The sequence below is a fragment of the Flagellimonas algicida genome, assembly GCF_049629585.1.
Taxonomy (GTDB): Bacteria; Bacteroidota; Bacteroidia; order Flavobacteriales; family Flavobacteriaceae; genus Flagellimonas.
The window spans coordinates 922,746-980,416 of sequence record NZ_JBMYIX010000001.1 but is presented as its reverse complement, the minus strand read 5'-3'; the positions used below and the strand labels follow the sequence as shown (position 1 = coordinate 980,416).

Annotated in this window: 51 protein-coding genes (1 of these 51 only partly in view); 13 read left to right on the top strand and 38 right to left on the bottom strand. The window is 43.8% G+C overall.

Features of this window, described 5'->3' with window-relative positions:
- The 4 genes in view from ACPD8L_RS04365 to ACPD8L_RS04350 are tightly spaced (at most 41 nt apart) and all read right to left on the bottom strand, a layout consistent with a single transcriptional unit that may run on beyond the window.
- Positions 1-252, bottom strand: partial view of a hypothetical protein gene (locus tag ACPD8L_RS04365; protein ID WP_423942181.1) — the 5' end (the start) only. The gene continues 522 nt to the left of window position 1, outside the view; only the first 252 of its 774 coding nucleotides appear in the window; the start codon lies at positions 250-252; the stop codon falls past the left edge of the window.
- Positions 253-293: 41 nt separating this feature from the next.
- Positions 294-1,868: an FMN-binding glutamate synthase family protein gene (locus ACPD8L_RS04360; protein ID WP_423942178.1), complete on the bottom strand. Its 1,575-nt coding sequence runs from the start codon at positions 1,866-1,868 to the stop codon at positions 294-296.
- A 3-nt stretch (positions 1,869-1,871) separates the two neighbouring features.
- Positions 1,872-3,146, bottom strand: coding sequence for an amidohydrolase (locus tag ACPD8L_RS04355; RefSeq protein WP_423942176.1), 1,275 nt, complete (start codon positions 3,144-3,146; stop codon positions 1,872-1,874).
- A gap of 11 nt (positions 3,147-3,157) precedes the next feature.
- Positions 3,158-3,697 (bottom strand): DsrE family protein, encoded by a 540-nt coding sequence (locus ACPD8L_RS04350; RefSeq protein ID WP_423942173.1) that lies wholly within the window; start codon positions 3,695-3,697, stop codon positions 3,158-3,160.
- A 132-nt stretch (positions 3,698-3,829) separates the two neighbouring features.
- Here ACPD8L_RS04350 and ACPD8L_RS04345 point away from each other — a divergent pair, with 132 nt between their 5' ends.
- Both ACPD8L_RS04345 and ACPD8L_RS04340 read left to right on the top strand, forming a co-directional pair.
- Positions 3,830-6,160 carry an ATP-dependent helicase gene (locus ACPD8L_RS04345; protein ID WP_423942170.1) on the top strand — a complete coding sequence of 777 codons (2,331 nt, stop codon included), beginning with the start codon at positions 3,830-3,832 and terminating at the stop codon, positions 6,158-6,160.
- Positions 6,161-6,258: 98 nt separating this feature from the next.
- The gene (locus ACPD8L_RS04340) at positions 6,259-6,879 is read left to right on the top strand and encodes an L-threonylcarbamoyladenylate synthase (protein ID WP_423942167.1); all 621 of its coding nucleotides are present in this window, start codon (positions 6,259-6,261) and stop codon (positions 6,877-6,879) included.
- Positions 6,880-6,935: 56 nt separating this feature from the next.
- Here the strand turns inward: ACPD8L_RS04340 and ACPD8L_RS04335 are convergent, their stop codons facing one another.
- The 3 genes from ACPD8L_RS04335 to ACPD8L_RS04325 form a co-directional block, all read right to left on the bottom strand.
- Positions 6,936-7,808 carry an OmpA/MotB family protein gene (locus ACPD8L_RS04335; protein ID WP_116217782.1) on the bottom strand — a complete coding sequence of 291 codons (873 nt, stop codon included), beginning with the start codon at positions 7,806-7,808 and terminating at the stop codon, positions 6,936-6,938.
- A gap of 98 nt (positions 7,809-7,906) precedes the next feature.
- Positions 7,907-8,908, bottom strand: a complete 1,002-nt coding sequence (locus tag ACPD8L_RS04330; protein WP_423942164.1) for a glycosyltransferase family 2 protein — start codon at positions 8,906-8,908, stop codon at positions 7,907-7,909.
- Between the two features lie 12 nt (positions 8,909-8,920).
- Positions 8,921-9,367 carry a type I restriction enzyme HsdR N-terminal domain-containing protein gene (locus ACPD8L_RS04325; RefSeq protein ID WP_129652502.1) on the bottom strand — a complete coding sequence of 149 codons (447 nt, stop codon included), beginning with the start codon at positions 9,365-9,367 and terminating at the stop codon, positions 8,921-8,923.
- 27 nt (positions 9,368-9,394) lie between these two features.
- Here ACPD8L_RS04325 and holA point away from each other — a divergent pair, with 27 nt between their 5' ends.
- Complete coding sequence (gene holA, locus ACPD8L_RS04320; RefSeq protein ID WP_421809502.1) at positions 9,395-10,396, top strand: DNA polymerase III subunit delta; 1,002 nt, start codon at positions 9,395-9,397, stop codon at positions 10,394-10,396.
- 2 nt (positions 10,397-10,398) lie between these two features.
- Here holA and ACPD8L_RS04315 read toward each other — a convergent pair whose 3' ends face one another.
- The 5 genes from ACPD8L_RS04315 to uvrA all read right to left on the bottom strand — a co-directional run bounded on the left by ACPD8L_RS04315 (position 10,399) and on the right by uvrA (position 19,857).
- Positions 10,399-10,776, bottom strand: a complete 378-nt coding sequence (locus tag ACPD8L_RS04315) for a DoxX family protein (protein ID WP_116217778.1) — start codon at positions 10,774-10,776, stop codon at positions 10,399-10,401.
- Between the two features lie 103 nt (positions 10,777-10,879).
- Positions 10,880-13,291, bottom strand: coding sequence for an alpha-ketoacid dehydrogenase subunit alpha/beta (locus ACPD8L_RS04310; RefSeq protein ID WP_423942160.1), 2,412 nt, complete (start codon positions 13,289-13,291; stop codon positions 10,880-10,882).
- 159 nt (positions 13,292-13,450) lie between these two features.
- Positions 13,451-16,282: a gluzincin family metallopeptidase gene (locus tag ACPD8L_RS04305; protein WP_423942158.1), complete on the bottom strand. Its 2,832-nt coding sequence runs from the start codon at positions 16,280-16,282 to the stop codon at positions 13,451-13,453.
- Positions 16,283-16,293: 11 nt separating this feature from the next.
- The gene (locus tag ACPD8L_RS04300; RefSeq protein ID WP_116218677.1) at positions 16,294-16,980 is read right to left on the bottom strand and encodes an LOG family protein; all 687 of its coding nucleotides are present in this window, start codon (positions 16,978-16,980) and stop codon (positions 16,294-16,296) included.
- Positions 16,981-16,995: 15 nt separating this feature from the next.
- Positions 16,996-19,857: an excinuclease ABC subunit UvrA gene (gene uvrA, locus ACPD8L_RS04295; protein WP_423942973.1), complete on the bottom strand. Its 2,862-nt coding sequence runs from the start codon at positions 19,855-19,857 to the stop codon at positions 16,996-16,998.
- Positions 19,858-20,037: 180 nt separating this feature from the next.
- Between uvrA and ACPD8L_RS04290 the strand changes: the two genes are divergently transcribed.
- Positions 20,038-20,562, top strand: a complete 525-nt coding sequence (locus ACPD8L_RS04290; protein WP_116217775.1) for a hypothetical protein — start codon at positions 20,038-20,040, stop codon at positions 20,560-20,562.
- Between the two features lie 2 nt (positions 20,563-20,564).
- Here ACPD8L_RS04290 and ACPD8L_RS04285 read toward each other — a convergent pair whose 3' ends face one another.
- The 3 genes from ACPD8L_RS04285 to ACPD8L_RS04275 form a co-directional block, all read right to left on the bottom strand.
- Positions 20,565-21,341, bottom strand: coding sequence for a DNA alkylation repair protein (locus tag ACPD8L_RS04285; RefSeq protein ID WP_423942155.1), 777 nt, complete (start codon positions 21,339-21,341; stop codon positions 20,565-20,567).
- Positions 21,342-21,388: 47 nt separating this feature from the next.
- Complete coding sequence (locus tag ACPD8L_RS04280) at positions 21,389-22,165, bottom strand: TIGR03915 family putative DNA repair protein (protein ID WP_421809498.1); 777 nt, start codon at positions 22,163-22,165, stop codon at positions 21,389-21,391.
- Between the two features lie 170 nt (positions 22,166-22,335).
- Positions 22,336-23,598 (bottom strand): putative DNA modification/repair radical SAM protein, encoded by a 1,263-nt coding sequence (locus ACPD8L_RS04275; protein WP_421809497.1) that lies wholly within the window; start codon positions 23,596-23,598, stop codon positions 22,336-22,338.
- 193 nt (positions 23,599-23,791) lie between these two features.
- On the opposite strand from ACPD8L_RS04275, the gene ACPD8L_RS04270 reads away from it, so the two are divergent.
- Entirely contained in the window at positions 23,792-24,553 is a 762-nt protein-coding gene (locus ACPD8L_RS04270) for an XRE family transcriptional regulator (protein ID WP_116217772.1), read from the top strand.
- A 3-nt stretch (positions 24,554-24,556) separates the two neighbouring features.
- On the opposite strand, the gene ACPD8L_RS04265 is transcribed toward ACPD8L_RS04270, so the two are convergent.
- From ACPD8L_RS04265 to ACPD8L_RS04255, 3 genes are read right to left on the bottom strand one after another with little or no spacing between them, the layout of a single operon-like run.
- Entirely contained in the window at positions 24,557-25,474 is a 918-nt protein-coding gene (locus tag ACPD8L_RS04265; RefSeq protein WP_421809496.1) for an ATP-grasp domain-containing protein, read from the bottom strand.
- A 9-nt stretch (positions 25,475-25,483) separates the two neighbouring features.
- Positions 25,484-27,169, bottom strand: a complete 1,686-nt coding sequence (gene ggt, locus ACPD8L_RS04260) for a gamma-glutamyltransferase (protein ID WP_423942150.1) — start codon at positions 27,167-27,169, stop codon at positions 25,484-25,486.
- Entirely contained in the window at positions 27,157-27,750 is a 594-nt protein-coding gene (locus ACPD8L_RS04255; protein ID WP_423942972.1) for an acyl carrier protein phosphodiesterase, read from the bottom strand. The genes ggt and ACPD8L_RS04255 overlap by 13 nt, the downstream gene beginning before the upstream one ends.
- Positions 27,751-27,840: 90 nt before the next feature.
- Between ACPD8L_RS04255 and glmM the strand changes: the two genes are divergently transcribed.
- Positions 27,841-29,232: a phosphoglucosamine mutase gene (gene glmM, locus ACPD8L_RS04250; RefSeq protein WP_423942147.1), complete on the top strand. Its 1,392-nt coding sequence runs from the start codon at positions 27,841-27,843 to the stop codon at positions 29,230-29,232.
- Here the strand turns inward: glmM and ACPD8L_RS04245 are convergent.
- From ACPD8L_RS04245 to ACPD8L_RS04235, 3 genes are all read right to left on the bottom strand, one after another.
- Positions 29,229-29,768: a YybH family protein gene (locus tag ACPD8L_RS04245; protein WP_181898190.1), complete on the bottom strand. Its 540-nt coding sequence runs from the start codon at positions 29,766-29,768 to the stop codon at positions 29,229-29,231. The genes glmM and ACPD8L_RS04245 overlap by 4 nt on opposite strands.
- A gap of 116 nt (positions 29,769-29,884) precedes the next feature.
- A complete protein-coding gene (locus ACPD8L_RS04240; protein ID WP_116217768.1) occupies positions 29,885-30,874 on the bottom strand; it encodes a sterol desaturase family protein in 990 nt (329 codons plus the stop codon).
- 116 nt (positions 30,875-30,990) lie between these two features.
- Positions 30,991-31,887: a lysophospholipid acyltransferase family protein gene (locus ACPD8L_RS04235; RefSeq protein WP_293300794.1), complete on the bottom strand. Its 897-nt coding sequence runs from the start codon at positions 31,885-31,887 to the stop codon at positions 30,991-30,993.
- Between the two features lie 53 nt (positions 31,888-31,940).
- On the opposite strand from ACPD8L_RS04235, the gene ACPD8L_RS04230 reads away from it, so the two are divergent.
- Positions 31,941-32,591, top strand: a complete 651-nt coding sequence (locus ACPD8L_RS04230) for a rhomboid family intramembrane serine protease (protein ID WP_116217766.1) — start codon at positions 31,941-31,943, stop codon at positions 32,589-32,591.
- Between the two features lie 59 nt (positions 32,592-32,650).
- On the opposite strand, the gene ACPD8L_RS04225 is transcribed toward ACPD8L_RS04230, so the two are convergent.
- On the bottom strand, positions 32,651-33,766 hold the full coding sequence (locus ACPD8L_RS04225; protein ID WP_423942143.1) for a redoxin domain-containing protein: 1,116 nt from the start codon (positions 33,764-33,766) through the stop codon (positions 32,651-32,653).
- 100 nt (positions 33,767-33,866) lie between these two features.
- Positions 33,867-34,364, bottom strand: a complete 498-nt coding sequence (locus ACPD8L_RS04220) for a hypothetical protein (RefSeq protein ID WP_116217764.1) — start codon at positions 34,362-34,364, stop codon at positions 33,867-33,869.
- A 90-nt stretch (positions 34,365-34,454) separates the two neighbouring features.
- On the opposite strand from ACPD8L_RS04220, the gene ACPD8L_RS04215 reads away from it, so the two are divergent.
- A complete protein-coding gene (locus ACPD8L_RS04215) occupies positions 34,455-37,370 on the top strand; it encodes an FAD-binding and (Fe-S)-binding domain-containing protein (RefSeq protein WP_423942141.1) in 2,916 nt (971 codons plus the stop codon).
- Here the strand turns inward: ACPD8L_RS04215 and ACPD8L_RS04210 are convergent.
- On the bottom strand, positions 37,341-38,252 hold the full coding sequence (locus tag ACPD8L_RS04210; protein ID WP_116217763.1) for a UDP-2,3-diacylglucosamine diphosphatase: 912 nt from the start codon (positions 38,250-38,252) through the stop codon (positions 37,341-37,343). The two genes, ACPD8L_RS04215 and ACPD8L_RS04210, sit on opposite strands and share 30 nt — an antisense overlap.
- A 192-nt stretch (positions 38,253-38,444) precedes the next feature.
- On the opposite strand from ACPD8L_RS04210, the gene aroC reads away from it, so the two are divergent.
- From aroC to ACPD8L_RS04185, 5 genes are read left to right on the top strand one after another with little or no spacing between them, the layout of a single operon-like run.
- Positions 38,445-39,509, top strand: a complete 1,065-nt coding sequence (gene aroC, locus ACPD8L_RS04205) for a chorismate synthase (RefSeq protein WP_423942138.1) — start codon at positions 38,445-38,447, stop codon at positions 39,507-39,509.
- Positions 39,510-39,565: 56 nt separating this feature from the next.
- Entirely contained in the window at positions 39,566-40,891 is a 1,326-nt protein-coding gene (locus ACPD8L_RS04200; RefSeq protein ID WP_116217761.1) for a dicarboxylate/amino acid:cation symporter, read from the top strand.
- 17 nt (positions 40,892-40,908) lie between these two features.
- Positions 40,909-41,940: a glutathione synthase gene (gene gshB, locus ACPD8L_RS04195; RefSeq protein WP_116217760.1), complete on the top strand. Its 1,032-nt coding sequence runs from the start codon at positions 40,909-40,911 to the stop codon at positions 41,938-41,940.
- Entirely contained in the window at positions 41,933-42,760 is an 828-nt protein-coding gene (locus ACPD8L_RS04190) for an N-formylglutamate amidohydrolase (RefSeq protein ID WP_423942134.1), read from the top strand. The genes gshB and ACPD8L_RS04190 overlap by 8 nt, the downstream gene beginning before the upstream one ends.
- On the top strand, positions 42,757-43,929 hold the full coding sequence (locus ACPD8L_RS04185) for a peptidase MATCAP family protein (protein ID WP_423942132.1): 1,173 nt from the start codon (positions 42,757-42,759) through the stop codon (positions 43,927-43,929). Before ACPD8L_RS04190 ends, ACPD8L_RS04185 begins: the two co-directional genes overlap by 4 nt.
- Before the next feature lie 45 nt (positions 43,930-43,974).
- Here ACPD8L_RS04185 and ACPD8L_RS04180 read toward each other — a convergent pair whose 3' ends face one another.
- The 14 genes from ACPD8L_RS04180 to ACPD8L_RS04115 all read right to left on the bottom strand — a co-directional run bounded on the left by ACPD8L_RS04180 (position 43,975) and on the right by ACPD8L_RS04115 (position 57,375).
- A complete protein-coding gene (locus tag ACPD8L_RS04180; RefSeq protein ID WP_423942129.1) occupies positions 43,975-44,382 on the bottom strand; it encodes a thiol-disulfide oxidoreductase DCC family protein in 408 nt (135 codons plus the stop codon).
- Between the two features lie 32 nt (positions 44,383-44,414).
- A complete protein-coding gene (locus tag ACPD8L_RS04175; RefSeq protein WP_423942126.1) occupies positions 44,415-45,287 on the bottom strand; it encodes a serine hydrolase in 873 nt (290 codons plus the stop codon).
- Between the two features lie 170 nt (positions 45,288-45,457).
- A complete protein-coding gene (locus tag ACPD8L_RS04170; protein ID WP_423942124.1) occupies positions 45,458-47,095 on the bottom strand; it encodes a serine hydrolase in 1,638 nt (545 codons plus the stop codon).
- Positions 47,096-47,230: 135 nt separating this feature from the next.
- Positions 47,231-48,055 carry a sialate O-acetylesterase gene (locus ACPD8L_RS04165; protein ID WP_421809484.1) on the bottom strand — a complete coding sequence of 275 codons (825 nt, stop codon included), beginning with the start codon at positions 48,053-48,055 and terminating at the stop codon, positions 47,231-47,233.
- A gap of 30 nt (positions 48,056-48,085) precedes the next feature.
- The gene (locus ACPD8L_RS04160) at positions 48,086-49,681 is read right to left on the bottom strand and encodes a M28 family metallopeptidase (RefSeq protein ID WP_423942122.1); all 1,596 of its coding nucleotides are present in this window, start codon (positions 49,679-49,681) and stop codon (positions 48,086-48,088) included.
- 73 nt (positions 49,682-49,754) lie between these two features.
- Entirely contained in the window at positions 49,755-50,180 is a 426-nt protein-coding gene (locus ACPD8L_RS04155) for a hypothetical protein (protein ID WP_421809482.1), read from the bottom strand.
- 130 nt (positions 50,181-50,310) lie between these two features.
- Positions 50,311-50,808, bottom strand: coding sequence for a hypothetical protein (locus ACPD8L_RS04150; RefSeq protein ID WP_423942119.1), 498 nt, complete (start codon positions 50,806-50,808; stop codon positions 50,311-50,313).
- The gene (locus tag ACPD8L_RS04145; protein ID WP_423942117.1) at positions 50,805-51,248 is read right to left on the bottom strand and encodes an acetyltransferase; all 444 of its coding nucleotides are present in this window, start codon (positions 51,246-51,248) and stop codon (positions 50,805-50,807) included. The genes ACPD8L_RS04150 and ACPD8L_RS04145 overlap by 4 nt, the downstream gene beginning before the upstream one ends.
- A 186-nt stretch (positions 51,249-51,434) precedes the next feature.
- Complete coding sequence (locus ACPD8L_RS04140; RefSeq protein WP_423942114.1) at positions 51,435-52,535, bottom strand: serine hydrolase domain-containing protein; 1,101 nt, start codon at positions 52,533-52,535, stop codon at positions 51,435-51,437.
- A 70-nt stretch (positions 52,536-52,605) separates the two neighbouring features.
- Positions 52,606-53,742 carry a DUF4369 domain-containing protein gene (locus tag ACPD8L_RS04135; RefSeq protein WP_423942112.1) on the bottom strand — a complete coding sequence of 379 codons (1,137 nt, stop codon included), beginning with the start codon at positions 53,740-53,742 and terminating at the stop codon, positions 52,606-52,608.
- A 169-nt stretch (positions 53,743-53,911) separates the two neighbouring features.
- Positions 53,912-54,556, bottom strand: a complete 645-nt coding sequence (locus ACPD8L_RS04130; RefSeq protein WP_423942109.1) for a CPBP family intramembrane glutamic endopeptidase — start codon at positions 54,554-54,556, stop codon at positions 53,912-53,914.
- A gap of 109 nt (positions 54,557-54,665) precedes the next feature.
- On the bottom strand, positions 54,666-55,289 hold the full coding sequence (locus ACPD8L_RS04125; protein ID WP_293300767.1) for an FISUMP domain-containing protein: 624 nt from the start codon (positions 55,287-55,289) through the stop codon (positions 54,666-54,668).
- A 152-nt stretch (positions 55,290-55,441) separates the two neighbouring features.
- Positions 55,442-56,509, bottom strand: coding sequence for a ribosome small subunit-dependent GTPase A (gene rsgA, locus ACPD8L_RS04120; protein WP_423942105.1), 1,068 nt, complete (start codon positions 56,507-56,509; stop codon positions 55,442-55,444).
- Between the two features lie 371 nt (positions 56,510-56,880).
- On the bottom strand, positions 56,881-57,375 hold the full coding sequence (locus tag ACPD8L_RS04115) for a hypothetical protein (RefSeq protein ID WP_293300765.1): 495 nt from the start codon (positions 57,373-57,375) through the stop codon (positions 56,881-56,883).
- Positions 57,376-57,671: the final 296 nt, after the last annotated feature.

Sequence of the window (57,671 nt, the reverse complement as noted above, 5' to 3'; positions counted from 1 at the left end):
AAGCTCCGAGAAGTTGCTCAAGTTGCCCAAAAGGGTGGCGTTGGCATCCCGTAGCCCGGCATTCTCCACTTCCAAAGTTTCAGCCTTGGCATTGCTGGAGGATATTTCCCGCTTGGCCTTGGCCAAATCTTGCTCAACACTTGAAATCTGCGATTTTAGATTGTCAATTTCAGCCAAAAGATCACTTTTTCTTTGGGAAAACATGGTCGTGGTCAAGGCTAAGAATACAATTAGGGGTAACTTTTTTCTCATGTGTGGTATATATATGGGTCGTTTATTTATAGACTGCTAAATTATGATGTTTTTTTGAGAACTGGCTTTCCTCCCAAATGTACACAATCATATAGGTCTTGCATGGACTCAAAAGGGACGGCTACTTTTTTATAGTGGTAAATGGCTTCAAGGTCACTGCTCAAATAGTCGTCATCCACGTTTAGTTGGATGTCGTTCATGGTAAATTGGCAAGGATGTTCGTAACCGGCCGCATGCGTTATTTCCAAAAACTCTTTTCGGAATGTTTTAAAGTATTGGGCCAATCTATCGGATTTTAAGGGTACGTCAATACCTTTTTGCAGCCATTTGCTTTGGGTGGCCACGCCGGCAGGGCAACGGTTGGTGTGACATACTTGGGCTTGGATACAACCAATGCTCATCATGGCCTCCCGGGCCACATTGATGCAGTCCACGCCCATGGCAAAGGCCATGGCCGCTTTGGCAGGGAAGCCCAATTTTCCACTTCCAATGAACACGATCCGCTCAGTGAGACCGCGATCTTCAAAAACTTTATAGACAGACGAAAATCCATAGGTCCATGGTAGGGAAACATGGTCGGCAAAACTGGGGGGAGCTGCTCCTGTGCCGCCCTCTCCACCGTCTATGGTAATGAAATCCGGACCTTTCCCCGATTTTTTCATTAAGTCGGCCAGCTCTTCCCATTGGTCCAGTTTTCCTATGGCACCCTTGATGCCCACGGGCAATCCGGTTTCCTCCGCGATGGATTCAATAAGTTCCAAAAGCTCGGGAATAGAGCTAAATGCTTTGTGTGTTGAGGGAGAGAGTACATCCTTTCCTACTTCAACACCTCGTATTTCGGCAATTTCATGGGTGATTTTGGCACCGGGCAAAACACCACCCTTTCCAGGTTTGGCTCCTTGCGAAAGTTTAATTTCCACGCCCTTTATGCATGGGTTTTCATCCACCAATATTTTTAGTTTTTCCATGGAAAAGTTACCATCTCTGGACCTTACCCCAAAATAACCGGTCCCGAAATGAAAGATAACATCTCCACCTTGTTTGTGATAGGGGGATAGTCCACCTTCCCCGGTATTGTGGTAGGCATCACATTTTTCCACCCCTTGGTTCATGGCTGTTACCGCAGCAGCGGAAAGGGAGCCAAAACTCATGGCAGAGATATTGATGATGGATGCTGGGCGGAAGGGTTTTCTACGTTTGTTGTGCGCACCAATGACCTTTGCGCAAGGTAAAAAATAGGGGTTTTCAATATTGGGGTGCCCTTGGGGCATTTGATAGGCCATCATGGCGTTCTTCACAAAAATATGTTGGTGGGCATAGATGTCCCTTTCCGTGCCAAAACCCTCATAATTGTTCTCCTTTTTGGCCGATGCATAGATCCAGCCCCGTTCAATCCGGTTGAAGGGAAGCTCTTCGCGGTTGTTGGCCACAAAATATTGACGCATTTCTGGACCGATGCTCTCCAACCAGTATCGTAGATGACCCACTATGGGGAAGTTATGGCTAATGGTATGCGCTCTTTGGAAAAATATATCCCGAAGGGCTACCAGTAATAGAAAAATGAGAACCCATCCCCACCAAGGGATGCTCCCAAGAAAATCCAGTATAGGTTCCATGTTTTATTGGTTCAAATAATCCAAGGTCAATTGGGTCATGGTCTTTACGCCCAAGAGTAGTCCACTGTCATCAATTTTGAAATCGGGGGTATGGTGCGGAAAGGACTCCGTGGTTCCCGGGGTCATCCCTCCCAAAAGGAAAAACATACCGGGCACTTTCTCTTGGAAGTAGCTAAAATCCTCGGCACCCGTGATTGCCTTGTGAATGGTGACATTCTCCTTTCCGGCCACTTTCTCTAGGGTAGGGGACATTTGCGCAGTCAAATCCAAATCATTGAATGTAATGGCCGTGGATGTTGTGATCTCAATGGTCGCTTCAGCACCATAGGCCTTGGCAATGGCAGGAACCATTTCTTCCATGCGCTTATTGATGTGCTTCTGCATATCGTAATCCAAGGTTCTAATGGTACCAATCATTTCGGCACTTTCGGGGATGATGTTGAACCGGACCCCACTGGTGATTTTGCCCACGGAAATGACCGCAGCCTCATTGGTAAGGTTGGTCTCACGGCTGATGATGGTCTGAAGACCGTCAATAATCTTGGCGCTGATCATGATGGGGTCAATCCCTGCCCAAGGTTGCGACCCATGGGTTTGCTTTCCTTTTACATTGATGGTAAAGCGTTGGGCGGATGCCAATGCACCTCCCGGCTTATATTTTATGGTGTTGATTGGTGTTTGGGAGTTGATATGAAGTCCAAAAATGGCATCCACATCCGGATTTTGAAGTACCCCTTCCTTGACCATGAGTTTGGCACCGCCTTCTTCACCTGGAGGCGCTCCTTCCTCAGCAGGTTGGAAGATGAACTTCACTGTACCTTTTATCTTGTCCTTGTTTTTGGACAGCACTTCGGCAACACCCATTAAAATGGCGGTGTGGGTATCGTGCCCGCAAGCATGCATCACTCCGACTTCCGTACCCAAAAACTCGGATTTTACGGTAGATTTAAACGGAAGGTCATTACGTTCGGTCACGGGAAGGGCATCAATATCTGCCCTAAGGGCGACTACCTTGCCTGATTTTTTTCCTTTCAACAGACCCACGACTCCAGTATGGGCCACGCCGGTCTCTACTTCAATCCCCAGCGATTTCAGGTGTTCAGCAATTTTTTCCGCTGTTTTGAACTCCCGGTTGCTGAGCTCTGGATTTTGATGGATATCGCGTCGCCATTCAATGACTTTGCTTTCAATGGCTTGATAGTCTTTTTCCAATTTGGCGTCCTGTGCCCAAAGGGATAGACCGGACACCAAAAACGCGAAGGTGGTCATTTTGTTCATAAGAAATCAGTTTAAAATTTTATTAGTCGATATCCTTGGTTTTGTAATTGAACAAGGGCAGTCATGGCCGAAAGGGCAATCTTACTGCCTGGAATAAGGTCTTCTTTGGGGTAGTTGCGTGATTTTGAGGATTGTCCGCACAAAATAACTTGTACTCCCGCATCCAGCAGCTCTTTGACCAGATCATAATTGGGATTCACCGTTCCAAAACGAGCTTGGTAGGCCTCATTGTGGATTATGTCCTTGGCCGCTGTCCCGTGCAATACCAAGGCCACCTTAAGTTGTGACACTGGCACACCGCTTTGGGCGTGCATGTTCAGGAAACGGGCCGCTGTTTCTATTTTCTTGTTGATTTCGGTATGGGATTCTGGACTGTCCATGATATCAAACACCAGTTTGAACTCGGCGTTTGTATCGGTTTTGAAATCTGGATTCTCCACGGTCCAGACCTCACCGTGATTTTCGAGCACGGGCCCTGCTTTTTTTTCTTGGGAAAATCCTAGGGATACCATGGCCATAAGAGGGATGGTTAGCAAGAGGGAATATTTCATTGGCAAAAGTTGAGTTGCTAAATATATTCAATTCAATTCAAAACTCCTCCGTGTTTATAAATATTGATAGGTTGATTTTAGCATGAGGCCATTATTGGCTAATTTCACGCCTACTTTTAAATTTCTGAGCGTTTGAGTACTTTTTTGGATGAATTGAACGATGCACAACGGGCTCCTGTATTGCACAAGGACGGTCCGTTGATGGTCATTGCCGGTGCTGGTTCTGGAAAGACCCGTGTACTGACCTTCCGTATAGCCCATTTGATGAATCAAGGAGTGGATTCGTTCAATATTCTGGCCTTGACCTTTACCAATAAGGCGGCTCGTGAAATGAAAAAGCGGATTGCGGATATTGTGGGAAGCTCCGAGGCCAAAAACCTTTGGATGGGAACGTTCCACTCGGTTTTTGCCAAGTTGTTGCGGTTTGATGGAGATAAATTGGGGTATCCGAGCAATTTCACTATTTACGATACTCAGGATTCCCAACGTTTGATCGCTTCCATCATCAAGGAGATGGGGTTGGATAAGGACATCTATAAGTACAAGCAAATCCAGAACAGGATATCTTCCTATAAAAACAGTTTGATTACCGTAAAGGCCTACTTTCAGAATCCAGAATTGGTAGAGGCCGATGCCATGGCCAAACGCCCACGATTGGGGGAAATCTATAAGAATTATGTGGACCGTTGTTTTAAGGCCGGGGCCATGGATTTTGATGATCTTTTGCTTCGTACCAATGAGTTGTTGACGCGTTTCCCAGAGGTTCTGATGAAATACCAGGATCGGTTCCGCTACATATTGGTGGATGAGTACCAAGATACCAACCATTCGCAATACCTGATTGTAAAGGCCTTATCGGACCGTTACCAAAATATTTGTGTGGTGGGGGACGATGCCCAGAGTATCTATTCGTTCCGAGGGGCCAACATCAGCAACATCCTGAATTTCCAAAGGGATTATGATGATGTGGCGGTGTATCGGCTGGAGCAAAACTACCGATCTACCAAGAACATTGTCAATGCGGCCAACTCCATCATCGAAAAAAACAAAGATCAGTTGGAAAAGGTGGTGTGGACTTCCAATGATGTAGGGAATAAGATAATAATCCATCGCAGTATCACCGATGCGGAAGAGGGGCGGTATGTGGCAGGTTCCATTTTTGAGAACAAGATGCAGCATCAGATGCAGAATGGGGAATTTGCTGTGCTGTACCGCACCAACTCACAGTCCAGGGCCATAGAGGATGCGCTTCGGAAACGTGATATCCCGTATCGGATTTACGGGGGACTTTCGTTTTATCAGCGCAAGGAAATCAAGGATGTTCTTGCCTATTTGCGGTTGATCATAAACCCCAAGGACGAGGAGGCGCTAAAACGGGTCATCAACTTTCCGGCCAGGGGTATTGGGCAGACCACTATTGATAAACTCATTGTTGCGGCCAATCATTATGGTCGTTCCATCTATGAGGTCATGGAGCATTTGGAGAAGCTCAACTTGAGTATTAATGCAGGTACCAAGCGCAAGCTGCAGGATTTTGTGACCATGATCAAGAGTTTCCAGATCATGAACGAAGGTTCGGATGCGTTTACCTTGGCCGAACATGTGGCCAAGAAGACCGGTTTGCTGTTGGAGTTCAAAAAAGATGGAACCCCAGAGGGAATTGCCCGAATGGAGAACATTGAAGAGCTTTTGAACGGTATAAAGGATTTTGTGGAAGGACAAAAGGAATTGGCGGACGCCACGGGAAGCCTGACCGAGTTTTTGGAAGATGTGGCCCTTGCCACGGATATGGACAAGGATGTGGGGGACGATGATAGGGTGGCCTTGATGACCATCCACTTGGCCAAAGGATTGGAGTTTCCTTATGTGTATGTAGTGGGAATGGAGGAAGATCTTTTTCCGTCGGCCATGAGCATGAACACCCGCAGCGAACTGGAAGAAGAAAGGCGACTGTTCTATGTGGCTTTGACCCGGGCCGAGAAACAAGCTTTTCTCACGTATACCCAAAACAGATACCGATGGGGAAAATTGATAGATGCCGAACCCAGTAGGTTTTTAGAAGAGATAGACGAACAGTATGTGGAAAACCTCACCCCGGTCAACGACGGATATCGGTATAAATCCATGATCAATGCCAATATTTTTGGAGAGGTGGACAAGAGTAAACTGCGGCAGGTGAAACCAAGCAATGGAACACCTCCCAGTACACAACGCCCCAATGAGAATCAATTGCGTAAACTCAGAAAGCTGAAACCTGATTTGGCTTCTCCTTCGTCAAACAATCCGGTAGCGGATTCTGACCTGGCCGAAGGTGCTTTGGTAAACCACACTCGTTTTGGAAGGGGTAAGGTCGTGAAAATTGAAGGCGTGGGGAACGATAAGAAAGCGGAAATCCTTTTTGAGCAGGGCGGAATCAAGAAACTACTGCTCCGTTTTGCAAAGCTGGAGGTGATCAAGGACTAATTTTCATAATCCATTGCCCATTTTTTCAGGCTTATGTTTTCAATGTAAACTTTGTTACCTTGCATTGGGATTGGCATTAATGCCATTTCTAGGGGTATATGGCAGAGTTCATTAAACTTTATGAGGAAAATCCCAACCCAAGACAGGTCGAGAAAATTGGCAATGTACTTAGGAAAGGAGGATTGATCATTTATCCTACGGATACGGTATATGGTCTTGGCTGTGATATTACCAATTCCAAGGCATTGCAACGTATTGCCCGCATCAAGGGTATAAAGTTGGAAAAGGCCAACTGGTCCTTTGTTTGCGCGGATTTGAGCAACTTATCGGATTATGTACGGCAGATAGACTCCGCTACCTTCAAAATATTAAAAAGAGCGCTTCCAGGGCCTTACACGTTTATCTTGCCGGGAAACAACAATCTGCCCAAGGATTTCAAGAAAAAGAAAACCGTGGGGATACGGGTACCCGATAACAATATAGCCCGGGCATTGGTCACGGAATTGGGCAACCCCATTGTGTCCACCTCTATCCGTGATGAGGATGATATCTTGGAATATACCACAGACCCTGAGCTTATTTATGAGAAATGGCAGAATTTGGTGGATGTGGTCATTGATGGCGGCTATGGGGACAATGTGGCCTCCACGGTCATTGATGTCTCAACCGGTATTCCCGAAGTGGTGCGTGAAGGTAAAGGAGAACTTGATATTTTTTAAAATAAAAAAGCGACCCATTTGGGTCGCTTTCTCATTCAGCGTAATACACTGATTTCTTATTTTCCGCTTCCGCCGATGGCAGGATCTTTCATGCCTTCTTCGATCATGCTGTAGAACTGATCGATTTTTGGAAGTACCACGATACGGGTTCTTCTGTTTTTGGCTCTGTTGGCAGAGGTTTCGTTGCTTACCAAAGGAATGTAGTAGCTACGTCCGGCAGCAGTCATCCTAGCTGGGTCAACACCAAAATCGTTTTGTAGGATACGAACCACGGAGGTTGCTCTTTTGGCACTCAAATCCCAGTTATCCAATAGAACACCGCTTCTGTAAGGTACGTTGTCTGTATGGCCTTCTACCATAAATTCGAAGTCAGGCTTGTTGTTTACAACCTTGGCCACTTTGCCCAACACTTCCTTGGCAGCGCTGGTTACGTTGTAGCTACCGCTTCTGAACAATAGTTTGTCAGAAATGGAAACGAATACAACACCTTTTTCAACACTGATCTCAATGTCTTCGTCATCCAAGTTGCCCAACACACCTTTCAAGCTCTGTACCAAAGAAAGATTGACAGAATCCCTTCTTGTAACGGCATCTTGCAATTTTCTGATGGTAAGGTCTTTTTCACGCAAGCTTTCCAAAGATTTTTCAAGGTTCTCGGCACCTTTTGTGGTAAGGGTGGTCAAGTTGCCCATGTTGTTGATGAGCTCTTGGTTATTGGCCTTAAGGAAGGCGTTTTGATCTTCAAGGGTTTGTAGTCTTGAATCTGCCGTTGCCTTTTCTTCCAAGCAGTCGTTCAACTTAACAGTGGCAGAGTTTAATAAATCTTGGGTTTCTTTTTGTTTGGCTTCCAAATCCGCGTACTTCTTTGATGATACACAAGAAGATAGTAGAACAGTCATCGCCAATGTTCCTAGAAAAACTTTTTTCATAATAGTTCAGAGTATAATTTAAGGATTGTTAGATATTTCATAGTAATAGAACTCGACCAAAATTAGATAAAATGCAAATTTTCTACATTCAGGTATAGTTAATCTTTTACTAAAATGTTAAAATTCTTTATTTGATTTACGAAATGCGACCATACAATGGACGTCGTGGTATGATACTTTAATAAAAAATTAGCTTTTTCCCGCTTTTTGTGCATTTTTATAAAGTTACCATAAAAACTGACATGTGCACGCAGAATGGCCCAACAATGATCAAATTTTAATTGAACGATAAAACGCAGGGCCGCAATGCCATCCAAGATCAGGCGCAAGAAGATAATGGGAAACGCTTTTTTCCGGGGAAGGTTCTTGGTGATGGAATACAACGAGTTCCTAAAATTGAGGAAGGTTTTCTTGGGATTCATGTTCTTTAAAGTGGAACCTCCCAAATGGTACACATGGCTGTGCCCCACATAATACACTTTATGGCCAGCGTTTTTGGCGCGCCAACAGAGATCCACTTCTTCTTGATGGGCAAAGTAATCCTCATCAAAGCCGTGGAGTGATTCAAACACATTTCGCCGAATGAACATACAGGCGCCAGTGGCCCAAAAGATTTCCTTGACATCATCATATTGGCCCTCATCCTTTTCCAAGGCTTGAAATATTCTGCCTCGGCAGAATGGATATCCCAACATATCAATATAGCCTCCGGCAGCACCAGCATATTCAAAATGATCTTTTTGGTTCAGATCCAAAATTTTGGGCTGAACAATAGCAATGTCGGAATGGGATTGGAACAAGTCCATAATGGGTTCCAGCCAACCGGGGGTCACTTCCACATCTGAATTTAGCAGGCAAAAAATATCGGCATCCACGGTTTGCAGGCCGTCATTGTACCCTTTGGCAAACCCTCCGTTCTCTTTATTTTGGATGATACGGATGTTGGGGTAGGCATCTTTCAAAAAAGCTACGGAACCGTCCGAGCTGGCATTGTCCACCACATAAATGTCCGCCCCTTGCGAATAGCTTACAACAGAAGGAAGGAACCTTTCCAACAAGGTTTCCCCATTCCAATTGAGTATGACTACGGCGACTTTCAAAACGGCAGCAAATTAACGGCTAAAATCAGGAATTTCCTTTAAAAACCTGTATTTTTCCTCAGTATGGTCCATTTCGCAATAGTAATGTTCCAGTCCGTTGGTCACCATGAGGTAATCGGATTGTAATTGAAGGTTGTATCGGGCTATTTGATCAAAGGTGGACTGGTCGATGGCAACTTCCGGTGCTTTACATTCCACAAGCAGGAATATGGACCCATCTGGATTGAAGACCACCACATCATACCGTTTTTTCAATTGGTTCACGGTCAACTGTTTCTCCACATTGATGAGGCTTTTGGGGTAATTTTTTGTGAAGACCAAAAAATGGAGCACATGTTGGCGCACCCATTCCTCGGGTTGGAGCACCACAAATTTTTTACGGATACCGTCAAAAATGTAGTGTCTATTTTGGCTATTTTTGATTCGGAACGAATACGCTGGAAAGTTCAATGACTGCATTGGACAAATTTGATGATTTTTTTCTGAATGGACGGAATAAAGGAAATTGTAGCTGAGATTGATGCGGGAAACCCCAAGCCCATCTATTTTTTGATGGGGGAGGAGCCCTATTATATCGATAGGATCTCAAAATATATATCGGACAATGTTCTTACCGAGGATGAAAAGGGTTTTAACCAGATGGTTCTGTATGGAAAGGACACCAGTGTTGACGAGGTGGTCGCCAATGCCAAACGTTTTCCCATGATGGCCGAATACCAAGTAGTGATCGTAAAGGAGGCCCAGCATCTTTCCCGTACCATAGAGAATCTGGTTTCCTATGCCGAAAACCCACAACCCACAACCATATTGGTGCTTTGCTACAAGTACAAGAAGCTGGACAAGCGAAAAAAACTTTACAAGGCCATTCAAAAGAAAGGTGAGCTTTTCGAGAGTAAAAAGCTTTATGAAAACCAAGTGTCGGAATGGATACGCAGGACCTTGGCTAGTAAAAAATACAGGATTTCACCCAAGGCCTGTATCTTGTTGGTGGAGTTTTTGGGAACCGATTTGGGAAAAATCAATAACGAATTGGACAAATTGACCTTGGTGGTGCCGCCTACCATGGAGATTACCCCAGAGGTCATCGAGGAGCATATTGGTATCAGTAAGGATTTCAACAACTTTGAGCTAAAGAAGGCCATTGGGGAAAGGGATGTGGCCAAAGCTTCCCGAATCGTTGATTATTTTGCCCAGAACCCCAAGGACAACCCTTTTGTGGTTACCGTGACCCTTTTGAACACCTTTTTTACCCAATTGTTGCAGTATCATGGGTTGAGTGACCATTCCCCCGGGAATGTGGCCAAGGTATTGGGTGTGAACCCTTACTTTGTAAAGGAATATACGGTTGCCGCAAAAAACTATCCCATGAAGCGGGTAAGTGGTATCGTGTCCAGTCTCCGCGAATTGGATTTAAAGGGAAAAGGGGTCGGGGCCAATAATATGGATCAGGCCGATCTATTGAAAGAGCTCCTTTCGGAAATCATCTAGGGTTATTTCTTATCTACACTATACTTGCCGGGCCCCAAAAGAAAAATGACCAAAAAGACCACAAAATAGAGTAGGGCTTTTTCCTTGGTTCCGAAAGGGTCGGCACCATGGATCATAAAAGCAGCGACAGCCATGGTGATTGCCGTTGGAATGGCGGCCCACCTGGTTTTAAAGCCAATGATCATTAAAAGCGGACAAATAAATTCACCGATGACCGCCAAAAATAGGGAAGGGGCTTCACCAATACCAAAGGGGTTGGCAAATTCTGTATTCCCGTTGATGAGTTTTAAAAGTTTTGGATATCCATGGGTGATCATAAACACTGAAGGTACTATTCGGAGCAGTGCCAATCCCAAGTGGACTAAGGTGTTGTTTTTCATTTGGGGGATTTTAAAGACGTGAAAATATTAATTATGTTTTTAATCGGTGCAACAATGATGCATAAATATACGTCCTTAACCGATATTTTCGACAAAAACCGATTTACCTAAGACTTGGAAAGGAGGCGGGGTCTGCTTCATTCATGATCTGGTAGACCTTTTCAAAGATGTCTTCAGCATTGGGCTTGGAGAAATAATCCCCGTCCGAAGCATAGGCTGGTCTATGCGCTTTTGAAGTCAAGGTTTGAGGAGCGCTGTCCAAATGGCGATATCCCCCCTGTTTCTCCAAAATCTCCTGCAATAAATAGGCAGAACATCCTCCTGGCACATCTTCATCAACAATCAACAGGCGATTGGTTTTCTGGAGACTTTTCACAACATCATGGTTCAAGTCAAACGGGAGTAGGGATTGGGCATCGATTACTTCGGCATCTATACCCACTTCCAGCAGTTCCTTTGCTACTTTTTCAACAATTCGTAACGTGGAGCCATAAGACAACAGCGTGATGTCCGTTCCCTCTTTTAGGGTTTCCACTTGTCCAATGGGTGTGCAAAACTCTCCCAGGTTGGAGGGTTTTTTTTCTTTGAGACGATATCCATTGAGGCTCTCTATGATCAAGGCGGGTTCGTCACTTTTGAGTAAGGTGTTGTAGAATCCTGCCGCTTGGGTCATGTTTCGTGGTGTTAAAATGTACATACCTCGAAGCAGGTGGATCAAACCTCCCATTGGGGACCCAGAGTGCCAGATACCTTCCAATCGATGCCCTCTGGTGCGGACAATCAACGGTGCTTTCTGTTTTCCAACGGTTCTGTACATCAAAGATGCCAAATCATCGCTCAACGTCTGGATTCCGTAAAGGATATAGTCTAAATATTGAATTTCAGCTATAGGTCTTAATCCTCTCAAAGCCAGTCCAATACCTTGTCCTATAATGGAGGTTTCCCGAATACCCGTATCGGCCACGCGAAGTTCTCCGAACTTTTTTTGCAGACCTTCCAATCCCTGGTTCACATCGCCAATGTTTCCGGTGTCTTCCCCAAAGACCATGGTTTTGGGGTATCTGGTAAACAAAGCATCAAAATTGTCCCGTAAAATGATACGACCATCAACTTCTTCCACTTGTTCAGGGTAGGTGGGGGCCACGGATTCAATTTGGGTGGCATTATTGGCGAGTTCACTATGTAGATGCGAGCTGTACTTGGGTTGGGAATCATCCAAAAAGCTCTGGACCCACTGAAGCAGCTGTTGTCTCTCGGGGGTATTCTCTCCCAAAAGATAGCGGAGGGCCGTTCTTGACTTGGAGGCCAAATCTTTTTTGAGCGGTTCATCAACGGCAATCAGGTCATTCTTGATTTTGTTGATGAAAACCCGGTTCGGACTCTTCTCTGCAGCATTGGACAGTAATTGTACTAGCTGTTTTTTGGCAATTAAATGCGGTTTTAAAAACTCGGTCCAAGCCTCTTTTTTTGCGGTCCGGACTTTTTGTTTTATTTCCCGTTCCATTTTTTTGAGTGCTTCCTCGGTACTGATCCCATTTTCCAGAATCCACTCCCTGAACCGCTTGTTGCAATCATTTTCGCGTTCCCACTGCAAGCGTTCTGCAGATTTGTATCGTTCATGGGAACCGGAAGTGGAGTGTCCTTGCGGCTGGGTGAGTTCGGTAACGTGGATAAGCACGGGAACATGGTTGTCCCGGGCTATGTCCGAAGCATTTTCAAAAGTATGGGTCAGGGCGGTATAATCCCATCCCTTGACTTTTAATATTTCATATCCTGCGGCATGCTCATCACGCTGCAGACCTTTGAGCATTTCCGAAATATCCCCTTTGGTGGTATGGAATTCAGAGGGTACGGAAATGCCATATTCGTCGTCCCAAATGCAGATGACCATGGGGACCTGCATTACCCCGGCGGCATTTACGGTCTCAAAAAAGTGTCCCTCACTGGTACTTGCATTCCCAATGGTGCCCCAAGCGACCTCATTCCCGTTGTTGGAAAAGTTGGTCTGGTCCATTTCCTTTACATTACGATAGATCTTTGAGGCCTGCGCCAACCCCAAAAGACGGGGCATTTGTCCGGCGGTACAGGAAATGTCGGCACTGCTGTTCTTTTGCTTGGTAAGATCTTTCCATGAGCCGTCCTCGTTAAGGCTGTGGGTCACAAAATGCCCTCCCATTTGCCTTCCGGCACTCATGGGTTCCTTTTCCAGATCGGTAGTGGCATAAAGGCCGTGGAAGAATTCCTTTGGATTGAGGTATCCAAGAGCCATCATAAAAGTTTGGTCCCGGTAATACCCACTTCTAAAATCCCCGTCCTGAAAGGCCCTTGCCATGGCCAGTTGTGGTAACTCTTTACCGTCCCCAAATATGCCAAATTTGGCTTTTCCCGATAAGACTTCCCGTCTTCCGAGCAGGCTACATTCCCTACTGGTGACCGCAACCTCATAATCCTGAAGGATTTGGGATTGAAAATCGTCGAAGGAAATATCGTTGCTTGTGCTTGGGTCAGGTTTCATGGGCAGTCGAAGATTTCTGCGAAAGTACTAAAATACAATCAAAACAGCAATATGAAACCCTGTTAATAAAATGACAATTCAACAATAATATGTTCAAAAAACAAACATATCCTAAAATTAGTTTTTGTTTGAAGGGTCTTTTTTGGGAATATGATAAAATTAAAACCATTTACGGGTAAACAGCCCTATCAGGGTCTTGGGGCTAATGGTGACTATAAAACGAATACGCTCCTCGTAGTTATTTTGGGCAATTTCCCAGCCTCTATTGGAGTAAACGGGAAAATAGAGTTCAAAATAATCGGTGACCAAATTGAGTCGTATCCCGGAGTCGTATACAAAACGGGCGTCTTCTCCTTTGTTTTTAAGATAGCCTATATCGCCATAGGCTTCAATCCACCTCCAAATGTTGGTACTGGCATTGGTGGTCACGATCCAATCATTGGCAAACGGATTATCAAGTTTTGATTTAAACCCTCCTTCAGATATGATAATTTGCTGACTATACAGCCCAGTGCTTTCGGACCGCCCCAAATAACTTAGGTCAAACATGTAATCGGTTGGTCGGTCCAAGGCAAAGCTGAAGAAATTGGATTCAGTCTTGTTCCGCAAAAACTTTCCGGCATATAGCCTTAGGTTCAATTGCCTATTACTCTGGAACAGCTTCCGATACTCCATTTCAAAGGCAAGTTTGGTAAAATCACTGGAGTGTTGGGCATCCAAAAACCAAGAATTATAGTTTAGGATGTTATTGTCCACATCAATAAAGCGGACGTTCATCACACTATAATCCGGGTCGGTGTCAATTTGATCCGCAATATTGTCATCGATGCTCCTAAAGACATTCCGGTATCTAAAAAGCAAGCTTTGTCTACGATTGGAAAGCAGGTCATTGGGTCGCCACCCAAAACTCACCGCTGGGGTAAGGGTGGAGAATCTAGAGTTTACCTGAAAATGGGAAGTGGAACCGGTAATGGAATAATTGGTGACGTACAACCCTGTTTTTTGATGATATTTTCTGTAATGGAAGGTTGCCTTCCCTACCATGGTGCGTTCCAAAAAGGAATAGGTGGGGGAAATATCGTACTGAAAGGGCCGTTCCAAAAAGGTCTTGTTGTAAATACGCATTCCAGGGGTGATGCCATCATAAATATTGAAATTGGCTATGGGCACATAGAACACCTGATTGTAATAAGGGTCTTCGGTATCCTTGAAAAATTGAAATTTCAGCTTTTTATTACTGGAGAAAAAGCCGTTTAGGGTCTTCCAATTGTCCCGTTGGTTGAATTCCGGTATTTTTTGGTCGTAGTTCAGTACCATCCGATCCTCCCCATTTCTCGGGATGGTAACGGTCTTTGTGGAGTCGATGTCCGTGAACCAATACTGCGAAATCACGGAATCCTTTTGCATGCCAAACAATGAAATGGGAACATTGGTACCTCTCTTGTTCTTCAGGACCAAAGAGATGGAATCTTCGGTCTTGTCCACACTCTTGATTTTAAAATCAATCTTTTTATCCGTACCCACATATTCATCAAAAAACCATTGAATGTCCTTATCCGCAAATTGTTCCAAGGTTTTTCTGAAATCCATGGCGTCTACCTTGGGCTCCAGATGATGTTGTTTGTAGAACGCAAGAATACTGCTGTCCACTTTTTTATCTCCCAGATATTCCGAGAGGTAGGACATGCCCAAACCAGCTTTGTACCCGTTTGCGATTTTTTGGTTGAACTTGATCAAGGAATCGTTGCGAACGGTCAATGCCTGATCAATATTTTTGCGGATGGGCAACATACTTAACAAAGCATACTGTTCGTTGAAGTCCATTTGCGCCAAATGAAACCCTCTGATTCCCCACACTTTAGATAGTTTACCGGCCAATTTCTGCTTGGGGTAATGGTCTTCCACGTATTTGATCATGAGGTAATACGCAATGGCATCGTTTACCCAGCGTTCTTTTCTGGGGTCAAGGAACAAGGTTTCCTTTAGATAGCTGTTGATGGCCGTTTTGAGAAACTTCATTTCAAACTGGAAGCGTTCTTCGTATGGCCTAATGAAAGAGGGGAGTTGGTTGATGCCGTACAAGGGTGCCTTGTTGTAATTAAACTCGCTCACCAATAGATTGTCATGGGGGTATTTTCCTAGATTTTCCTCCAGAAATTGAGCCACTCTATTTATGGAAATCCCTTGGGATATTTCATCATACTTGTTGGACTCCAAATCCGAAGTCACTGTGAGGTAGGGTGTGATATGTTTGGTGAATTTTTTATAGGGACTTAAAATGATCTCACAGCTTTTCCGGTTTTGTCCAGAGAGGGTTACGTATTGACCGCCGGGAAACTTGGTTGAGTTTGATTCATCAAAATTGGTGGCCAAAAAAAGCTTCTCCGGATATTTCAGGTTGATTGTGGTATTGGTGACATCCGTATACAGATCATCCAGATTGATATTGTCATACAAGTGCCATTCACCATTTAAAACCGCAGGAGTTAAGTACCAATCCTTAAGGTTGTAGCCCTGACCGGTAAACCCATAGGAAGTGAATTTGGCACTGGGCAGTTGTACGGTATAGGTGAAGAACAGTTGAATGGATTCCCCAGGCTCTATACTATGGACCAATTTAACGGCGATGACATCCCTATTTTTCACACGTTCCCAATCCAGTCCGGAATAGTCATTGCCAACTATGGTTTTTATATGGGTATAGCCTCGTTCCTTGTCCTTGGCCAAATGTAGGCTCCGGTTGAATTCTTCGGCGAAGCGTTTGGCCAATGCAGTGTTTTTATTGGCATAGGCATGGTTCCAATCATTAAAGTAGAGGGTGGAAACCCCATTTTGGGAAGTATTGACGTATGTAAACTCTTGTCGTATTTGTACCTCTTGGGTTTCATCATCCAGAATTACCGTAATGTCATTGGTATGTTGCCCCCGTAAAGAGGAACATACTGAAAAGAACAGCAAAGAAATTTGGACTAAGGAGAAACGCGCCGTCAAGAAGGAATTTTTTAGAAGTTGGGGCTAAGATCATGCCCTTTGTAAAATGCATCGATGATTTCAACGACCTCTTCCTCGGTGTCCACCAGTTGGATGAGATCTAAATCGGTCGGGCTGATGTTGCCCGCTTCCAGCATAGTATTCTTGATCCAATCCAGTAATCCCTTCCAGAATTCCGTGCCTACCAAAATAATGGGGAACTTCTGTATTTTATGCGTTTGGATAAGGGTGATGGCCTCAAAGAGTTCATCCAAGGTGCCAAAGCCCCCGGGCATGACCACAAACCCTTGGGAGTATTTTACGAACATTACCTTTCGTACAAAGAAATAGTCAAAATCCAAGCTCTTGTCTTCGTCTATAAACGGATTGTCGTGTTGCTCAAAGGGTAGGTCAATGTTCAATCCCACGGAAGTTCCACCAGCCATATTGGCGCCTTTGTTTCCTGCCTCCATGATGCCGGGACCACCTCCAGTGATGATCCCGTAGCCGGATTCGGCCACTTTTTGGGAGATTTTGACGGCCAAGTCGTAATAGGGTTGGCCGGGGCGTACCCTTGCAGAGCCGAATATGGACACACAGGGACCAATCTGGCTCATTTTTTCAAATCCATTGACAAACTCGCCCATAATCTTGAATATGGCCCATGAGTCGTTTGTCTTTATCTCGTTCCATCCTTTGGTGTGTTGTTCTTTTCGCATCTGCATAATTATAATTTAAACTGCCCGTGCAATCTTCTGTTTTGTATTTTCCAGTTCTTTCTTTAAAAACTTGGCTGTATAGCTCTTCGTATCCTTGGCCACTTCTTCTGGAGTTCCGGTAGCTACGACCATTCCTCCGCCGCGGCCACCTTCATAGCCAATATCTATGATGTGGTCCATCATTTTGATCACATCCATGTTATGCTCAATGACCAGAATGGTGTTTCCTTTGTCCACCAATTGGTCAAGTACTTCCATGAGCACCCGGATGTCTTCAAAATGTAATCCAGTTGTAGGTTCGTCGAGGATATAAAATGTATTTCCGGTATCGCGCTTGGAAAGCTCTGTGGCCAACTTTACCCGTTGTGCCTCTCCACCGGAAAGGGTGGTGGACTGTTGTCCCAGAGATATATAACCCAATCCCACATCTTTTATTGTCTTTAGTTTGCGATAAATTTTGGGGATGTTTTCAAAGAAATCAACAGCTTCGTTGATGGTCATATCCAAAACGTCGGCAATGGACTTGCCCTTGTACCGAATTTCCAAGGTTTCCCGATTGAAACGCTTCCCGTTACAGGTTTCACATTCCACATAAACATCGGGCAAAAAGTTCATTTCAATCACCTTTAAGCCCCCACCTTGGCAGGTTTCACATCGTCCCCCGGCCACATTAAAACTGAACCGACCGGGTTTGTATCCCCGGATAGTGGCTTCGGTGGTCTTTGCAAAAAGGGCTCTAATCTCGCTAAAAACACCTGTGTAGGTGGCTGGATTGGAGCGTGGTGTGCGTCCAATGGGCGATTGGTTGATGTCAATGACCTTGTCGATATGTTGGAGCCCGGTAATTTTTTTATAGGGCATGGGTTTTTTTACCCCGTTGAAGTAGTGCGCATTCATGATAGGGTAGAGGGTCTCGTTGATCAAGGTGGACTTTCCACTGCCCGATACCCCCGTAACGCCTATCAGTTTTCCCAAAGGGAACTCGACGGTAACATTTTTTAGATTGTTCCCAGTGCACCCGGAAAGCACGATTTTTTTACCAGTTCCTTTCCTCCGTTCGGCAGGAACGGGAATCTCCAGCTCCCCAGTAATGTATTGTGCGGTAAGGGTATGGTGGTTCTTCAGTTCCGCAGGGGTGCCTTCGGAGATGATTTCTCCTCCATGCCGGCCCGCTTTAGGGCCAATATCGATCACATGGTCTGCATGTTCTATCATATCCCGGTCGTGTTCCACTACAATTACGGAGTTTCCAATATCCCGAAGGGATTCCAAGGAATGGATCAATCGTTCGTTGTCCCGTTGATGCAAACCAATACTGGGTTCGTCCAGAATATAGAGGACACCCACCAGTTGAGAGCCAATCTGCGTAGCCAATCGGATGCGCTGTGCCTCACCACCCGAAAGCGATTTGGAACTTCGGTTCAAGGAGAGGTAGTCCAAGCCCACATCCAATAAAAATTGTACCCTGGTCTTGATTTCCTTGATGATTTCCTCGGCGATTATCTTTTGGTTGCCCTCGAGGGAGCTTTCAAGTTTTTCGAAAAAAGTGGCCAGTTCGGCAATATCCATTTGGGCCAGTTGGGCAATATTTTTCTCCCCGATTTTAAAATAAAGCGATTCTTTCCGGAGCCGCGCACCTTCGCAGGAAGGGCATTGGACCTTGTCCATATAGTCTTTGGCCCATCGCTTGATGGACGTTGAATTGGCCTCTTCGAACTGGGTCTTTATAAAGTTGGAAATGCCTTCGTAATCAATTTTGTATTGTCGTTTTACCCCCAAGGTCTTGGAATCCACCTCAAAGCTGTCCTTTCCTCCATTTAAAATGATTTCCATGGCTTCCGCCGGGATTTTTTCAATGGGATCGGTCAGTTCAAAACCATAGCGTTGGGCAATGGTCTCCAATTGTTTGAAGGCCCAAGATTTCTTGTATTCGCCCAGTGGGGCCAGTCCACCTGCCTTGATGGACAGTTTTGGATTGGGGATGATCTTTTGTTCGTTGATCTCATGAACGTGCCCCAAACCGCTGCACTCTGGGCACATGCCCTTTGGGGAATTGAAGGAAAAGGTATTGGGTTCCGGAGTGGGGTAGGAGATGCCCGTGGAGGGACACATAAGGTCCCGACTGAAATAGCGGGGAACGGTTTCCCCTTCTTCCAAGACCATGAGTACATTGTCGCCACTGTACATGGCCGTGTTGATGGTCTCGCCCAAACGTTTATGGAAATCCTCACTTTCCGAAACTTTCAATCGGTCAATGACAATCTCTATATCGTGAGTTTTGTAACGGTCTACCTTCATTCCCTTGGTGATGTCCAACACTTCACCATCTACACGCACTTTTACAAATCCTTGTTTGCCAATCTGCTCGAACAATTCCCTATAATGACCCTTTCTGGATTTGACCACTGGGGCCAATACGTTTATTTTTTTATCGAGATAGGCCTCAATAATCAAATCTTTGATTTGTTCATCGCTATAGCTGACCATCTTTTCACCAGTGTTGAAACTGTAGGCATCACCAGCTCGTGCAAACAACAATCTGAGAAAGTCGTATACCTCGGTAATGGTCCCAACGGTTGATCGGGGCGATTTTGAGGTGGTTTTCTGCTCAATGGCAATCACAGGTGACAGACCATCAATTTTATCCACATCGGGACGTTCCAATCCACCCAAGAACTGCCTGGCATAAGCCGAGAAGGTTTCTATGTAGCGTCGTTGGCCTTCGGCATAAATGGTATCAAAGGCCAAAGAGGATTTTCCACTGCCCGAAAGACCGGTGATCACTACGAGTTTTTCACGGGGAATGGTAACGTCAATATTTTTCAGGTTATGGACTCTGGCGCCTTTAACCTCAATATGTTCTTCGTAGTTAACCATAAAATCATAGCAAAGCTTCAAAAGTAGCGATTTGGGATGTAAAAATGAAGTGGCCCCAAGTTTCGTTTTTGTTAATTGATGATTTATTTTTGAGTTTGAAAAACAGTCATTTCGACCAAATGGGAGAAATCTAGATTTCTCAGATGCAAAGCTTCTACGAAATGACATTAACAATATAAAATGAAATTATTGGGTATTGGTTCCAGAATTGAACATCCAGAGTATGGTAAAGGGGTGGTGACCAACGTGTCATCCAAGCATTACTGGGTCACTTTTTTGGAAAATGGATTGGAAACCATTGATTTGGATTCCGAATTTGAGGTGATTGAAGCTGTAGAGGACGAAGTGGATACAGTCAGTTTTTTTGATGTGGAGCGTTCCTTGGTGAAGATTTTGGAAAAGTGGAGCGATACCCATGAGAAAGTGGCCATAGCTGATAAATGGAAGGGCGGAAAGTTGATTTTGCAACCTGATGATGCCACCCAGAACAAGGAAATGCCTATTGAGACCTTTTTCCATAAGATCGTGATGGTCCGTGACCGCATCCGGGTGATGGAACAAAAAATCAACAGTAGTAAAAATCTGGATGATCAGGAAAAGGTGGACCTACAGCAATACATCACCCGTGTTTATGGTAGCTTGACCAGTTTTAATGTGCTGTTCAAAAATAAGAGCGATCATTTTGTTGGGGAGCGAAGCAAATAAGATTAAAGTTTCTTTAGGACTCCAGAGGCCCAAATATCATTGGATTTTATTAAGTTCCGAAGGGCATGTTTAATGATCCATTTACGCTCTTTGGTGGCTTGGGGCATCCATGATTGAACCATTTTTTTGGCTTTGTTAGGGTTGTCTTTTAGGATGTCGTTGATGGTATTTGCTACCGAGGTTTGGACATATTTACTGGGGTCGTCCTTAAGATTCTCCAGAATTGGAAAGATGGGGGATGGGTCGTGTACAAACATGTTCAGCTTTTTTGCCCATGGCAATCGTGGTCTTACCCCTTCACTGGATAAACGACGTACATGTTTGTTAGGGCTCTTAGACCATTGAATAAGCACTTTTAATGTCTGTTCAGGGTATTTTTCAAGAAAGGGTCTGATGGTATACTCCCCGGTATTGCGTTTGGTGATTTCCCCAATGGCCTCCATGGATTGTTCAAAATGATCAAGGCCATACTTTTCAACATATTTGGCAATCGGCATAATCCAATAAAACTCTTTAAACATGCCTGTCTCTTTTTCATTCTCAGGACCCAAAATGGCTAACAAATAATTTAAATTGGTAAGGTAATCACCATTTAAATGGGAGTGTAAAGTATCGGCTATACACTCAATTCTATCTTTCAGCTCCAGTTTGTCAACTCTTTCCGAAACTGTACTTGTAAACGATTCGTGATTTATGGGAATACCTTCTTCAGATAGCTTATTGGCCAAGAGTTGGGTCAATTCCACATCAAACCAAAGTTTCAATTGTTTGTAAGCCATACGCTTTTCTGTTTTCTTGAAAGATACTTGTTAACCGAGAAAATCAGTTAAACGGCCTGCTTTTTCTCACTCAAATATTTCCAATACCGTTTGGGTACGTGTTGTGTGTGCAATTTTGGGTTGATGCGGGATTTGATACCGGTACTTTTAAAATAATCGTTCCATAGGGTTTGGTAATCGTATTCCTCGCTCAAAAAAGCATCACTTTTATGGATTTTATTGAAATGGATTTCCTTTAGATTGAGGGAAACCATTTCCACATGGTCTAGGTTATAGTAAATGCCATAATTGCGTTTCACATCATAGATCAGCCATTGCTGGTCCGCATAACGGTTACGAAAGTGCTTGGAAATCAATGGCAATACATCAAAATCGGGTTCAATGTTGGCAAAATAGATGTCGTCCTTGGTCAGTTGGAAGCGGACAAAGGCCTCCATACGGTGTTTTTCCCGACCTACTTTTTTGGCAAGCTGGTCAATATGGAGGACAATCCCATCGGAATAATCCATTTGCTTTCCATTATGGGATGCCATCAATTTTTGAATATAGGTATAGAGTGTTAATTCTACCCCTTCGGTTTCACTCAAAAAGGCAAAATACACATTGGCAATGGCATTATGGCTCTTGTTTCTGATTCCGTTCCAGACCCGCTTTGCCTTTTCTACATGGGTAAAGATGGTTTCGGTCTCTGAAAACAGTCCATTCTGACCTTGACCGTTTTTTTGGATATCGGCCACATTGATTTTTTCATCGAAAGCTACAAAGACGGCAGTGAGGAAGCCATTGAAACTACCATCATAAATTAGGGTTTTTGAAGGTTTCATAGTATTCACGTTTAATTCATTTTTGTTTTTTGATTCCAAATTTTAGTTCTCGACTGCGCTCGAACTGACAATTTGTACTTAGTGCGCCATTTCGAAGGAGTTTACGACAGAGAAATCTAGATTTCTTATATGCATTCGAACTGACATACTCCTGTTGTAATTGCACATTGTTAATTGAACAATGACAATTGTGTGCTGTACTGATTCCGAAACTTCCCTGAGGAAGTCTGTAGGATCATACCCTTGATTTTCTCCGCATCCAAATCCCTACGTTCCCAGTGGCGGGAATCACATACCATAAAGTATTGGGCACGGTTGAGGGCCACCCCGATTTTCTTGAGATGGTCCCAGTTCAGTTTTCTAAAACGGCGCGCCTTAAGGATTTTATCCACGGAACGCATCCCAATTCCTGGAATTCGTGCCAATAGAGCCTTGTCCGCGCTGTTCACATCCACAGGGAAATGGTACAGATTCCGCAATGCCCATGAAAGCTTGGGGTCCACATCCATATCCAGATTGGGATAATCCTTGTTCAGGATTTCGTTGATGGCAAAGCCATAAAACCGAAGGAGCCAATCTGTTTGGTATAGTCGGTTCTCCCGTAACATGGGAACTTGGGAGCCTATGGCGGGCAAGCGCATGTCGTCTGCTACAGGGACATACCCTGAATAATAGACCCTGCGCATTTGGTAATTTTTATAGTAATGGACGGCAGAATACATGATATCCTTGTCGGTTTCACCGGAAGCGCCCACAATCATTTGGGTACTCTGGCCGGCAGGAGCATATTTTGGGGTGCTCTTGATGATTTTTCGTTCAGCCTTGTAGCGGACAATCTCATTTTTTACCTTGAGCATGGGTTTGGTGAAATCCTCATGTTTCTTGTCGGGAGCCAATAACTTTAATCCCGAAATGGTAGGCACTTCGATGTTGACTGAAAGTCGGTCCGCATACAGACCCGCTTCGTACATGAGTTCATCACTGGCCCCTGGGATGGATTTTAAATGGATGTATCCGTTGAAATTTTCCTCTTCCCGTAGTTTTTTGGCCACGGCCACCAAACGTTCCATGGTATAATCGGCATTTTTAAAAATACCGGAACTCAAGAACAGCCCCTCGATATAGTTCCTTCGATAAAAATTGATGGTAAGGTCCACCACTTCCTGAATTTTGAAAGCGGCACGTTGCACATCGTTGCTTTTCCGTGTTACGCAATAGGCGCAATCAAAAATGCAGTGGTTGGTCAATAAGATCTTCAATAAGGAAATACATCTGCCGTCTTCCGTATAACTATGGCATATTCCCATTTTGGAGGCATTGCCCAGCCCTTGACTTTTGTTGGTCCGGTCACTACCACTACTGGCGCAGGACACATCATATTTGGCGGCATCAGCCAGAATGTTCAACTTTTCCCGTATCCGTTCAAAATTCATAACTTGGAAATATTCCAACCAAAGATATGGAAATATTCCAATTATTGGATATAATCCATTAAATATTTTGGAAATAATCCAAATTGTGTATATTTGAAATTATAAGGTCACCTCGAGCGCAGTCGAGAAGTCTTTGTTCTTTAGGTTGAATAATGAACAATTAAGGCCTCAATCTCATATAAGTACGGATGACATGGAAAATGAACTAACCTTAAAACGCTTTACCGATATTCGACGCGAATTGGGATTTACCCAAGCGGAGTTTGCCCAATTGTTGGGTGTGAAGAATACCACGGCCGATATTGAACGGGGTAGGACCAAGCTGTCGGGGAAAGTGGTGACAGAGCTGTTGAGGCAGTTCAAGATCAACCCGATGTGGTTGTTCGGAGAGAGTGACCAAAAGCATTTGGATACTTCCAAAACCAGTGTGATACCCAAAGTGGTCACTGTCGATAATTCTGATCAAGACAATATGGTATTGGTGAATGCCCGTGCCGCCGCAGGGTATCCCCAAAATATTGCAGATACCAGTTGGTATCAACAATTGCCAGCGTTTGACCTGCCCATTCCAGAGTTTAGAAATGCCACCTATCGTGGTTTTCAAGTCGAAGGCGACAGTATGTTGCCCAATCTAAAACCCAATGATTGGGTATTGGCCCGAGCTATTGAACATATAGACCATGTGAATCCCAATAAGATGTATGTGGTGGTACTTCAGGATTCCGTGATGGTGAAAAAGATTGAGAAACGCCCGAATTCCAACAACATCACCTTGGTTTCCTTGAACGAAGCATACCCGCCTTACGACATTAAACCCTTCCAAATTCAAGAAATTTGGGAAGTGAGCAGCAAGTTGACCTTTAATGTGGATGCCACAACGGAAACCGGTTTGCTGAAGCAGTTGCAGCAGTCCATGGAAGAGCTGAAACGCCAGATGGGGCAGGTGAACACCTAAAAATTACCCGAAATACCTCTCCTTGATGCTTTTAGCAAGAATGTTGGCCGCTTCAGGATACAATCGAAACCAAAGCTCCGGTTCAAAAATTTCAAGTTCGGCCAAGGCCCATTCCCCATCGTTGTCCTTAAAAATATCCACCCGGGCATATATCGGGAGTTCCAATGCGGCTTGAGCCGCTTTTTCGGCAAAAGCAATCTGTTCTTTGGAGGGAATGTAATCGTGTACGGTTCCACCGAAATCATCCTGTACCCTAAAATCCCCGGGTTTGGCAATTTTGAGCACCGCATGGGTAAACTTTCCGTTAAATACCATCATGGAGATTTCCCCTTCCTTTACAATATTTTCCTGAAATTCTTGGAGCATCATGGCCTCTTCGCCAATCAACTCCTGAAAGATGGCTTCGTGTTTTGGGATGTCCTCTTTCAGGATTTTGTAGGTATGTCTAGCTGCTCCAGAAACACAGGGTTTCAGGATAAAAATATCATCCATGAACCCTTGATTATCGAGTGCATCTTCAATAGTGTCGCGAAGTGTGGTTTGGCCCCCTTTTTCAATAAAAATGGTTTTGGGGATGTTCACCCCAGCATTGGATAAGTCCTTCAGGTAATGTTTGTCAATATTCCAATAAATGAGGGCTTTGGAATTGATGAATTTCGTTTGTTTGGAGGTAGATTCCAACCATTTGGAAAACTCTTGGTATCGGTCAAAATAATCCCAAGTGGTCCGGAACAATGCATATTTGGTGGATGACCAATCAAAATCCGGGTCGTCCCAAGACTTTCGTATGGTATTCAGCCCCAAACGTTGTAGCGCTTCCAAGACCAAACGGTCTTCAAGAAGGACATTTTCTATGTAGGCACTCTCTTTTTTTGGGTTGATATATCTTGGGTCGGTCAGTACAACGACATCAAAACTCATAGGCAAACTTTAAAATCCAACAGCAGTATCGTCCCCTCTTTTATCGGCTCCGCCTTCCAAACGGCCATCAGGAAGCACACGGATAGCGTCTACTTTTCCAATGATGGGGGTTCTTTCTTCATTGATGATGTATCCTTTTGATTTCAGTTCATCGGTAAGGTTTTCGGGAAACCCTTCAGGTTCAAAGATAATCATGTCGGGCAGCCACTGGTGATGGAACCGAGGGGCATTTACGGCCTCTTGCATGCTCAGATTGAACTCATACACGTTGAGAATGGTTTGGGCCACTGCGGTAATAATGGTAGAACCACCTGGCGTACCAACAACCATATAAAGCTTTCCGTTCTTTTCCACAAGGGTAGGGGTCATACTGCTCAACATCCGTTTCTCAGGAGCAATGCTGTTGGCTTCGGCACCAATCAATCCAAACATATTGGGAATTCCAGGTTTGGCGCTGAAATCGTCCATTTCATTGTTCAAAAAGAAACCCAATTCTGCCGCATAGAGTTTGGAGCCATAGCCGCCATTAAGGGTAGTAGTGGCCGAAATGGCATTACCCTCACTGTCCACAATGGAATAGTGGGTGGTTTCTGAGCTTTCAACAATTTCAACCTCCCCATGACTCACTTCCGAAGAAGGGGTAGCTTGGTCAAATGAAAAATTGGCCATACGTTCCTGTAAATAGGCATCACTGAGCAATATTTCCAAGGGAATATCCACAAAATCGGGATCACCCAAGAAATAATTCCGATCGGCATAGGCGCGCCGTGCCGCTTCGGTGAAGAGCTGGATGGTCTTCACGGAATTGTGTCCGAATTTGGAAACGTCATGGGGTTCCATCATCTTAAAGATTTGATTGATGGTCACTCCACCGCTACTGGGCGGACTCATGGAAATAATACGAAGATCCTTGTAGTTAAAGACAATCGGGTCACGCCACTTGGCTTCATATCGGGCCAAATCCTCTTCAGTCATAAATCCTCCCTTTTCCTGTACAAAGGCAGCCAGTTTTTGGGCCACTTCACCTTTGTAGAAGCCATCTTTTCCATTATCTCGAATCTTTTTAAGGGTATTGGCAAGTTCAGGATATTTTATGGTATCCCCTTCCTTGAAATTGGCGGCAAACTTGGTGCTATCCCCATTAACTTCTATAAACCGTTCTTTGTAGCCTTCCAATCTACTAGCTTGCTTTTTGGTGACCACCACACCCTTTTGGGCCAAAGCGATTACAGGTACCATGATTTCGGACAGGGGCAGGGAACCGAATTTTTTATGTACTTCCATGACCCCGGCCACGGTCCCGGGGATACCAACTGCAGTGGCTCCAACGATGCTCATATTCGGAATCACATTCCCAAGGGAATCCAAATACATATCCTTGTGGGCAGCAAGCGGGGCTTTTTCGCGATAGTCGATTCCACCGATATCGCCATTGTTTTTTCGATAGACCATAAAACCACCGCCACCCAAATTTCCCGCAAAGGGATAGGCAACGGCCAAAGCCAACTCTGTGGCCACCATGGCGTCAAAGGCATTCCCGCCTTTTTTCATGATGTCCGTTCCAATCTTTGAGGCTTCTTCACGGGCCGAGACCACCATGGCCTTTTCCGTGATCAGTCCCGTAGGGACCGCAGGTTGCTGCTTACAGTTCAAGAACAGGAAAAGGAGGGGGGCTAGGAGTATTATTCTTCGCATAGGGAAATGAATTTTTGCTTGGAAAAGGTAATCAATTCTTCAAAAAAAGCGGTGAACTCCGCTTCAAAGTCAGTATAATGTTCTTCAAGGTCCAAAATGGCAAAATTCATTTTCGACCGATTTTGCGTCCTTCGGTTCATTCCATTCAGGACCCGCCCAATACCGGCAATGTTGGCATAATTGAGCAGCCAATTGTCCGTGATCATATAGGGCATCATCCGTTTGGTGCCCAAAGGAAGCAGGTCGTAGTTGTCCTCCAATAGGTCATAAAAGTTTTCCACGTAATCTTCAAGGGGAACTTCTGAATAATCGCTCCAGTTTTTGGCCAAAAAGTGGTCGTAAAAAATATCCACAATGACACGGCTATAATGGCTGTAATTCTTGTGCAACCGCTTGCTGCTTTGTTTGGGAATGGGGTGGGAGTCCGTGTAGGTGTCGATTTCCCGGTGCAACAAGATGCCTTTTTGGATTCGCTCCGGGAAGTGTTTGTACTTATTGCCTCGGATATGGTCCGCAAAGAAATTCCCCAAGGTAATTTCCTTGTCATCAAAGGACAGATAGATGTGGGCGAGGAAGTTCATCGAGGCAAATTTCTTTTCCATCGAAATTTACAAATTCCAAACATGGAATACGGACAGGCCCTATATATTTGCAAAAACTTTTTTAACACTATGACACTGATCAAATCAATTTCTGGAATACGAGGAACTATAGGAGGACGAACCAATGAAAACCTGACCCCGGTAGATGCCGTAAAATTTGCGGCGGCCTATGGTACCTGGTTGAAGGCGTATTCCCAAAAAGAGAAATTGACCGTGGTGATTGGTAGGGATGCCCGACTGTCCGGTGAGATGATCCAAAATTTGGTAGTCTCCACTTTGGTGGGATTGGGCATTGATGTGATTGATTTGGGACTTTCCACAACCCCTACGGTGGAAATTGCTGTTCCTATTGAAAAAGCGGATGGGGGTATTATTTTGACCGCCAGTCATAATCCCAAACAGTGGAATGCTCTAAAGTTGTTGAACGAGCGAGGAGAATTTTTGGATGCGGAACAAGGTGCCAAAATATTGACCCTGGCCGACAAAGAGGATTTCAACTTTGTTGAAGTGGATGATTTGGGGACCATAACCAAAAACGATTCCTATATCGACATCCATATTGATGAAGTATTGGAGCTTTCCTTGGTGGATGCCGATGTGATCCGCGAGAAAAAATTTAAGGTAGTGGTCGATGGTGTGAATTCCACAGGAGGTATTGCCATCCCAAAATTGTTGGAAGAACTGGGGGTTGAAGTGGTGAAATTGTATTGTGATCCTACGGGGCATTTCCCACATAATCCAGAGCCTTTAAAGGAACATTTGGGGGACATCTGTAAAAAAGTAGTGGAAGAAAAAGCCGATTTTGGTATTGTGGTGGACCCTGACGTGGACCGTCTGGCGTTTATCAGCAATGATGGGGAAATGTTTGGGGAGGAATATACCTTGGTGGCCTGTGCAGACTATGTTTTGGGAAAGACCAAGGGAAATACAGTGTCCAATCTATCCTCGTCAAGAGCTTTGCGGGATGTTACCGAAAAGCATGGCGGCACCTATGAGGCAGCAGCGGTAGGAGAGGTAAATGTGGTGACCAAAATGAAGGCCAATAACGCCATTATTGGCGGTGAAGGCAATGGTGGAATCATCTATCCTGAAAGTCATTACGGTCGGGATGCCTTGGTGGGCACCGCGCTCTTTTTAATGTTGATGTCCGAAAGAGGAGGCACAGTGGCCGAACTAAGGGCCAGTTACCCTAGCTATTTCATGAGCAAAAAGAAGATAGAACTTACTCACGAGTTGGATGTGGATGCCCTTCTGGATGCCATGCACAACAAGTACAAAGACGAAGAAGTATCCACCATTGATGGGGTAAAGATTGATTTTCCTGAAAATTGGGTGCACTTGCGAAAATCCAATACAGAGCCCATTATCCGAATCTATACGGAGGCCAAATCCCAAGCGGAAGCTGATGGACTTGCCGATAGGATCATTGATGAAATCAAGGAAGTGGCAGGATTGAGCTAGGATTTTTCCAACTCGTACAGAATCTCCTGTGCATTAAAATCCTCTGGCGAAAGCTGGATGCGCTTGTCCGCATCCAGCCATATTTTCCATGTGCCGTTTTCCTTGCGCAATCCCACATTGAATTCGCCGTATCCCCTTACCGCAAGATCTTCATCATCCTCTCTTTTGGAACTGAAACGATAATATCCGGTTTGGTAGGCCATATCGCCGGTGTCGTTGAGGGCCGTGGAGCGGATTGCAAAGGCAATTCTTACTTGGTGACCTCTGGATTTTACGGATTCCACAAAACTCCCAAAGCTTTCCAGATACTTTTCCCCGGTCTCAACTTGGTTGAAATCTTGGGTCACCCTAAAAATATCTTGGGTGTGGATCGACTTTAATTTTTGGGAATCGGATTGGTCATAGGCTTCCATAAAAGGAATCCAGACGTCAGTTTTAATGGTTTCCAAGGTTTCCTGTGGAATGTCTTTGGGAGGTCGTTGTCCATAAGACAGCACAAAAGTGCAGAAGAGCACAATAGCAGTTAACTGTTTCATTTTTTGTTGATTGAATGAGGTTGAATATAAAAAAAGAGAACCAACTTGCGGTTCTCTTTTAAGAAAAGTATAAGATTTTGGATACTCTCCAATAAAGGAGCAGACCTCCAAATGATTTAGCGATGTACCGATTCCAAATAGGCGCCTCGAACCACTTTGGCGGTTTTGTGGTCGCCTGTGTGGCTCCATCCCGGGGGCATAATCAGATATCGAAACTTATTGAGGATGCCCGGAGCATTCCAAACATCCTTGGCCAAGGCCACTATTTCACCAAAATACACATCCAGAAAATTGCCGGAGTCCATTTCACGGGTGATGCCATACTCAATCTGGATATGGTGCTGTTCCTCTTGATAGGTCTTGAACACCTTGTCCCATATATTGAGCAGGTTGCAAAAATTGGTATCCATATAAAGTGGGTTCTTGGCGTGATGTACCCTATGGTGTGAAGGAGTTAGGATGATTTTGTTCAAAAAGCCCAATCGACCATTTTTCAATAGATTCTCTCCAACATGGATGAAAGCGCCATAGGTGCCATCAATGAACATGATCAGGAACAGCAATTCTGGCTGTACGCCCAATAGAATGCAGATGGTGGTCCGGATGGTGTCCGCATACGGGGCCTCCAAGAAAAAATGGGCATGGGTCACGGAGAGGTTCATATCTTCCGGAGCATGGTGCGTGGAGTGCAGACACCAGAACAATCGCACTTTATGGCCCAGATAGTGATAGACAAAATGGCCCAATTCCCAAACGATATACCCATAGATGAACCAGTACCAGGTCATTGTGGTCTGAAATGGTGCGTATTGCTGGAACAAGCCAATGCAAAAGGCAACCATGGCAATGGCAATAAATCGCCCTACAAACCTATTGAAGATGTAAATCAGAAAATTTACCTTGTAGACCTTGGCTTGGGGTTTTTTATAGATCAATCCCAAAATAAGTTCAAGAATAAGCAGAAGCGGGATAATGGGATAGATCAGGGAAACAATACCATCATAGGTCGTGAAGGACGAATAATCGCCTGAACTCAGAATTTCCCAAGCCTGTGAGATGCCCAAAAAGCCTATGATCTCGTTATAAAGTGTTTGCAATAATTCCATGAAGTTTGTTTAGTTGGTTTAGAAAGTAGAAAACTAGGAAAAAAATTCTATAAAATTTCGACCAACAACAAATTGCATCCCACCTACGTCAAGTGGTTCACTATTTTAAACCTTACCTACTGATTCTGAAACTCTAAGGGAACCTTATTTCTGTGTTTCCAGCGTTTATGGGTCCAGAAATAATACTCGGGAGCTTCGCGTATGGATTTTTCAGTCTCTTTCAAAAAAGCATCTGTTATCTTGTAGTTCTCTACTTCAGAAGGGTTTTCGGAAAGTATTTTGAAAGTGCCTTCGTAATATCCTCTTTTCTTCTTTTTAACCTTAAGGTATACTGGAACAATGTCATTGGCTTTGCAGATTTCCTCACCTCCAACATGGGCGGGAACCACAATTCCCATGAAATCCGTCCAATACTTTGCCCTGCTGACCATGGGGGATTGATCACTGATTATACCTACCATCAACAATTCATTGCTCTCTTTGGCGGCTTTTAGGATTTTTCTGGACTCCCTTGTTGATATTAAAGTAGTGTTGAATTTCCCCCTGATCTGACGGATCAGTCTATCAAAATATTTATTCTCTATTTTTTGATAGATGCCATAGCCTTTGGACCGTATTTGAAGGTTTAACGACAAAACCCATTCCCAACTGGCGTAATGGGGAAGCATAAGCATGGTGTTGGTCCCTTTTTCTTCAAGGCTATGAAGCAGTTCAAAATTGGTTACTGTAAACCGCTTTTGGATTTCTTCTTTACTAATGCCCAAGGTCTTTATCATTTCCAAGAACATATCGCACATGTGGCGATAGAATTTTTTTTCTATCCCAAGGCGTTCCTTCTCGGATTTTTCGGGAAATACCAAGGCCAAGTTATTGCGAACCACTTTCTTACGATATCCAATAACATGGTACAGTAGTATGTATACTCCATCTGAAAGCAAGTAAATCAGTTTAAAGGGGAGTCTGGAGACCAACCAGAGCAAGGGATAGGCAAGGATGAATATGGTCAATTGCATAGGCGATTCGTGTGTGCAAATATAGCTATATTTGAACCCAAACCTTAATAACCATGTTCAATTTACATATCGCTACCATTGCCATCATGGCTGCCAACGTGATGGTTTCCCTCAAGGGATTCAACGACACGGGCTTTTTTGACCGATATAAGTTCAATATCAGTGGAATTCGTGCCGGACAGCGCGACAGAATAGTGACCTCTGGCTTTTTACATGTTGACTTTTCCCATTTGTTCTTTAACATGTTCACCCTATACTTTTTTGCCAATGTGGTGATCGGGTGGTTTGGTCCAGGGAAATTCTTGATCATTTATTTTATCAGTTTGATAGCAGGGAGTTTGTTGGCCTTGTTTTTTCATAAGGACGAACCTTATTATAGTGCCGTGGGGGCCAGTGGCGCGGTCACTGGAATCCTGTATTCCGCAATTTTGCTGAACCCGGACATGCAGTTGGGCATTATGTTCATTCCCATTCCACTTCCAGCCTATGTTTTGGGAATCGGGTATCTCTTGTACTCCATATACGGTATGAAAAGTAGATTGGGGAACATAGGGCATACTGCACACTTTGGCGGGGCCATAGGAGGCTATTTGGTCACCTTGCTCTTTATGCCCGAACTTTTTGTGACCGACACCTTTATCGTGGTTTTATTGGCTGTGCCTATCGTGATTCTCTTCATTTTGGAGAAAATGGGAAAAATATGATCCAATAAAAACGGCCTTGTTCAACAAGGCCGTTTTTATATCTGTAAGGGATGTTTTCTTTAGTTGAGCACTTCAGCTACTTTTTGCTCTAGAGCAGGTCCGCGAAGATCCTTGGCTATGATTACCCCGTTTTCATCCAAAAGGAATGCAGCGGGAATGGCATTGATGTTGTACAGTTGTGCTATAGGGTCCTGAAATCGCTTTAGGTTTGAGATGTGGTTCCAGGCCAACCCATCGGACTCAATGGCTTGTTTCCAGTCTTCTGCACGGGTGTCCAAAGAAACCCCGATTACATTAAAACCTTTGTCCTTGTACTTATGGTATACAGAAACAATGTTCGGGTTTTCGGCACGACAGGGTCTGCACCATGCGGCCCAAAAATCAACCAAGGTGAGTTTTCCTTTGGTAGTGATATCACTCAAGGCCAATACATCCCCATCTGGAGTGGGAGCGGAGAAGTTGGGTGCTTTCACGCCAACCTCAGTAGATTTCATTTTGTCCAATTGTTCTTTAATCCGCTTTCCGGGTTCAGAAGCTTTTACTTCTGGGGAAAGTCCTTCGAACATGGCTTTTATTTCTTCTTGGGGCAATGCTTTGCCTGCCATCAGGTTTCCAATGATCAATGCAGATATCAAAGCATCCGGATTGTTTTTTGCAAACTCCACGTTGAAACTTTTGGCCTCTTCTTGGAATTCTATGAACTCTTCACGCAATGCAGTTACCGTTGCCGTATCTCTCTGTTGGGCTGCCATGCGCATATCATTTTGCATGGACATGGCCTTTTCTGACAATACCCTTGATTCTTCCAAGAAATTCATGAAAAGATCGTTTTGGCGCGTACCTTCTAATTTGGCATAGGTCATACTGTCTTTTGGAAACCTGATTTTGATATCCCCGTTCTCTAAAATCAAGGGAACGTTTCCTCTTCCCGATTCCAGAAAAATATAGGATAGTCTAGGTTCGGCTTGTGTTCCTGTAAAGCTGAAAGCCCCATTTTCGATTGTAGTGGTGTCCAAATCAATCAATTGGTTAAGGGAGTCGGTGGTTCTCAGAAAGACGGTGGTGCCATTTTCTGGTTCACCGGTAACGGTAACATTTAGGGTATATCCTTCAGGTTTCGATTGGCACGAGGCCAAAAATAAAACTGCTAGGAAGATTGCTAATGCGTTTCTCATGTTTTGTTGTTTAAGCTGCTAAGGTATTCATTCCTTATGGCATAAAAAAACCCTTGGCACTTGTAAAGCGCCAAGGGTGATACTATGTGGATTTCTCTTTTTAGAATTGGTATCGTATACCTAATGCAATGTCAAAGTCAAAGTTATCACTGAATCCATCATAACCCACTAGGCCCACCTCGGGTCTGAAATCTAGGGAAAGGAGTAGGGGAATGTCAAAATTGTATTCCACCCCAATGTCCCCGGCGGCAAATACAAAGACACCATCGTTGTCGTTGTCAAAGTTGGGTTCTGGGTCAAAGTCCACGCTTCCAAGTCCGCCCCCAACACCATAATACCAGTTAAAGTTGCCGTCCAGCTGGTGTACCCATTGGTATACTCCACTGAGTTTGAACGCGTCAAAATAACGGCTGTCCCTCCAACCTAAGTTGAATTCGGCCCTATTGTACTGGGCTATGGATTTCTGATATGAAATTTCCGCTCCAAAGCCATCGCTGTCCCCTAAACGGAGTCCAAGGGCGTGATTGGCAATGTCTTGCGCACTCACCGCGGTTGCAGCAAATAAAAAAAGCATAGCAAATAATGAGGTAATTTTCATGAGGTTCTCTTTTTAATTAAAATTAAAATAATTTTGCAATGTCTATATGACACGTTTGAAACTCTTTCAGTCACCAAAAATTGTTCCAGATTGGATAAATCTTTGTTAAAATCTCTGTCGGATAAATTGGATGGAGAATTGTTGATGGACGACCTTAGCAGGGCCCTGTATGCCACGGATGCTTCGGTGTACCGAAAATTGCCCACAGCTGTGGCTTACCCAAAAAGTATAGATGATATCAAGGCTTTGATTCATTTTGCCAACACCCATAATGTAGGTTTGATTCCTAGAACTGCAGGGACTTCACTGGCAGGACAATGTGTGGGCGAAGGCATCGTTGTGGATGTGTCACGGAATTTTACACAGATTCTCCATCTGGACAAGGAGAAAAAACAGGTGCGTGTACAACCCGGTGTGGTTCGGGATGAACTCAACCAATTTTTAAAACCATTTGGTTTGTTTTTTGGCCCCAACACGTCCACTTCCAACCGGTGTATGATCGGGGGAATGGTCGGGAACAACTCTTCCGGAACAACTTCCATTCAATATGGGGTGACCCGGGACAAAGTGATTGCCTTGGACTGTATTTTGTCCGATGGTAGTGAAGCTTCCTTTGCTGAAATCTCAAAAGAAACATTTGACAAGAAAAAGCAGGAAGATTCTTTGGAAGGGACCATTTATGCTCATCTGGAGAAGGAGCTTTCCAATGAACAGAACCGGAACAATATTGAGGCGGAATTTCCCAAAGCCAGTATTCACCGTAGAAATACGGGGTATGCGGTGGACGAATTGTTGAAAAACAACCTGTTCGGGGAATTCAAGGAAGACTTTAACTTATGTAAGCTATTATCCGGGAGTGAAGGTACTTTGGCTTTCACCACGGAGATTACTTTGCAAGTGGATGACCTGCCTCCACCAATGTCCGCCATGGTAGCGACGCACTATAGTACTTTGGAAGACTGTTTGAGTGATGTGGCTCCTGTAATGCAGCACAATCTGCACACCTGTGAGATGATGGATAAGGTTATTTTGGATTGCACCAAGAATAACAGGGCGCAGCTGGCCAATCGGTTTTTTGTGGATGGAGACCCTGCGGGTATTCTCATGTTGGAGGTAAGGGCCCATACCGAGGAAGAGCTTCAAAAACAACTGAAGGATTTATTGGCTACCATAGAAAAATCAGGGTTGAGCTATGCCAGTCCGGTTTTAATGGGGGATGACATCAACAAGGCCATTGAGCTCCGCAAAGCGGGTTTGGGGCTTTTAGGGAATATGGTGGGAGACCGTAAAGCGGTGGCATGTATTGAGGATACGGCCGTGGCCTTGGAAGATTTGAAAGATTTCATTGGCGAATTTTCCCAAATCATGAAGGGGTACAACCAAGACGCGGTGTATTATGCCCATGCCGGAGCCGGGGAGCTGCATTTAAGGCCCATTCTCAATCTGAAAAAGTCAGAGGATGTGGTGCTGTTCCGTTCCATCACCACCGATGTGGCCAAACTTACCAAAAAATATAAAGGAAGTTTCAGCGGGGAGCATGGAGATGGTATAGTCCGCGCCGAGTTTATCCCTATGATGATCGGGGAACAGAATTATGAATTGCTCAAACGGGTAAAATCATTGTTCGACCCCAATAGTATTTTCAACCCAGGCAAAATTGTGGACGCCTACCCCATGGATGAATCCTTGCGATATGAAGTGGACCGAAAAGAACCGGAAGTGAATACGTTGATGGACTTTTCGGATAGTGAAGGTATTTTAAAAGCTGCCGAAAAGTGTAATGGAAGTGGGGATTGTCGTAAGAGCCATCATATGTCCGGAGGGATGTGCCCCAGTTTCCACGCTACCAAAAATGAAAAAGATACCACAAGGGGGAGGGCCAATGCGTTGCGTGAGTTTTTGACGAATACGGAGAAAACCAATCGGTTTGATCAAAAAGAGCTCAAAGAAGTTTTTGACCTTTGCTTGAGCTGTAAGGCCTGTGCCAGCGAATGTCCCAGCAATGTGGACGTGGCCACATTAAAGGCTGAATTTTTGTATCAGTATCAAGAAAGCAACGGATATCCCTTGCGTAGCAAGTTGTTTGCCTACAACACCAAACTGAATGCCTTGGGAAGTCAACTTTCTGGACTGACCAATGCTATGTACGATTCCAAGCTTATCGGAGGATTTTTGAAGAAGACTTCCGGAGTGGCCCAAGAACGTAGTCTGCCCAAAGTGTATCGATTCAATTTTGAGAAACACCTGAAGCAATTCAACTTGAAAAACACGGACCTTTCCAAGAAGAAGGTGGTGTTGTATTTGGACGAGTTTACCAAGTATCTGGATGTTGAAGTTGGGAAGGACGCTATAGAATTGTTGTGCAAATTGGGGTATGATGTGGAACTTTTCTACGCGGAAAGCGGTAGAACGTATTTGTCCAAGGGTTTTTTGAAGCAAGCTAAAAAACTGGTAGCAAAAAACATGGAGGAACTAAGGGATATTTTAGACCAGGATACCCCTATTGTGGGGTTGGAGCCTTCGGCGATTCTCTCGTTCCGGGATGAGTACCAAAGACTTCACGAAGATAAACCCCTCTTGGAAAAGTTGGCATCCAAGTCATTTTTGATAGAGGAATTCTTGGCTTCGGAAATTGCTTCGGGGCACATTACCTCGGACAGCTTTACCCAAGAAGAACGAACAGTGAAAATCCACAGTCATTGCCATCAAAAGGCATTGAGTAATCAGAAGGTTACGTTTGATGTGCTTAATCTGCCCAAAAACTACAAGGTTTCCATCATTGCATCAGGGTGTTGTGGAATGGCTGGGTCGTTTGGCTACGAGAAAGAGCATTATGACACCAGTATGAAAGTAGGGAGTTTGAAGTTGTTCCCGGCAGTACGGAAAAGTGATGGAGATACATTGATTTCTGCCAATGGAACCAGTTGCAGGCATCAAATCAAGGACGGAACGGAACGGGATGCTCAGCATCCAGTATCAATCCTGAGAAAGGCGTTGGTCGTTTAAGGATTTTTCGCTTTCCAGTTTTTCACCTTCGTATTCTTCGGAAACGTTTTCAATCTCCACTTCCTTATCGGTTATGGAGGCAATGAGTTCGTTCATGTCCATTTCCTTGAGGTCTTCATCAGCAAAGAAAGGCGATAGTCGGTCATGGTTGTAATGGTAGACCTTCCAGCGTTTAAAGGAATATTCCAAGGCGGTAAGGTTTTCCACCCAATCCCCGGAATTTAGATAGACACAGCTTCCTTTTTTGTTTTCGTAGCGTTCCTTTTTGGGTTGATGGATGTGTCCGCAGATGACATAATCGTAGTCATTTTCAATGGCGAGGTCGGCTGCGGTACGCTCAAAGTCATTGATATACTTTACGGCTTGTTTTACGCTGTTTTTTATCTTTTTGGAAAGGGAATATTTTTCACGGCCCATTCTCACCAAGCCCCAATTGATAAAACTGTTAATGAGAATAAGTAAGTCGTATCCGTATCCGCCTAGCTTGGCCAACCATTTGGCATTTTGTATGGAGACATCAAAAACATCACCATGGAAAATCCAGGCTTTTTTGCCATCCAAGTTCAGTACCAATTTATTGGATATCTTGAAATTCCCCATTGAAGTGTCGCTGAACTTACGGAGCATTTCATCGTGATTTCCAGTGATATAGTAAACTTCAGTACCTTTTGAGGCCATTCCAATTATTTTTCTGAGCACCTTTAGATGGGCAGCTGGGAAATACCGTTTTTTAAACTGCCAGATATCAATGATATCCCCGTTTAAAATGAGTTTTTTGGGCTGTATGCTGTTGAGGTAAGCGATGAGTTCATGGGCATGACAACCATAGGTGCCCAAATGTACATCGGATATGACGGCGAGTTCTATCTTCCTTTTTTTCAATCGTATAGGTTTACTTACAAATTAATGATGTAGGAATAAACTTAAAATCAAATTCAAATCAATATTTCATGAGCATATCGTTAAATAATCATCAATCCCTAAGGCAATATGTTACAATAACATTAAGTGGTCAGGTTGTTTTTGAATATGATTTTTAACATTTACCTTTGGAGTTCTTAAATTTTATACCGGATGGCTGGAAATTCTTTTGGACAACTTTTTAGACTGACCACTTTTGGGGAATCGCATGGTGTTGCCTTGGGCGGGGTCATTGATGGTTGTCCTGCGGGAATTGAATTGGACCTTGAAAAAATCCAGGAAGAATTGGACCGGAGAAAACCAGGACAGTCGGCCATAGTTACCCAACGTAAAGAGTCAGATACCGTTGAGATTTTTTCGGGTGTTTTTGAAGGAAAGACCACGGGAACGCCCATTGGTTTTGCTATTCGGAACACCAATCAAAAATCCAAGGATTATTCCCATATCAAGGATTCATACCGCCCGTCCCATGCCGATTATGTCTACGACCAGAAATACGGCTTTCGCGACTATCGCGGGGGAGGTAGGAGTTCGGCTCGGGAAACAGCAAGCAGGGTAGTGGCGGGGGCCATTGCCAAGCAATTGTTGAAAGACATCAAAATAACGGCTTATGTTTCCCAAGTTGGGGAGCTCAAGTTGGAGAAGAGTTATGATCAGCTCGATTTTTCCGTAATAGAGTCCAATCCTGTCCGTTGCGCGGATATGGAAATGGCCAGCCAGATGGAGGAATACATCAAATCCATTAAAAAAGAAGGCGATACCATAGGCGGAGTGGTTACCTGTGTCATCCAAAATGTACCCATCGGTCTTGGAGAACCTGTTTTTGATAAACTCCATGCCAAATTGGGGGAAGCCATGTTGTCCATCAATGCTGTAAAAGGTTTTGAATATGGTAGTGGTTTCGATGGGGTTGCCATGAAAGGCAGTCAGCACAACGACGCTTATAATACGGACGGCACCACAAAAACCAACCGCAGCGGCGGTATCCAAGGCGGTATCAGCAATGGAATGGACATTTACTTCAATGTGGCTTTTAAACCCGTGGCCACGGTGTTGCAGGCATATGATACCATCAATAAAGAAGGGGAGAAAGTCACTACTCAGGGTAAAGGTAGGCACGACCCCTGTGTGGTGCCTAGGGCTGTTCCCATTGTGGAGGCCATGGCGGCCTTGGTGCTTGCAGACTATACGCTATTGGCGCGTTCCAACAAAATCTGACCTGCTTTAGGTCGTTTCCCATCAAAAATAGTATATTACTTTCCTAAAAAGTAAATATGCGTAAACTTGAACTGCACTGGCAAATCCTGATTGGAATGCTTTTGGGGATATTGTTTGGATTTGGGATGACCCAAGTGGATTGGGGAAAGGATTTTGTATCGGATTGGATCCAACCTTTGGGAACCATTTTTGTAAAGCTCTTGAAGCTGATTGCCATTCCACTCATCATTGCTTCCTTGGTCAAGGGGATTTCAGATCTTAAGGATATTTCCAAGTTCAAGAACATAGGTTTGCGCACTATCGGTATTTATATTGTCACCACTGTGGTCGCTATCACCATTGGGTTGGTATTGGTCAATGTGGTTCGACCTGGAAAAGGAATATCCCAGGAAACCGTTGTAAAACTTACTGAGACCTATGCCAATGACGCCGGGGTTACCTCCAAGTTGGAAGAAGCTTCCCGGCAAAAGGACAGCGGACCGTTGCAATTTTTGGTGGACATGGTTCCGGACAATGCCCTGTCGGCCATGAGTGACAATAGTCTGATGCTGCAGGTTATCTTTTTTACCATTTTCTTGGGGATTTCCATGTTGTTGATTGGCGAGAAAAAGGCAAAACCTCTAAAGGATTTCTTTGATTCGCTCAATGATGTGGTCCTGAAAATGGTGGATTTGATCATGCTTACCGCGCCCTACGCCGTTTTTTCACTTTTGGCTGCGGTAGTGGTCTCTTCAAGCGACCCAGATCTGTTATTGGCCTTGTTGAAATATGCTGGAGTAGTGGTATTGGGTCTGGCACTTATGATTACTTTTTATGCTATCGTGGTTTCGGTCTTTACCAAGAAGAACCCATTTTGGTTCCTGAAGGAAATGAGTCCCGCCCAGTTGTTGGCTTTCTCGACCAGTTCCAGTGCTGCAACGCTGCCGGTGACCATGGAAAGGGTTGAGGAGCATATAGGAGTAGACAAAGAGGTGTCGAGCTTTGTGTTGCCTGTTGGTGCCACCATCAACATGGATGGGACCAGTCTGTATCAAGGGGTGGCCGCAGTCTTTATCTCCCAAGCCCTTGGATTTGACCTCACTTTTGCCGATCAATTGACCATAGTACTTACGGCTTTATTGGCATCCATTGGTTCTGCTGCCGTACCCGGTGCGGGAATGGTAATGTTGGTGATTGTGTTGGAATCCATTGGTTTTCCCGCAGATAAATTGGCTATAGGCCTCGCTTTGATATTCGCTGTGGATAGGCCTTTGGATATGTGTCGTACCGTAGTCAACGTGACTGGGGACGCTACGGTTTCCATGGTGGTGGCCAAATCTGTTGGTAAATTAGGGAAGCCGCATGTAGAAGAGTGGGACGACCATTACGATGAAGTGAAATAACCAAAAAACATACTGTCATGAACATCTGTTTTTTAATGTATCCGTGGGACCAGATTAACCCTGAAACGGACACCAGTCTGGCCTTGATCCATGAATGTGTAAAGCGAAAACATGGTGTAGCCCTGTGCACACCGGCCAATCTAACCATTAGAAACAGCGTTACCAGTGCTTTCTGTACGGTGATCAATAGGCAGGAAAAGATTTCCAGTAGTCAAAAGACTTTTTACAAACAGGCCAGTACCCGGGAAGAAATGCTTCCCTTGGCAGGATTTGATGTGATTTTCATGAGGGCCAACCCGCCCTTGGATCCCTTGATGCTCAATTTTTTGGATTCGGTAAAGGACGATGTGTTCATTGTCAATTCGCTACAAGGACTGCGTGAAGCCAATAATAAATTATACACGGCCGCTTTTGGGGATAGTCATAGCAATATCATTCCGGCGACCCATGTATCCAAAAACAAGCGATACCTGATTCAACAGATCAAAGCCTCGACTGCGGACAAGATGATTTTAAAGCCCTTGAACGGCTATGGAGGTTCTGGGGTAATCCTTATTGAGAAATCGGCCATGTCCAACATTAACTCATTGTTGGATTTTTACGTAACCAACTCGGATGGAAGCTCTAACTATGTCATACTTCAAGAATACATTGAAGGTGCGGACCAGGGGGATATCCGTATTTTATTGCTCAATGGGGAGCCCATTGGGGCCATGCGAAGGATTCCCGGTTCCGATGACCATCGTTCCAATGTATCTGCTGGTGGCTCCGTGGCAAAACATAGCTTGACCAAACAGGAAAAAGCATTGTGCAAACAGATTGGCCCAAAATTGGTGAACGATGGACTCTACTTTGTCGGTATCGATGTCATTGGAGGCAAGTTGGTGGAGGTGAATGTCATGTCTCCAGGGGGTATTACCTATATCAATAAAGCCTATAAAACCAAGGTGCAGACCAAGGTGATAGATTTTATCGAAAGTAAGGTTATGGACAAGCTGACCGCTTTTGACCGCAGGTCTCGATTACGTAACGAAGTGGAAAATGCTTAGGTGCAGCATTGATGATATGATTCTTCGCATCAACAGCGAAGAATGCTTTGAAGCGGTCTCCGATGATTACTCCTTTACCTTAAAGATTGATGACTATGTGCCTTATGTCTGTGGGGCCGTACATGATGGACACCACTTTAGAAAAACACTTTGGGACAATTGTATCCATACCCAATATGAGCGATGGTACGAGGAAGACCCCTGTACCAAACAAATGGTGCAATCCCATCCCATTGTAATATCCGGATGTGATAGCAGGTTCGAGTATGATCTGAACCGCCCGGAAGAAACAGCCATCTATACCGATGCTTGGGGCAAACAATTGTGGAAAACCCCTTTGTCGGAAGTCGAACGGGAGCATAGCCTTCAAAAGCACCGTAATTTCTACAAAGTAGCGAAAGCCTTGATCCATAAACTGGAGTCCAGATTCTCTAAAGTTTTGGTGTTTGATATGCACAGCTATAACTGGAAGCGTTGGGAGCGGGAAGTGCCGGTTTGGAATTTGGGCACTTCCAATATTGATAATGAACGATTTGGAGGATTGGCGGAACGATGGAGGGAACGATTGCAGACCATACAGTTGCCCCATGGGATACCGTCCACTTCAAAAATCAACGATACCTTTCAGGGAAACGGCCATTTTCTAAAATTTATCACTCGCGAATTCGATAATACCTTAGTTTTGGCGACTGAAATCTCGAAGATCTATTGTGATGAGCATACCGGCATTATTTTTCCCGAAGTGGTACATGCCGTGGAGCGGCAATTAAAGATTTTGATTCCGGAGATGGTAACTACTTTTGAAAAAACGGAGGTATGATAGGAGAAAAGGAAACACAGCAATTGGCTAGGGAGTATGGCGACCTGTTTGAGATTGATGCCAATCTGGACCGTTTGGTACGCCGTATAGAGTTGTTGAGTTACATCAACCCCTTGAACATTGAAAAGGAGAAGCATCGCTTCTTCGCATCAAAATATACCATTGATCCTGAGTTTAAGTACCCCAAGCTCAAGTTCGACCCCTATAAATTGCATCGGTTGTTCTTCTCACAACGGTTGGAGCGAATTTCGGATGAAAGAATCCGTAAATTGTACCAAGAGGTCATTTACTACTACTCCAACATGGTGCAGTGTATAGAGACCATTGGAAGGGGCAAGAACTTTTACTACAATTCGCTACGGGTTTACGGGACCCCGACTGAAAAGGATGTACAAAACGCACGTTTCATTCTTCATTTTGGGGATGAACCCATGACTTCGGACATGGAAAAAGTGTTTTCCGCTGAAGAGGCCCGGGCCTATTTTGAAGATTTTGTAAAGCAGTACGATTTTCCCTTGAATATTAAGTTCTCCACCAATATTGCTGCGGAGGCTATGGTGAGCAACAGTTCCCAATCACTTTTAATCAAAAAGAACACCAAGTTCAGTAAGAATCAGCTTTTGACTTTGGCCAACCATGAGATTGGAGTGCATTTGGTCACTACCTACAATGGTTTGCAACAACCTTTAAAAATTTTCTCCAACGGTCTGCCCAAAAATGTGGAGACCCAAGAAGGTTTGGCGGTCTTTAGTGAGTATATGGGCGGGGCGTTGACCTTAAAACGATTAAAAGAACTGGCGTATAGGGTGTTGGCTGCAGACAGTTTGATCAAAGGGTATTCTTTTGCCGACACTTTTGACTTGATTCATGGGCAATACAAGCTCAATCGGGACGATGCCTTTAGCATTACCCTCCGGGCGCATAGGGGAGGAGGCTTTACCAAGGACCGATTATATCTTAGTGGCCTTCGTAAAATTTACAAGCGTTATCAAAAGGAAGAAAGTATGGATGTGTTGCTTACAGGTAAAGTTTCATTGGATTATGAGGAAACCATCCAATACCTGAAGAGCTTGGGACTGTCACAGCCCATTGCGCACAAGAGCTATTCCTATGACCAAAAACTGAATACCAACAAAACTTTGGATTTTATCCTGAATAACCTAAAATGACGGGTTTTTTTGAATGGTTTTCCAAGAAAACCGTATCGAGAAATGTCACCCCAAAAACTTGGCCTTGAGCTCAGGGGTAGGGATCATACAGGATTCTTGTTTTCCGAACCACTTGTAGCGATTGCGGGCCACAAAATCGTAAATGGCATCCCTAATGGATTTGGGAATCCATGTAAATATGGCCAAAAGGGCGTACCCCCCACCAAAGCTTTGGCCAATTTTCAGTGCGGCATCCGATTTGGTATAGTAGGCCACACCGGGTTCAATAAGGAGAATGGAATCCACTTGGGATGTATCAATGCCCCGCTCTTTGATCATTTGTTGACCCACTTCACTTTGCAGCGCCGTATAACGGAACATATCCTTTCTATCCCGTTTGATCACAAACTGGACCGAACTGTTGCATAGATTGCAGACGCCGTCAAAGAGGATTACTTTCTTGCCTTCTTCCATACTGCAAAGATACGATGACTTACTGTCTGGGCCTAATGGGCCATATAGTCATAAAAAGTTTTTGAAATGTCTGCCAATTGTTGGGGGCCTTTGTCCGAATCCTGGATGTTTTTACTGAGCAACACCAACACATAGCTTCGCCCATTGGGTAAATACACAATGCCTGCATCGTGGTGCACCCCGGTAATCCATCCTGTCTTGTGGGCCACTTCAACATCTTTGGGCAAATTATGCGGAATGATGTCGTTGAACCGTTGGTCTTTTAATATGTCGACCATGTTGTCGCAGTCTTCCTTTGTTCCTGCTTTGTTGGTGGCAATCGCTTCCATAATGATCAACAGGTCTTTTGCCGTGGTGGAATTGCTCAATCCCAAATCATAGGCCTTCTGATCTTCCACACCGCGCAGCACCTGAATGTTCTCAGCACCTAGGTCTCTCATGGTAGCGGTTACCTTTTTGGCATCCACCAGCTCTATCAGAACATTGGTGGCAAGATTGCTGCTAACGGTTATCATGCTGTACATTAGATCCTTGAGGGTTACCTGGGTATTGATTTTGTTATATATGACATCGTCACTGTCATCACCAATATCCATACTGTAGGGACTGCCGTCTACAATACTTTTGAACTCATTTATAAGAAGAATGGAATCGTTTAGGTTGATTTTACCCTCTTCTTTTTGTTTGAAAAGCTCGATCATTACGGGAACCTTCATGGTGCTTGCAGCATGGAACTCTTCATCTTTATTGATGTATAGGGTATCGCTGGGGTCTGAAAGGTTTAGGAACGCCACTGCCACGTTCCCATCAATGAAATCAATTTGTGAACGGACCCTATCTTCCAAGATTTCTTTTTTGGTGGGTTTAGGCTGACAAGCGGTAAAGAAATAAAACAGTGGAACCATCAACATTAATCTTCTAAGAGGTATCATTTTGGGAATCAATGGCATTCTGGTTTTTGTTTGAAACGGTTCAAGTTTGATGTCCGGTTTTGACATTGGATACGGTTGGTTTTTATGTATAGCAGTTGGCCTGTAAGATACACTTTTGCAATAGTGATATATCTGTATTTTGGTCATTCTATTTTTTTGGCTTCGTGGTTGCCTCCTTGGTGGAGGGTCAAACTGTTCACCTCCCCATTTTCATCTTTGTTGAACGTTAGCTTGATGTCCGCATTCACCAAACTGAACTTGTTCTCTTCAAATGGAATGATTTCATTTTTTCCCTGTCCAGTGGCTTGGGCAAATATCTTATCCTCTTCCTTAAAGATCGAGATGATGAAATTTGGGGCCAGTTCGTACTTGCCAAGGTATGTATCGGTAACGGAAGCATCGAGCTCTATTTTGGTCAGGGTCGGGATGGGCGCATCGGTTCGTTTTAAATCCATGTCATACCCTGTGCCCTTTGCAGTGACAGAAACAATCTCATTATTGGAATCCCGGATAAAATGAAGCGTAGTGACACCGCCGCCTTCAAAAAAGAACTTGTCTTTTTCAAAAGGAGCTATCTTGAATTTGCCTCCGCCGGTCCTCATGGAAAAAAGCTGTCCATCCTCAAAGGTGATGACACGCTGGTTTTTCTTATCCGGTCCATACACGGCCTCATAAGTCTTCATTAGATCTTCTGATAGGACCACTGGGGTCCAAGAAAAGGGCTTTCCAATGGCCATTGCCGCCATTTTTGTGGCGATGTCCCCGGGAGAGTTACAGTTGCAATTGGAAAACACCGCAACGAACAACTTTTCTTCCGGCAGGAATATGGAACTGGTCAAATATCCGTTGATCCCCCCTCCGTGGGATATCATTGGGCTTCCTTGGACATTTCCAATTCCCCATCCATAACCATATCCTGTTTTTTCACCATTGTTCAATTGGTAGGTGGACTGGGCTTCTATCCTTGAAGCTTTGGAGATGACCTTATCCTCCATGACCGAGCTATACCATTTATAAAGATCATCAACCGTGGAAAGTAAGGAGCCGGCCGCGTAGGGCTGTGTCATGCTCAGAAAATCGGCATTGATAACCTCACCATCCCTTTTGTCGTACCCATACGCCCTATCTTTGATGATTCTGGAAGGGGAACCGTAGTAGGAATTGGACATTTTCAACGGTTTAAAAAAGGTGCTGTCAATATAAGTTTCATACGTTGCGCCAGACACCACCTCGATAATGTGGCCGAGGATAAAATAGGCCGAATTGTTGTACCGCCATTCTTCTCCTGGATCAAAATCCATGGGTTGGTCCTTGAAGAAATCAATCAATTCCAAGGGGGTGAAATCTTTTTTCCGGACTTCGGCATCCCAAGTTTCCATTCCGGTGTAGCTTTTGATGCCCGAGGTGTGGGTGAGTAGGTGTTTTATGGTGATTTGATGTCCGTGGGTAGGGTAGTCCGCAATATATTTTGTGATATCGTCATCCAAGCTCAGTTTTCCTTCGTCCCGCAGTTTCAAGATGGCGGATGCCGTAAACTGTTTGGTAATGGAGCCTATTCTAAAAACATTCCCAGGTTTCATTTTTATGCCAAGTTCCAAGTTGGCCATTCCAAATGCCTTCCTGTACAAAACCTTACCGTCTTTAACGACCAGAGCCACGGCACCGGGTCCATCGGCCTTAAAAACTTGGGTCATGAGCGAATCAAATTCCGCACTTGGGTTTTGGGGCAGGGCAACTTGAAAAAAGAATGCTGTGATAACGGTGATTAAGGTCCTTTTCATTATTGAGAGGTTTTAATATTAGCAACCCACAAAAGATTGTCTTGTGGTAGGAGGGGGAAGATTGGATTTACGTTTTGAAGTTATGAATTTATGGTGAACAATGACACGTATTTTAATCGTTATCGGCATACGTTTCTACTTTATATGTTCGGTAAGCATTTCCCCAAACTTTACCCCTAGGTCAATCTGTCCATTTGAAGAGTAGTGAAGGTCATCTTCCCATTTTTCCAAATCATCGGTATCAATAAGGTAGGTGTTGGGCAGTTCCTGACTGATACGCATCTGTGCACCGACAACCGTATCCAGGGCGGGGTATCTATCCGGTGGTGGGTTGACTTTTCCGAATATAACGGGTAAATCAGGACTTTTAAGGTCTTTTCTGATGGAGTTGATCAAGAGTTCAAAGTTGTTGTAGTAATCCACCCCGGCTTCGGGGATTCGCGCATCCCGTTCCCCTTGCATCCAAAGTAGGGCCCTTATTTTTACTTGGTGTCCTTTGGTTAAACTATCGGTTAGCATGATCAATCTTTTGTACATGTTCCCAAATTCGGGATGTCCTGTGATTTTAGCTTTCTGTTGATCGTAATTGGGTGACCAGTCCAGCAGGGAAGCTCCTCCGATGGCGTATTTGATCAACAGGAACCTTTTGTTTGGATAATTTTTGCTTAACTCCATGGACAGCCCAACTTCTGGTCCAAAATTACCTTTGGGAGGGGTCAGGCTTGGGTTCAGACCAAAATCAAAGAAGGTAACGTTGGAAAAGGACATCGGTTCCAAATCGGTTAGTTTTCCTTGTCCAACCATATTGGATTGACCTCCCATTAGGATTACATCGTACTCCAAATGGCCTGATAAACCATCGGCATATCGAATTTTTGGAGTACTGGAACAACTCCATAGAAGGATGGTGGATAGGGCAATGAACAAGAATCGAAGTGTCATCACTTTCTTTGTATTCATAGGTTGGGGTGTCCCTGCAATCGTCATCATCTATTCCCGTGCAGCTTTAAACTCACTGCCATTGTACCATTTTGGAAAATAATCTTCGTTGGCCAATTTGAATCCCACATTAAAGAGTAACTGTAGATCCAATTGTATTCCACTCAACTCTGCGGTTTCCGGGTCGTATTCATCCGAGGGTTGATGGTATTTGTACATGCGATAGTGGTCATTGTACTTTTTGATGTCCTCAATGCTGATATCAAACCCTTCGTAGGCACCACTTGCATATAGGGCGGGGATTCCAATTTTGGCAAAATTAAAATGGTCCGACCTAAAGAAGTATCCTTTTTCCGCCTCTGGGTCGGGGATGACATATCGGTTTTGTTTTTCGGCAGCTTCTTTGGCATAATCATCCATTTCGGAATGACCATAACCGGTAATGGTCAGGTCTTTCATTTTTCCCGGACTGTCCAAAGCGTCAATATTGATGTTCGCCACCGTTTTTTTAGGGTCGTAAATGGGGTTTTCCGCATAATATGCCGAACCCAAAAGGCCTTGTTCTTCCCCCGTTACTTCAATAAACACAATGGAACGCTTTGTGTCACCACTTTTCTTGAATGCTTCCGCTATGGCCAATAAGGCCGCAGTCCCGGAAGCATTGTCCACCGCACCGTTATAAATGGAATCTCCATCAATGGCCTTGCTGACCCCAAAATGGTCCCAATGCGCTGAGTAGATGATGTATTCATCTTTTCTCTCCGTGCCGGGCAATAATGCCACTACATTTTTGGAAACATCCTTTTTAATGGTATTGGTAATGCCCACCGAAACCGATAAGTCCAACGGAATTGGGTTGAAATCTTTATTACGGGCCAAGGTCTTGTAGTCCTGACCTTTCATGGAAGAAGCATCGAACATTTTTTGGGCACTTTCCCCGCTGATCCAAGATTCCACATTCAACAGGGGCAAATCGCTTTCAATGGTCAAACGGGAACCGCTCCAGCCAGCTTCCACCACATTCCATCCATATGCGGCCGGTTCGGTATCATGGATGATGATGAGTCCATCGGCGCCTTGCCGGGCGGCTTCCTCATATTTGTAGGTCCAACGCCCATAATAGGTCATTTCGTTGCCTTTAAACAAGGTGGAGTCCCCGGATTTAAAGCCTGGGTCGTTGATCAATACTACGGCTGTTTTACCTTTCCAGTCAACACCTTCATAATCATTCCATTCATATTCCGGGGCCACAATGCCATACCCGGCAAAAACAAGTTCCGAATTTTCAAGCCCTACTTGGGCAATGGGTTTATTGGTTGTGGCCACAAAATCCTTTAGGCGCTCCAAGCTTATGGTGGTGTTTTTCCCGGAAATCACCATATTTTCAGAAGGCGTTCCTGTAATTTCAACCATGGGGACATCTTGGAAAAAGCTATCGCCATTCCCCGGTAAAAGACCCAATTTTTCAAATTCATCCTTTAAATAGTTCACAGTTTTCACCTCACCTTCCGTGAAGGGTTTTCTCCCCAAGAATTCATCCGACGCCAAACGTTCCATGTGCTGGCCAATTGTTGTTTGGTCCACTTCAACTGGGGTTGCCTCTGGCTTTTTGTTGCTTTCACAGCTGGCAAAGAGTATTATTGCCACAAGAATTTTCAAATAACTTTTTATCATGGTCTAGTATGTTGAGGTTAAATCATTTCAATGTAATAAGCTGTTCTTACATGTCCCATTTCCCTCCACTTCCGGTAAACTCAATTCCATTTTTCAAGCAGAGTGCGATCAATTCGGCCGGAGCGTGAATTTTTGTAACATCGAAAAACGAAACCAATCTTTTCCCGGTTTTTGTGTGGACTGAAAGTTGACAGTTTCTTCGGAATCCCAAGGATAGGTGGATTTTTTCAATATCCGAAAGAAGGATGTCCTTTTCACGTTTATCAATAAGACCAAACGGTCTTGAAATGGTCAACCTGTCTTCATAAAACATGAACTTCCAAGATAGGATACGCTTAAGCATATGTGCTGTCAATATCAGGGTGGTAATTCCAATTACCATGATTTTCCATTTCTGGGGAGCTTTTCCGTGTAGTTCAACCAAATACAAAAGCCCCAATACCAAGGAGATGGAAAACAGTATTACTCCCAATGGGAACAGTATGTTTTGTTTTGAAATAAAAATCGGTTTGTCTTTCAAAATTTCACCGCAACTTGTTTATAGGATGTGATTTATACGCAACACTTACAAAATAAGCATAAAATCGATCTTCGTGGAAATTTCAGTCCGAGTGATTTACTTCTTTGTTGACTTTCACCCATTCCACTCGATTATCGATGTCCTTTTCCACAGGACCGACAATCATAAAAAGGTCAGATAGATAGGTAACCTCCACAGTTCTCTTGTTGTATCCCAAAGCGCCAACATCCTGCATTTGAAGCTCTACTTTTTTGAAGTCGAAATGACCATTTTCATAGAGCACTTTCTGTGTTTTCCAAGCTGATGAGGAATACACGATGTTTAAAGGTCCGATGATCAAGATTCCCACCAAGGTCAATGCGGGAAATATTGAAGTGATTATTTTCCACTGTCTTGTTTTGAAAGCCCATAGGTTCCCAAACAAGGTTAAAGGCGTCAATACCATGATCCCGAAATACGCAAACGACTTTATCGCCTGGCTTTTAATCTCTAAGGAAGTCAGTGCGTCCAAGCCAAAAAGCAGTAGGGCCAGCATGAAGATTCCATATAAGATTCTCGATATGTATTTGGTCGTCGTCATTTTTTCAACGCCATATGTAGAATCGGGTAAGGTTTCCCGGAAGAGTCCAATTCAGAGCGACCGATGACTTCAAATCCGAAATGTTCGTAAAATCCAACGGCCTGTTCGTTCTGTTCGTTCACGTCGACTTTGGTGACATTGAGGTTTTCCATAGCGTGATCCAGCAATGATTTGCCAACTCCTTTGCCTCGGTGTTCAGGATCAATGAACAGCATTTCCAAATTCTGTTCCGCAACACCGAGGAAACCCAAAATGTTGTTCTCGTCATTCCTCATGCACCTCAATTCCACGGCATCTAGGTAGGTATTCAGGATCAATGGTTTAAAATACTCAATGTCCTCTTCCTTTAAAAAGTGATGGGTTGCCCTGACGGAAGATTCCCATAGCTGTACCACTTCTTGATATTCCGTTTTGCGTATTATATCTATTTTCTGTTTCATTTTCATAATCAACGCCAACTTTTTATATAAAAAGTAGATTTACATATCCCAAAATAGGTGTAATTGACCATAATTTGGTTTTTACTTGATGGGAATTGGACCATGTTCTCCCATAGAAGCGAGTGACACAAGAGGCCATTTTGCGGGAGCCGAGGATTGATTTTTCATTTTTTGGCACTTCGTTTTTTATTCAATCGTTTCCATGAGTTCAGGGGCCAATCCTGCAATATTTGAGGTCAGTTTGCCAAGCGCGGAAATATTTGATAGAATAATGATGCCATTCTTGGTTTCGGTGTTCAGGATCATGGAAGATGTATATCCGCCCGTACCGCCGTTATGCCAATCCCAAATTTCGCCAGAATCCGTTTTGATCAAGCCCCAAGCCAAGCCTGTGGAGTAATATTCGTCCACGGTAAAATGCTTTGCCCTGGTCAATTTTAATTCTCGGTTGGTATCATCGAACTGGGCAAGGGCAAATTTTGCCAGATCTTCAATGTTGGACAATATTCCTCCAGCGCCCATATGTGCGGCCATGTCCCAATTAGGGACTGGATTGCCCGTATCGTTCAACCCTTCCACAAGGATATCCCTAATGCGGTCACGATTGGTTGTGGAGCTGGGCATATGATATTTGGAAAATATTCTGGTCTGCAGCAAATTTTCATATGTGGTATTATCAATTTTCTCCAGTAGATAGCCCAAAAGACCAAAACCCAGATTGGAGTAGGAGGACGCTGTTCCTGGTTCACCGATCAGTTCCAGCTTTTTGGTAAGGTAAAGTCTCAATTTATCCTCTCCGAAGTCCTTGTACGGATTCTCCAAACTCAGATCAGGGGAGCTTAGGCTGATCGGTACGCGGGGCAGTCCCGAGGTATGGGTAGCCAGTTGCTTGAAAGTAATCTGAACGTTGTTCTTCAGCGAAAAATCAAGATGCTCATTAATAGGGTCATCAAGGCGGATTTTCTGGTCCACAACAAAATCGGCAAGTAAGGTGGCCGTAAAAACCTTTGTAATGGAACCTATTTCGAAAACCTTCCCTGAATTGTCATAGGGCATAACTGAATCTTTTTCCTTTTTGAACCCCAAAAAGTGTACGTTCCCATTTTCAATTAGTGCAATTGATAATTGTGCTTGGTTGGGGAGTGTGTCCATGCAATGGGTAATGAGCTCTGATTGCTTTTCTGAGAGATAGATCTTCTTCGTCTGTTTCGTTGTTGAGGTTTCCAATTGTCCATATCCAGAAAGATGTGTCAGCGCAAAAAATGTTATCCAGAGGTAGTTTTTCATAGGATTATTAAAGTGTATTCCCCGTTTATTTGATTGATGAAACTTTGTTTTGGCTCTCTGTCACTATGGATCATAATCCTTGTTGTGGGCCGTTTTGTTTTTCCAATCTTTCAAGGATACTGCCTTCACGGTAACCGGTCCATTTGTCAATAATTGTTCCTTCGGGATTTATTAAAACGAAGGTTGGTATTCCTTGAACCCCATATTTGATGGATGTTTCACTATACCTGCCTTTTCCATCGTAAATACTGTTCCAGGTGACTTTATCCCGTTCCAAGGATTTTAGCCACACCTCCTTTTTAGGGTCTTGGGTAAAACTGACTATTTTTAGGGAATCGGAGTGTTTTTCGCTTATTTCAACCAATTCATCCGCAGCCTGGATACAGGGACCGCAATACGCCGCCGTAAAGTCAAGAAGGGTATAGTCACCTCTAATATTTGAAAATTTTACGGTTTCTCCTTTTTGGTTCACTCCTTCAAAATCGTGAAAGGTATCTCCAATTTCAGCGATATTCTCCCTTAGATATACTTCAACTACTTTGGCATATTTGCTCTCCTTTATTTCAGGGGTATAGCTATTGAATATTTTCTGTACGGTGTCTTTTGGCAATTTATTTTTTAGAAAGCCAAGTTGCATTACGCTTATATAAGTATTGGGATGGGATTTTACATAGTCAACCTGTGAAGCATCTGTAATACTGTCAATTTTTCTGATTTTCTTCCAAATTTCAGCCCCTGTTTCTTGTTGTTTTTCTTGGGGGAGTCCCATAAAGACTTGGACCAAGGAATCTCTTTTTTTATTGTTCTCTTTGGTGAGACTTTGTGCGTAAGCAAAATCTTCATGGGTTTTTGAACCTTTGACATCCACGTCCCAAGGAAAATCTGCAATATCTGCTTTGACAATGATATTCTCATTTCCGATAAGTAGATTGGTATAGATGAATTTTTTGTCCACGGTCGTGTTCAACCAGATATGTTCAGGTGGACTGGCCAAGTTTCCTTCAAACGCAAAGGTGTTGTTTTTGACTGTGGCACTATCAAAAACCGCATCGGTTGCCATGTTTCTCAGATAGAATGTAGTTCCATCGGGAAATCCGGTTACCTGTGCGGATATGGTGAACGTTTCCTCTTTGTTTTCTTTGTTGTTACAAGCACTTAGGGCAATAATAAAGGCTGCAATCAATATTAATTTGGCGAATGTTTTCATGTTCTTCAATTCAGGTTGAATTTTTTCTATTGGCCCAAAACGGTCTCGATTATGAGTGGTTACGGAATACAAGCTACTAAACTATTGGATGGCACCGACTTTTGATTTATAGTTTATATATAAAATTAGTAATTACCCCGCTACTGTTAATGCATGTTGACATACTTAATCATATGTAATCAAAATAGATCAACGTCATTACCATTGTGTTATAGAAGCCATGGCACATAATTGAATACCACAGATTTCTTTTAAAATATAAGAAAAGGGTGAGGTATACCGCCCCTACCAATAACGCATTAATTAGACCCAAAGCACCGAGTTGAATATGATATATGCCAAAGGCGAAACTTGTTATCACGAAGCTTATATAGGCTGCAAACTTTCCTTTAATCATCTTTTCCAAACGTGTGAAGATGAATCCATGGAAAACTATTTCTTCATAAAACCCTCCTATCAACCACCCCATGATAATCATTAAAAGGAACTGCAATTTCCCACCTTGAATAGTGTCAGATAGTCCTACATCTTTGTATTCTAAATTCACAAAAAACTCCAAAACAGGATGAAAGACCAACTGCATGAATGCCAACGTGAGAGCAGCAACAAGACCTCCAATCAGAATAGATTTTGGATTGAATTGCTTAAAACTGAAGCCTATGTCGGAAAAATTCTCCTTGGAATATTTTAAAGCGAACCATGTAATAAGTAATATAGGAATGCAGTAACCAAAAAACGGAATGAGTTCAGCATGTGGTAAAACGATAATTGTACCTATAGCTATAACATTTAGAATTTTCTCGTATACTTTCATTGCGCACAACGACTCGTTATATCAGATTAGGAGCATGTTTCCCTAAAAGTTGGTGGCCATAAGATACCACCTTTTGTTATTAGAATGTTCATTGGACAACTCAAATACGTCAATCCCGAACGCACCGCACCGAGAGTCCACCAAGGGTTTTGACATCGTACCGGAAAACTTTGGATTTAATGGACATGTCAGGGCCACCATAGCTGATGTCCCATCCCCATACTTTACCATTTACACCGGCAGGAGTGGACGACCACCAGAAAGCAAAATATCCCAAGACGTCATAACCATTGTTTCTGCGAATACCCGCCGGAAGCGCATTGAACCCACTGTTGTTGGTGCCATTTCCATCTTCTTTCCAGCCCTTAGTGCTTTTTAGGGCCTCACCGGCCTTATCCATACCGCCAAATTGCTCTACCAGTAGGGACCATTCGGTATCCGTTGCCAAATGCCAATCGCAGGGGCAGGCTTTTATTGCTGCTTCCCAAGTGTAGAGCAAGCCCAGTTCTTTCCGGTTGTCCTCATGGTCGTCATACGCGTAACTGTCCGCCATCTTATAGTTGAGGTTTTGGGCCATCCAGGTATAGGTGGTGCCCGTAGAAGCGTTTTTAAAGCTGATGGTCGCATAGGTCTGGCCATCGCGCGAGTCGGTAAAGGTGCCTGTGGATTGTGCAATTCCCGCGCAGGCAAAAAGTAGAATGGAAATTAAGATGAAAATGTGCTGTATCCTCACGGTGTGTATGGTTTTGTTTTTACACGACCACAAGATATGACCTTGCGGGAGGGGGTGAAGTTTGGAATCCATGTCTCCAAAATAGTTTAATTAAATGAAATAGCGGCTTGGATGGGCACCCAAACCGCTATTGCTTGTACATATTCTTTTGCTTAGTACTTATTTGATTTTCTCAAATTTTTAAACTGCTTGACCATTTTTCCAAAATTCTTGTCCTTTTTGCGTTTTTCAGCTACAGTTGATTCAAAATGTTCTTTTTCCCGTTTCATTTTCAGGTAATTTTCATAGAACAATTTATCTACCTTTCCACTTTCAACCGCAGACAGAACAGCACAATCCATTTCTATGGTATGGGTACAATCTTTAAACTTGCAGTTTTTGGATAGCTCAACAATTTCTTCAAATGTTTTCTCCAATCCCCCAACTGAATCTGTGATACCCACTTCCCGTATACCGGGATTGTCAATGATAATCCCGCCATTTTCAAGAACTATCAATTCCCGGTGGGTGGTTACGTGCCGACCTTTGTTGGTGCTTGTGCTAATCGTATTGGTTTTCATCAGTTGTTTGCCCGAAAGATTGTTCAGAAGACTTGATTTTCCAACGCCTGACGAGCCCAACAAGCAGTACGTTTTGCCCTTTACGATATATCCTTTTACTGTCTCGATTCCTTTTTGGGACGTATTGCTTATGGCGATTAGGGGTACGTGCTTCACTCTTTCTTGAACTTCTGATATCAAATCGGTCAGAGCAGTATCGGTTATCAAGTCAATCTTATTGAGAATGATGATTGGTTGTACATTCGATACATTGCAAATGGTCAGATACCTTTCTATTCGATTGATATTAAAATCCCTGTCCACAGCCTGTACAATAAAAGCAAAGTCAATATTGGTTGCTATGATCTGATTTTCCCCTTTTTTGCCAACGGCCTGTCTTTTAATGATGGTTTTTCTAGGCAAAATAGCGTGTATGAGCACTTTGTGGTCATCATATTCAGAAATGGCGACCCAATCGCCCACAGCGGGAAAATCTTCACGACTATTTGCGGTATATCGTAGGTTCCCTGTGATTTCTGCCTCAAATTCGCCGTTTTCCATTTTAACCATATACCTCTCCTTGTGCTCTGCAATAATTCTTCCGATTCCAAAGTCTAAAAGGTTATGTTGAATCCTTAGTTTTTCTATGCTGTTGTTATATCCGAAATGTTCCAATTTCATATTCTGTGTGTTTAAACCATTGCAAACACTACGGTATTTATATTCATATAAATACAAAAGCGCCCACAATGCCTGTGATTATTTGCAAAATGTAAATAGATGGTACTACCTCAGATGGTTAACTGAGGAAAAGAAGGGAGATAGTCAAAGAAAATTGACTATCTATTTTACAATATCCGAATATGATATTACGGCTGTACTGAACATAAAATGTATTGGGGTATAAAAATACAAATTTCCCTTATAAAGGGTTAAATAAAGGAGTGTTTTTGTATTAAGCCCAACGGCCCTGGCTATGGCAAGTGCGGGATTTTGAAACCGCTTTAAGCAGTCAACCCGCATTTACTATAGCCGGTGTTGGGCACAGTCTTTTATTTCTTTTTCTTTCGCACGATTGTCATTGCTAGAAGGCCTAAAAATCCAATTGGAATTCCAAGTAGATAGCTAATTCCGGCTGTTTTGTTCCAAGTCCAAAATCGTGCTGAATAGCTGGTTAATGTCCATTTCTTAACTTCAAATTTAGGGGCAACTTCACAGTCGGTCGGTGAACACAGAATAGTATCAATCCCGACTACTTCTCCTTCAATTAATATCTCAGAGTGTCCTATTTCGTAGTTGTATGGGTCAAAGGGTGAATTTCCTGTCAATGTCAGTTCTTGTCTGTGAATTTTAGGGTGTTTGTCCAAAATAAACTGCGGAATCTCAATTTCACCCTTTACGACTCTTGCTTCTGGACATGGACAACCACATTCTTGTCCAGTAATTATCAAGTCAGTTTCAGTCGGTCGCGTCCAAAGTGAATTGATTGTCGCTGGTGTGAAACCATACAATAAAATGAGTATCCATATTAACCAAGCGTATTTCATTTTTCAGATTGTCCCCAACTTGTTTATATAAGCATAAAATACATCTATATACCCCAATACAGCCATAAAACCGATATAATGATGCATTCTTTATTTCTACATGACTAAGACCATGGCTCACTAATTTCACCCATTTCTTTCTTATAACCAATTATTTAACCCCAACGATTTCAAAGAGTTATCAACCCATAACTTTTTAAAATGTATCCCATGAACCTTTGGATGAGGCCGAAAAGGATGCCCTTTTCAACATCAAGGGGCTGTGGGAGTGCCAGGAACAGATCACGGAGTGATTT

What these genes read in the sequence shown, in the direction of transcription:
- ACPD8L_RS04300 (WP_116218677.1), bottom strand. Translation starts at nt 16,980, where the DNA reads ATGCGAAAAGAACAACACACCAAAGGATGGAACGAGATAAAGACAAAC.
- ACPD8L_RS04130 (WP_423942109.1), bottom strand. Translation starts at nt 54,556, where the DNA reads ATGAAAGTATACGAGAAAATTCTAAATGTTATAGCTATAGGTACAATT.
- ACPD8L_RS04360 (WP_423942178.1), bottom strand. Translation starts at nt 1,868, where the DNA reads ATGGAACCTATACTGGATTTTCTTGGGAGCATCCCTTGGTGGGGATGG.
- aroC (WP_423942138.1), top strand. Translation starts at nt 38,445, where the DNA reads ATGGCTGGAAATTCTTTTGGACAACTTTTTAGACTGACCACTTTTGGG.
- ACPD8L_RS04140 (WP_423942114.1), bottom strand. Translation starts at nt 52,535, where the DNA reads ATGAAAAACTACCTCTGGATAACATTTTTTGCGCTGACACATCTTTCT.
- holA (WP_421809502.1), top strand. Translation starts at nt 9,395, where the DNA reads ATGGACGGAATAAAGGAAATTGTAGCTGAGATTGATGCGGGAAACCCC.
- ACPD8L_RS04275 (WP_421809497.1), bottom strand. Translation starts at nt 23,598, where the DNA reads ATGAATTTTGAACGGATACGGGAAAAGTTGAACATTCTGGCTGATGCC.
- ACPD8L_RS04255 (WP_423942972.1), bottom strand. Translation starts at nt 27,750, where the DNA reads ATGAACTTCCTCGCCCACATCTATCTGTCCTTTGATGACAAGGAAATT.
- ACPD8L_RS04175 (WP_423942126.1), bottom strand. Translation starts at nt 45,287, where the DNA reads ATGGTTCCACTGTTTTATTTCTTTACCGCTTGTCAGCCTAAACCCACC.
- ACPD8L_RS04315 (WP_116217778.1), bottom strand. Translation starts at nt 10,776, where the DNA reads ATGAAAAACAACACCTTAGTCCACTTGGGATTGGCACTGCTCCGAATA.
- uvrA (WP_423942973.1), bottom strand. Translation starts at nt 19,857, where the DNA reads ATGGTTAACTACGAAGAACATATTGAGGTTAAAGGCGCCAGAGTCCAT.
- ACPD8L_RS04145 (WP_423942117.1), bottom strand. Translation starts at nt 51,248, where the DNA reads ATGAAACAGAAAATAGATATAATACGCAAAACGGAATATCAAGAAGTG.
- ACPD8L_RS04350 (WP_423942173.1), bottom strand. Translation starts at nt 3,697, where the DNA reads ATGAAATATTCCCTCTTGCTAACCATCCCTCTTATGGCCATGGTATCC.
- ACPD8L_RS04165 (WP_421809484.1), bottom strand. Translation starts at nt 48,055, where the DNA reads ATGAATACAAAGAAAGTGATGACACTTCGATTCTTGTTCATTGCCCTA.
- ACPD8L_RS04355 (WP_423942176.1), bottom strand. Translation starts at nt 3,146, where the DNA reads ATGAACAAAATGACCACCTTCGCGTTTTTGGTGTCCGGTCTATCCCTT.
- ACPD8L_RS04245 (WP_181898190.1), bottom strand. Translation starts at nt 29,768, where the DNA reads ATGAAACAGTTAACTGCTATTGTGCTCTTCTGCACTTTTGTGCTGTCT.
- ggt (WP_423942150.1), bottom strand. Translation starts at nt 27,169, where the DNA reads ATGCGAAGAATAATACTCCTAGCCCCCCTCCTTTTCCTGTTCTTGAAC.
- glmM (WP_423942147.1), top strand. Translation starts at nt 27,841, where the DNA reads ATGACACTGATCAAATCAATTTCTGGAATACGAGGAACTATAGGAGGA.
- ACPD8L_RS04270 (WP_116217772.1), top strand. Translation starts at nt 23,792, where the DNA reads ATGGAAAATGAACTAACCTTAAAACGCTTTACCGATATTCGACGCGAA.
- ACPD8L_RS04240 (WP_116217768.1), bottom strand. Translation starts at nt 30,874, where the DNA reads ATGGAATTATTGCAAACACTTTATAACGAGATCATAGGCTTTTTGGGC.
- ACPD8L_RS04325 (WP_129652502.1), bottom strand. Translation starts at nt 9,367, where the DNA reads ATGCAGTCATTGAACTTTCCAGCGTATTCGTTCCGAATCAAAAATAGC.
- ACPD8L_RS04190 (WP_423942134.1), top strand. Translation starts at nt 41,933, where the DNA reads ATGCTTAGGTGCAGCATTGATGATATGATTCTTCGCATCAACAGCGAA.
- ACPD8L_RS04150 (WP_423942119.1), bottom strand. Translation starts at nt 50,808, where the DNA reads ATGACGACGACCAAATACATATCGAGAATCTTATATGGAATCTTCATG.
- ACPD8L_RS04135 (WP_423942112.1), bottom strand. Translation starts at nt 53,742, where the DNA reads ATGAAAACATTCGCCAAATTAATATTGATTGCAGCCTTTATTATTGCC.
- ACPD8L_RS04115 (WP_293300765.1), bottom strand. Translation starts at nt 57,375, where the DNA reads ATGAAATACGCTTGGTTAATATGGATACTCATTTTATTGTATGGTTTC.
- ACPD8L_RS04310 (WP_423942160.1), bottom strand. Translation starts at nt 13,291, where the DNA reads ATGAAACCTGACCCAAGCACAAGCAACGATATTTCCTTCGACGATTTT.
- ACPD8L_RS04290 (WP_116217775.1), top strand. Translation starts at nt 20,038, where the DNA reads ATGAAATTATTGGGTATTGGTTCCAGAATTGAACATCCAGAGTATGGT.
- rsgA (WP_423942105.1), bottom strand. Translation starts at nt 56,509, where the DNA reads ATGAAATTGGAACATTTCGGATATAACAACAGCATAGAAAAACTAAGG.
- ACPD8L_RS04230 (WP_116217766.1), top strand. Translation starts at nt 31,941, where the DNA reads ATGTTCAATTTACATATCGCTACCATTGCCATCATGGCTGCCAACGTG.
- ACPD8L_RS04200 (WP_116217761.1), top strand. Translation starts at nt 39,566, where the DNA reads ATGCGTAAACTTGAACTGCACTGGCAAATCCTGATTGGAATGCTTTTG.
- ACPD8L_RS04170 (WP_423942124.1), bottom strand. Translation starts at nt 47,095, where the DNA reads ATGAAAAGGACCTTAATCACCGTTATCACAGCATTCTTTTTTCAAGTT.
- ACPD8L_RS04340 (WP_423942167.1), top strand. Translation starts at nt 6,259, where the DNA reads ATGGCAGAGTTCATTAAACTTTATGAGGAAAATCCCAACCCAAGACAG.
- ACPD8L_RS04235 (WP_293300794.1), bottom strand. Translation starts at nt 31,887, where the DNA reads ATGCAATTGACCATATTCATCCTTGCCTATCCCTTGCTCTGGTTGGTC.
- ACPD8L_RS04185 (WP_423942132.1), top strand. Translation starts at nt 42,757, where the DNA reads ATGATAGGAGAAAAGGAAACACAGCAATTGGCTAGGGAGTATGGCGAC.
- ACPD8L_RS04285 (WP_423942155.1), bottom strand. Translation starts at nt 21,341, where the DNA reads ATGGCTTACAAACAATTGAAACTTTGGTTTGATGTGGAATTGACCCAA.
- ACPD8L_RS04280 (WP_421809498.1), bottom strand. Translation starts at nt 22,165, where the DNA reads ATGAAACCTTCAAAAACCCTAATTTATGATGGTAGTTTCAATGGCTTC.
- ACPD8L_RS04265 (WP_421809496.1), bottom strand. Translation starts at nt 25,474, where the DNA reads ATGAGTTTTGATGTCGTTGTACTGACCGACCCAAGATATATCAACCCA.
- ACPD8L_RS04220 (WP_116217764.1), bottom strand. Translation starts at nt 34,364, where the DNA reads ATGAAAATTACCTCATTATTTGCTATGCTTTTTTTATTTGCTGCAACC.
- ACPD8L_RS04180 (WP_423942129.1), bottom strand. Translation starts at nt 44,382, where the DNA reads ATGGAAGAAGGCAAGAAAGTAATCCTCTTTGACGGCGTCTGCAATCTA.
- ACPD8L_RS04225 (WP_423942143.1), bottom strand. Translation starts at nt 33,766, where the DNA reads ATGAGAAACGCATTAGCAATCTTCCTAGCAGTTTTATTTTTGGCCTCG.
- ACPD8L_RS04335 (WP_116217782.1), bottom strand. Translation starts at nt 7,808, where the DNA reads ATGAAAAAAGTTTTTCTAGGAACATTGGCGATGACTGTTCTACTATCT.
- gshB (WP_116217760.1), top strand. Translation starts at nt 40,909, where the DNA reads ATGAACATCTGTTTTTTAATGTATCCGTGGGACCAGATTAACCCTGAA.